Here is a 57,671-nt window from a genome sequence, read left to right as displayed (position 1 = left end):
CCGTGATGAAGTCTGGCCACTGTTTGTTAGCACCAACCGAACTAACCAGTTATTAGTGCAAAACATGTTTATCAAAGCGATGGAGCGCGGCGAAGTGTGTAACGATCATGATCCTGCTGATCTTGCAACGCTATTCCACGGCATTTGTTATTCACTGTTTGTGCAAGCTAACCGCCACACCGATGAACAAGCGATGTTGAAACTAGCGGACAGCTATCTAAACATGTTGTGTATTTATAAAGAAGAAGCGTAATTCCTCTCACAGGTGAAACTCATCACCGAAGAGCAATGAAAAGATTCAACGCAAAAAAAACCGCAGCCTAGGCTGCGGTTTCTATTTATCAGTTAAGAATTACTTTTTCTTTTTCACTGCTTTTTTGTTTGGCAGGTCAGTAATTGAACCTTCAAACACTTCCGCCGCTAGACCCACTGACTCATGTAGAGTTGGGTGAGCGTGGATAGTCAGTGCGATGTCTTCAGCGTCACAACCCATCTCGATTGCAAGGCCAATTTCACCGAGTAGTTCACCACCGTTAGTACCAACGATAGCACCACCAATGACGCGGTGAGTCTCTTTGTCGAAGATTAGCTTAGTCATACCGTCTGCACAGTCAGAGGCGATTGCACGACCTGATGCTGCCCATGGGAATGTCGCCACTTCGTACTTGATACCTTCCGCTTTTGCTTCTTTCTCAGTTTTACCAACCCATGCAACTTCTGGCTCAGTGTAAGCAATTGAAGGAATTACTTTAGGATCGAAGTAGTGCTTCTTACCAGAAATAACTTCTGCCGCTACGTGACCTTCATGCACACCTTTGTGCGCAAGCATTGGTTGGCCAACGATATCACCGATAGCAAAGATGTGCGGTACGTTAGTACGCATTTGCTTATCAACGTTGATAAAGCCGCGCTCATCAATTTCGATACCCGCTTTCGCGCCATCGATAAGAAGACCGTTTGGTACACGACCGATAGCAACAAGAACGGCATCGTAACGCTCAGCTTCTGCTGGCGCTTTTTTACCTTCCATTGAAACGTAGATACCATCTTCTTTCGCTTCAACTGCTGTTACTTTCGTTTCTAGCATCAAGTTGAATTTCTTCTCAATGCGTTTAGTGAATACTTTAACGATGTCTTTGTCTGCTGCTGGGATAACTTGGTCAAACATTTCAACCACGTCAACTTTAGAACCCAGTGAGTGGTAAACCGTACCCATCTCAAGACCGATGATACCACCACCCATGATAAGCAGTTTCTCAGGCACTTCTTTCAGCTCAAGTGCATCGGTTGAATCCCAAATACGTGGGTCTTCATGCGGAATGAACGGCAGTTTGATCGGACGAGAACCGGCAGCCACGATAGCGTTGTCAAAGTTAACTACTGTTGACTCGCCTTCGCCTTCGACAAGGATTGAGTTAGGTCCGGTGAATTTACCGTAGCCGTTTACAACCGTTACGTCACGCATCTTAGCCATACCGCTAAGACCGCCAGTCAGTTGGGTTACTACTTTTTCTTTCCACAAACGGATCTTGTTGATGTCAGTTTGCGGTTCGCCAAATACGATGCCGTGCTCAGAAAGTGCTTTTGCTTCTTCGATAACTTTCGATACGTGCAGTAGTGCTTTTGATGGGATACAACCTACGTTAAGGCAGACACCACCAAGAGTGCTGTAACGCTCAACTAACACAGTTTCAAGACCTAGGTCTGCACAACGGAAGGCAGCAGAGTAACCAGCAGGACCAGAACCAAGTACAACAACTTGGGCTTTAATTTCTTTGCTCATTTTGACCTCTTGTAGTCATTATCCCTAACAGGCTGAATGGGTATTGAGATTATTGTTTCAAACGTTTTTTATTGTTTTAAACAGCTTTTTCAGACCGTCAATAGTTTACAGAGATGTTAACGATGTGAAAAGTAATTCAATTTAGCCTGTGAGCTAGACAACAATTCGACTCTCTCTATGCGTGTAGCCATGACAATAGCAACAGCACAGAAGGATCCAATTATTTAAATATCTTTGATAGAAGAGGCGGCAAAAGTGCCGCCTCTGATTCGTCTTATCTAATTACAGAACGAGACGACGGATGTCTGATAGCGCGCTGTTTAGGTAAGTAATGAAACGCGCACCTTCAGCACCATCAATCACACGGTGATCGTATGATAGTGACAGTGGAAGTTGTAGACGCGGTTCAAACTCTTTACCGTTCCAAACAGGTTTGATTTCAGACTTAGACACACCAAGGATGCCTACTTCTGGTGCATTTACGATTGGCGTAAATGCAGTACCACCGATGCCACCTAGGCTCGAGATAGTGAAACAGCCACCTTGCATATCCGCAGCAGTCAGCTTGCCAGAACGTGCTTTCTTAGAGACAACCATTAGCTCTTCAGAAAGCTCGTAGATGCCTTTTTTGTTCACGTCTTTAAATACAGGAACAACCAGACCGTTTGGTGTATCAACTGCAATACCTACGTTCACGTATTTCTTCAGGATGATGCTTTCGCCATCGTCAGAAAGTGAAGAGTTAAATGCAGGGAACGCTTCTAGTGCTTTCGCAACGGCTTTCATGATGAACACAAGTGGTGTGATCTTCATGCCAGTGTCGTTCTTCGCTTCGATTGCGTTCTGCTCTTTACGGAATGCTTCTAGCTCAGTGATGTCAGCGTTATCCCACTGTGTAACGTGCGGGATCATTACCCAGTTACGGTGCAGGTTAGCGCCTGAAATCTTCTTGATCTTAGAAAGAGGCTTAACTTCTGTCTCACCAAACTTGCTGAAATCAACTTTTGGCCATGGTAGTAGACCAAGTGCAGAACCATCACCGCCTTTGCCTGCTGCCGCAGCACCAGACTCTAGACGTTTCAGTGCATCTTTAACGTAAGACTGTACGTCTTCTTTCAGGATACGGCTCTTACGACCAGACCCTTTAACTTTAGAAAGGTTTACGCCAAATTCACGAGCAAGACGACGAACCACTGGAGATGCGTGCGCGTAGTCACCGTTCTCTTGGAAGTCGCCAGTTGCTGCTGGAGCTTCTGCTTTAGGCGCCGCTGCAACAGGTGCTGCCGCTTGTGCTGGAGCTGCTTGAGCAACTGGAGCCGCTACTGGAGCTGCGCCTGCTACTTCAAAGACCATGATTAAAGAACCTGTGGTTACTTTATCGCCAGCTGCAATTTTGATCTCTTTGATGGTACCCGCGAATGGTGCTGGTACTTCCATCGATGCTTTGTCGCCTTCAACAGTGATTAGAGATTGCTCTTCTTCTACTGTATCGCCAACCGCTACCATGATTTCAGTGACTTCAACGTTCATCACCGCCGATGTCTGGAACGTGTACATCTTTTGCTGCCGACGCTGCTGGAGCCGCTGCAATTGGTGCTGCTGCCGCTGGAGCTACAGGTGCTGAACCCGCTGCTGCGCCAACTTCAAAGATCATCACAAGTGAGCCAGTTGATACTGAATCACCTACCGCGATTTTGATTTCTTTTAGTGTACCGGCAAATGGTGCTGGTACTTCCATAGAAGCTTTGTCGCCTTCAACGGTTAGAAGAGATTGCTCTTCTTCAATTGAGTCGCCAACTGCTACCATGATTTCAGTCACTTCAACTTCATCGCCACCAATGTCTGGTACGTGAACTTCTTTCAATTCGACTGCCGCTGCTGCCGCAGGAGCCGCTACTGGAGCCGCTTCAACCGCTGGAGCAGGTGCAGCTTGCGCTGCACCCTCGGCTTCGACATTCTCTTCAACGAATAGCATGATTAGAGAACCAGTAGAAACCGAGTCGCCAACAGCGATTTTGATTTCTTTAACGATACCCGCTTGAGATGCAGGAACTTCCATAGAAGCTTTATCGCCTTCAACTGTGATTAGAGACTGCTCTTCTTCAACCTTGTCGCCAACGCTTACAAGAATCTCAGTAACTTCAACCTCATCCGCACCGATGTCTGGTACATTAATTTCGATTGCCATTGCTTATCTACCTTTTAATTAAGCGTTGCTTATGCGTATTGTGGGTTAGTTTTTTCAGTATCGATGTTGAATTTCTTGATTGCTTCAACAACCACAGATTTATCCATATCGCCACGTTTCACAAGCTCAGTTAGAGCTGCAACTACCACATAACCTGCGTTCACTTCGAAGTGACGACGTAGGTTTTCACGGCTGTCTGAACGACCGAAGCCATCAGTACCCAACACTTTGTAAGACTCAGCTGGAACAAATGCACGTACTTGCTCAGCGTAGTTCTTCATGTAATCCGTCACTGCGATTGCAGGTTCGTTACCAAGAACCGTCGTGATGTACGGTACTTTCGCTTCTGCTTCAGGGTGTAGCATGTTGTCACGCTCTACCGCTTGGCCATCACGAGTTAGTTCGTTGAATGACGTTACAGAGAATACGTCAGACGCTACGCCGTAATCTTCACTTAGGATCTGTGCTGCTTTACGCGCTTCGTTCATGATAGTACCAGAGCTCATTAACTGAACTTTGCCTTTACTACCTGCGTAAGACTCAAGCTTGTAGATACCCTTACGAATGCCTTCTTCAGCGCCTTCTGGCATTGCTGGCATTGCGTAGTTTTCGTTCATTACTGTTAGGTAGTAGTAAACGTTCTCTTGGTTCTCACCGTACATGCGACGGATACCGTCTTGCATGATTACCGCTAGCTCGTAAGCAAACGTTGGATCGTAAGAGATACAGTTAGGTACAGTGTTCGCCATGATGTGCGAATGACCGTCTTCGTGCTGTAGACCTTCACCGTTTAGCGTTGTACGACCCGCTGTAGCACCTAGTAGGAAGCCACGAGCTTGTTGGTCACCTGCTAGCCATGCCATGTCACCAATACGTTGGAAACCGAACATTGAGTAGTAGATGTAGAATGGGATCATTGGTAGATCGTTGGTGCTGTATGACGTTGCGGCTGCAACCCAAGACGCCATTGAACCTAGCTCGTTGATACCTTCTTGTAGAACCTGACCTGAAGTCGCTTCTTTGTAGTAAGAGACTACACCGCGGTCTTCTGGCGTGTATTCTTGACCGTGTGGGTTGTAGATACCAACCTGACGGAATAGACCTTCCATACCGAATGTACGCGCTTCATCACAGATGATAGGAACGATGTTCTTACCAATGTTCTTATCTTTAAGCAGAATGTTTAGCGTACGTACATAAGCCATTGTGGTCGAGATTTCACGCTTTTGCTCACCAAGAAGCGGCGCGAATTCTTCTAGCTCAGGAACTTTGAATTCTTGAGTAAATTTAGGCAGACGCGCAGGTGTATAGCCGTGTAGAGCTTTACGACGAGCGTGTAAGTATTCGTATTCAGGCGTGCCTTCTTCCAGCTTCAAGTATGGAAGTTCTTTGATCTTCTCATCTGAAAGAATGTCTTCTAGACCTAGGCGATCACGTAGGTGTTGAACATGAGTCATGTCCATTTTCTTCACACCGTGCGCAATGTTCTTACCTTCTGCTGCATCACCCATACCGTAACCTTTTACTGTTTTCGCTAGGATTACAGTTGGTTTACCGTTGGTTTCTTTTGCATTGTTGAACGCAGCAAACAGTTTAGATGAATCATGACCACCACGCTTAAGTGCGAAGATTTCGTCATCGGTCATGTCTGCAACAAGTGCAGCTGTTTCTGGGTACTTACCAAAGAAGTGCTCACGTACGTATGCGCCATCTTTAGATTTGAACGTCTGGTAGTCACCATCGATCGTTTCGTTCATAAGTTGAAGAAGCTTACCAGTGGTGTCTTTTGCAAGTAGTGAATCCCAGTTGCTACCCCAAATAACTTTAACAACGTTCCAACCAGCGCCTTTAAATAGGCCTTCTAGTTCTTGGATGATGCTGCCGTTACCCATAACCGGGCCATCTAGGCGCTGTAGGTTACAGTTGATTAGGAAACATAGGTTGTCTAGTTTTTCACGTGCAGCGAACGAGATCGCACCGCGTGATTCTGGCTCATCCATCTCACCGTCACCTAGGAAGGCATAAACGCGTTGAGCTGAAGTTTGCTTAAGACCACGGCCATCAAGGTACTTCAAGAAGCGAGCTTGATAGATAGCTGAAATTGGACCTAGACCCATCGATACTGTTGGGAACTGCCAGAATTCAGGCATTAATTTAGGGTGTGGGTATGAAGGAATACCTTTACCATCGACTTCTTGACGGAAGTTATCTAGCTGTTCTTCAGTTAGACGGCCTTCAACGAATGCGCGCGAGTAGATACCTGGAGAGATATGACCTTGGTAGTACACCAAGTCACCACCGTCCGTCTCATTCGGAGCACGGAAGAAGTGGTTGAAACATACTTCGTAGAATGCTGCTGCAGACTGGTAAGAAGCCATGTGACCACCTAGGTCTAGGTCTTTCTTAGATGCGCGAAGTACAATCATGATCGCATTCCAGCGAATGATTGAACGAATACGACGCTCTAGCGTTGTATCACCTGGGTAAGCAGGTTCTTGCGCAGCTGGGATCGTATTGATGTAGTTTGTGTTGATACCTGTAGCCATATCAACGCCATCAAGACGAGCTTTATCCAAAACTTGCTCTAGTAAATATTGAGCGCGTTCTACACCTTCTTCACGTACAACTGATTCAAGCGCTTGCAGCCAATCTTGAGTTTCCAGTGCATCTACGTCATGCTTCATATCAGACATGCCGATCTATCCTTCTGTTGGTTGGATCTACTTATTCGTTACCCTGCTGAATTCGACGTAAAGAGCGCTCACGTCGAGACTCTTCACGAGTCAAATCCAACAATATTTCTTCGATATAAGCCAAATGGGAATGAGACATTTCACGCGCCTTTTCCGGCTGACCAGAAACAATCGCATCCACAATATTGGCTCGGTGCTTACTTACTTTCTCCACCACTTCTTGTCGGCGGTGCAGCAATTTCAAATTCTGTAAAATATTTTGCTCAAGTAATGGCGCTAAACTACGCACAATGTGCAGCAAAACCACATTGTGAGCAGCTTCAGTCAACGCAATTAGAAATTGCATTACCGCAGCAGCTTCAGCGGCGACGTCTTGCTTATCTTGTTGTGCACCAATGCCTTCTAATGAGGCTTGAATACGAGCAAAATCTTCATCAGTACCACGCAACGCTGCAAAATAAGCCGAAATACCTTCCATCGCATGGCGCGATTCGAGTAAATCTAATTGAGTTTCTGAATGGCTCGATAATAAATTTAGCAGAGGATCCGAAAAGCCCTTCCAAAGATTCTCACTGACAAATGTACCGCCGCCTTGACGACGAGTGAGAAGACGTTTGGCTTCCAAACGTTGGATAGCTTCACGGATCGAAGGACGAGAAACATCGAACTGTTTAGCCAGTTCGCGCTCTGGTGGCAATTGTTGCCCCGGAGACAGTGTTCCTTCTACTATCAACCTTTCAAGCTCTTGTTCTATTACATCAGAGAGCTTTGGCTGACGAATCCTTTGATAAGCCATAAATTATCGTTCTTTACTCTTTGCAGTTAATTGGTCATACCAATTTAGTGTGGAAAGAAATTAACATATTAAAAACGCAAATTCCAGCCAAAAATTGACCCAAATCATAAAACCAAGCCCCCAGCAACCATCCATTAACATCATTCACATGAAACACTGATGTAATTGGTCATGCCAATTACAAAAGATGAACAACTGGGCGGAAATCGTGCTAGCGATCACACTATAATTGGTCAGTTTTAAAGAAGTATGAATGAATGTGAGAAATCATTCTTAATTGGTATTTTTTCGCCATCTTCGACGTGAATAGAATGTGTTTTTATCCGAAACCAGCATCGAAGATGCGAAACCTATTTGTCACCGCGGCTTCAATATTGATGAGCGAAAAAAGACCTAAATAAGATCATGAACAATGGAAGATGAGAGAAGGGCTAAGGAGCATTGAAAACAAGCGGTTTAGTGGCGCCTTAGATAGAAGCGCCACCAAATGTACAACGACAGAACACTATTTTGCTTCGAGATGATCGATCAGTAATTGCAATGACTGATTTCCACGAAACTCATTGATATCAAGCTTGTATGCCAGACGTACCGTTTTAACTGAAGCATCTGGCCAGCGACGTAAATCGACATTAAACGCGATACCATCAATCATAATATTAGTGGGATGGCCTTTAAACAGCGGCTCTAACATCAATTTAAGATGCTTCTCGCCCACTAATTTCTGATGCAGAACTTTAAACTCGCCGTCAAAAACGGGTTCTGGGAATGATTGTCCCCAAGGGCCACCTGCGCGTAGCATTTGTGCCACGTGCATAGAGAACTCTTCTGGGGCTAATTCTCCGTCAGATAGTACTATACCTTTCAAGGCCGCTTCATCGAGTTCTTCTTTCACTGCTTGGTCGTATAAACGAGCAAAGCGTTCGAAGTTTTTCTCTTCAATCGATAACCCTGCCGCCATCGCATGACCACCGAATTTCAGGATCAAACCAGGGTTTTGCGTATCAATGCGATCCAGTGTGTCACGCATGTGTAAGCCTGGTATCGAGCGACAAGAGCCTTTTATGATGCCGTCCCCACCATCAGCAAAGGCAATCACTGGGCGATGAAACTTCTCTTTGATACGAGAAGCTAAAATACCAATCACACCTTGATGCCAATCGCGTTGGAATAATACTAAACCAAACGGAAGTTCGGCATTCTCTCCAAACTGCAGACGCTCACAAAAAGCCATTGCCTCTTGCTTCATGCCCTCTTCAATCTCTTTACGAGTTTGATTGAGGCCATCTAACTCACTCGCCATGCGGCGTGCGACATGGATATTATTGCTTAGCAGCAACTCAACGCCGAAAGACATGTCATCCAAACGACCGGCAGCGTTAATGCGTGGACCTAAGGCAAAACCAAAATCAGAAGCAACTAAACGGCTGGCGTCTTTTTTAGCCACTTCAATCAAGGCTTGGATACCTGGGCGAGCATGACCAGCCCGAATACGTTGCAAACCTTGATGGACCAGAATGCGGTTATTCTCATCCAAAGAGACCACGTCAGCCACGGTACCTAATGCCACCAAATCAATCAGTTCCATTAACTTAGGCTCTGCCATACCCTGCTGGCTAAACCAACCAAGGTTACGCATGTGTACACACAGTGCCATCATCAAATAAAAAGCAACGCCAACACCCGCTAACGATTTCGACGGAAAAGCACACTCTTGCAGATTAGGATTGACCATCGCATCGGCAATCGGCAACTCAGAGCCCGGTAAGTGGTGATCGGTTACCAAGACTTGTAAACCTTGCTCTTTGGCGTAGCGAACCCCTTCAATGGATGACACGCCGTTATCAACCGTCATAATCACCTGCGCGCCAATCGCGATGGCCTGATCAACCACTTCAGGGCTTAAGCCGTAACCATCTTCAAATCGATTTGGCACAAGGTAATCGACATTGCTGCTACCAAGCATACGTAACGCAAGGACAGAAAGCGCAGAGCTGGTCGCGCCATCGGCGTCAAAATCCCCGACGACGATAATGCGCTGATTGGTTTTAATCGCGGTAAACAGCAATTCCACCGCCAGCTGAATGCCATGCAGTTTTTGATATGAATGTAAGCCGCGTACACCATTGTCTAACTGCTGCATCGAGTGGATGCCGCGGCTGAGGTACAGGCGACGCAATAACGGTGCAATGGAGTCTGGTAACTGGGAAATATCGACTTCAGGACGACGTTGAATTTCTATCATCATAAAATAAAAGTAGGCTCAATTGAGCCTACTTCCTTGTGGTTATTTTTGTTCTAGACGTTGCAGCAATTTCTCTGCTGGAACATAACCGCCAACCATTTCACCGTTCGGAAGGAAAATGGCAGGCGTACCGCTGATGCCTAATTCACGACCTAACATATAGTGTTTTTGAATCGTATCTTGGCATTGAGCGAAATTGTCGCCTTTGGCTGGGAATTTTCGGTTTACTTTACCATCATGCATTGCTGCCTGTGGATCGTCAGCACACCAAATTGAAGCCATTTGATCTGCGACATCACCAACGGGCCCTTGGCGAGGGAAGGCCATGTAGCGCACGGTAATACCAAGATCATTGTAATCTTGTAATTCACGGTGCAACTTCACGCAGTAGCCACAAGTAATATCGGTAAAGACCGTCACTACATATTTTTCATTGTCGGCTTTAAACTCAATCACTGAGTCTTTCATTGCATCAATCTTAGCTGCGTTGATCGGCGCTTGGCGCTGAGCAATAACGTCTTGGTAGCCACCTTTGTCATCCAACTGGTATAGCGAACCGGCAATAAAATACTCGCCATCTGGTGAGGCAAATAAAACACCACCGTTAGTTTGTACTTCAACCAAGCCTTTAATATCAGCAGGTACAACATCTGTCACCTGCAAGCCCAACTTAGCAAAGCGCTCAGCCAACTCTGATTTATTAATTTGTGTCTCGCTACTTACGTTAGCAAAAGCAGTCGCTGCAAAAAAAGGCAACGCAAGTAATGTCATTCGGCGTAATACGCTCATTCTATTCACCTTAAATAAAATCTCTAACGCAAGAGCGAAGCCCTTGGGTGATGTTCACTATGAAGCTGTTTCAATCGCTCTGTTGCGACGTGAGTATAGATTTGTGTGGTCGACAAGTCACTATGCCCAAGCAACATCTGCACCACACGTAGATCTGCGCCATAGTTTAGCAAATGGGTTGCAAATGCATGACGCAACACATGTGGCGAAAGTAACTCAGTATCAATCCCAGCTAACACCGCATAATACTTAATACGATGCCAAAAGGTTTGTCGGGTCATTTGTCGTGCTCGTTTACTTGGGAAAACGACATCAGAGGTTTTCTCCCCAAGTAACTCAGACCGCCCTTGTTGAAGAAAAGTTTCAATCCAATCGATGGCATTTTCACCCATTGGCACTAAACGCTCTTTGCCACCCTTACCGGTTACTCGCACAACACCTTGTCGTAAGCTGATATTTTCCATCGTCAAACTGACTAATTCGGTGACACGCAGACCGGTGGCATACAACAATTCCAACATTGCTTTATCACGCAGTTCAATCGCATCGTTTGGATCGGGCGCATTAAGTAACGCATCCACTTGGGCCTCACTGAGGTCTTTCGGTAGTCGCTTGGGTAACTTAGGGCTCACCAACAAGGCGCTCGGGTCATCGGCGCGAATTTTCTCACGGTGCAAATATTGAAACAAACGACGAATCGCCGACAACATCCGCGCGCGCGACGTTTGCTTGTAATCTTGATCGGCCAACCACGATTGGTATTCCTGCAAGCCAGACAAGCTAATAAAATCAAGACGGTAGTTGTGTTGTTTCATCCACGTCAGTAGCTTGAATAAATCGGTGCGGTAAGACGATAAGGTGTTTTCCGACAACCCTCGTTCCATCCACATCGCATCAAGAAACTGCTCAACAACCCCTTGATCCGGTGACATTATTTCTGACAAAACCACTCTCTAATTTTTAACGACACATTTATCTTTACTGTAAATGCATACAGCAAACAAAGCCATAAAAATTCAATTGATGACCGATATTCGCTGCAAAGCAGACCATTTTGTGGTTAGAATTCGCTAACACTCCATTTAGAAAGATAAACGATGATGAAAATCGGTCTATTTTACGGCTCAACCACTTGCTACACCGAAATGGCAGCAGAGAAGATGCGCGCCATCATGGGCGATGACTTAGTGGATATTCACAACGTCAAAGAGTCTCCTCTTTCGACAATGGCAGATTACGACTTATTAATCTTAGGTATTTCTACTTGGGATTTTGGTGAGATTCAAGAAGATTGGCTCGCGATCTGGGACAGTATTAACAGCCAACCACTGCAAGGTAAAACCGTGGCTCTGTTTGGCCTTGGTGACCAAGAAGGTTACGGCGAATGGTATTTGGATGCCATGGGCCTACTGCACGATCAAGTCAAACAAGCCGGTGCAACCATTGTCGGTTACTGGCCAAACGACGAGCAGTACCAATTTGAAGCCTCGAAGGCGCTAACCGAAGATGGCAGCATGTTTGTCGGCTTAGCCCTGGATGAAGATTCACAATACGAATTGAGCGATGAACGCATTGCCACTTGGGTCGAGCAAGTTCTCACCGAATATCAAGCCACGCTTTAAGAGCCACAGAGAGGCGAGAGTGAGAATTGAGAGGTGAACATGGTCACCTCTCGAATGCAATCTTCTCGCTTCTTAACGTAGCGCCTCTCGGTATCTCACCCAGTCAAACACCAGTCCTGGATCGGTTTTGCGCAGCGGGGCAATATATTGATGGCCAGTAATACGTGGCAGCGTGATGAGTGGATAGTGTTGCATTAACTGCAAGCTCAGCGTGCTGAGTGCTTGATATTGCTCATCGGTGTACGCAACGTAGTCACTGCCTTCCATCTCTATGCCAATCGAATAGTCGTTACAACGCTCACGCCCAGAAAAACTTGATGCCCCGGCATGCCACGCTCTATCGCGAAACGAAACAAACTGCACCACCTCACCGTCCCGACGAATCAAACAGTGCGCCGACACGCCCATTTTGTGTATCACTTTAAAAAAGGGATGCTCATCAGCATCTAGAGTGCCGAGAAAAAACTGTTCAATGTAAGGCCCCCCAAACTTGCCCGGCGGTAGGCTAATGTTATGGATCACCAACAATGAGATATCCTCACTATCGCTGCGATGGTCAAAAAACGGGGATGGCACATGACGTGCGGCTTGATACCAACCTTGCGGATCAATCATTTGGCTATTTCTCATTTTCCATAACTGGGGTCAATTTTAACTGAAATGCGAGATTAATGGCTGAATTTCACTCGCAGTCAGCGTATCATTCCCTCCTCTGTTCAACTGCGTATTAGATTTGCGATGAAAAACACACACAATAGCCAAGAACGTCTTGAATATTTGAAGCAGCAACTTCCATTAGAGATCACTCGTGCGGTCAGCGAAACTTTGAAAGAAGATCTCGGCGGCACACTCAATGCGGCTAACGACATCACCGCAAGTCTGATCCCTGCCGATGCGCAGAATGAAGCAACTATCATCACTCGTGAGCATGGTGTTTTCTGTGGTCAAGCATGGGCTGATGAAGTATTCAAGCAGCTTGGTGGCGAAGTAACGATCCACTGGCATGTACAAGATGGTGATACTGTCGAGCCAAACCAAGTGCTTTGTACTCTATCAGGACCTGCGCGCGCACTATTAACTGGCGAGCGCAACGCAATGAACTTTATCCAAACGCTGTCTGGCTGTGCGACTACCGTTGCGCGCTATGCCGAGAAAATTGCTGGCACAGACTGCCGCTTGCTTGATACGCGTAAAACTATTCCTGGTCTTCGTAGCGCTCTGAAATACGCTGTCGCATGTGGCGGCGGTTACAATCACCGTATTGGTGTGTTTGATGCGTATCTGATCAAAGAAAACCACATCATTGCTTGTGGTGGTATCTCTCAAGCAGTTAGCACCGCTAAAGAACTAAATCCTGGTAAACCGGTTGAAGTTGAAACAGAAAGCCTAGCGGAACTAAAAGAAGCGATTGAAGCTGGCGCCGATATTATCATGTTGGATAACTTCACCACCGATATGATGCGTGAAGCGGTAGCGATTAACGCAGGTCGTGCAGCACTCGAAAACTCGGGTAACGTCACCTTAGAGACCATTCGCGAATACGCTGAAACGGGTGTGGATTACATCTCTGTTGGTGCACTGACTAAGCACTTAAAAGCGATGGATCTTTCTATGCGCTTCAAATAGCGTACCGCGATTCTCATGATTTTTTAAAGGCAGCGTTTATCGCTGCTTTTTTATTGCTTGTTGGCTGTTTATTTAGCTCAGAGGCACGCTTGTGCTTAGCGATAACATGGCTTAAATTTACTCGAAACCATTTAATGCCAGCGTATTCATTTCAAGGATTCTAAAATGAAAAAGTATCTATTGGTCATTTGTACCTTATTCGCCCTTTCTGGCTGTGCCACCTTTGAAAAAGGCGTCACTTCTGTCGCTGACGATATTAATCGCAAAGTACATGGTGATTTCGATTAATCAAGCGCATTGACCGCGTCACGGATATGAAAAAGCCCTCTTGATGAGGGCTTTGTTATTTTGCTCGCAGCTCGGTATGTGCTAGAGCTTACGTCTAAGCAGCATGATCGCAATAATTAAGAAGACGATACTTGGCATAATCGCACCAAAGGCGGGGGGAATGTTGTATACCAAGCTAAGTGGTCCAAAAAACTCACTCGAAATGTAGAACGAAAAGCCTGCAACTACGCCCGATAAGATACGCGCCCCCATCGTCACACTGCGCAGTGGCCCAAAGATGAACGACAGCGCCATCAACATCATTACCGCAATCGAAAACGGTTGTGTCACCTTGCGCCAAAATGCCAATTCATAACGTGAAGCATCTTGCTCTGATGCTTTTAAGTAATCGACATAATCATATAAACCAAGCAAAGAAAGCTCTTCTGGCTTCACCGTCACCACAGCTAAGCGCTCTGGCTCCAGTGAGGTTGTCCAACTTAGTTCTGGCAACGTCTCTTTCGATAAGCGCACTGGATCTGACATGTTGGTCACTTGCACATCTTTCATCAGCCAATTTTTGTCACCGACATAGTCAGCCTCTTTGGCGTAAAAGACATTCTGTAACTGTTTGTTATCATCAAAACGCCACATCTGTAGACCATAGAGTCTTTCATCTTCAATTTTACCAATAAAGATAAAATCATTGGCATCTCGCGCCCAAACCCCGGTTCGAACCGACATAATCGCACCGTTACTGGTCGAGAAAGCGCGTAAGTCTCGCGCCATTTTCTGCGCCTGAGGAGCGCCCCATTGGCCCAACACAGTAACGATAATCATCAACGGCACCGCCGTTTTTAACACCGATAGACCAATGTCCAGCTTAGAAAAGCCCGCCGCTTGCATCACGACCAGTTCAGAGCTTGACGCTAACATACCGAGGCCAATCAGCGCACCGAGTAGTGCCGCCATTGGGAAGAACATTTCGATATCACGCGGAATACTCAAGCCAACAAAGAACAAAGCTTGAATCAAGTCATAACTACCTTGGCCAACTTTACGCAGCTGCTCGACATACTTGATGATGGCAGACAGACCAACAAAGGTCGCCAACACCATAGTCGAGGTAACAATAATAGTTCGACCGATATAAAGGTCTAAAATCTTAAACACGACTTATGCTGCCTTCTTCTTTTGTCTCAATTTGTCTTTAAAGCGACGCACTGGAATACTGTCCATTAAATTAACACCAATTGCCGTCACCAGTAGCGCGAAATTGATTGGCCACATGCCAACAAACGCCGGAATCGAGCCATCTTCTAACGCTGACTTCGTAGCACTAATCGCCAAGAAGTACGCTAAATAAGTCAAAATAGCTGGGCCCATTTTCGCAAATCGGCCTTGACGTGGATTTACCGCTGAAAGCGGCACCACCAGCATAGTTAGCAATGGAATACATACCACCAGCGAAATACGCCATTGCAATTCAGCTTGCGCCTTCGGATTTGGATTACCCACTAAATCTAGCGTTGGGATCGCTTCCCAATCACGACCTTTGCGCTTCACTTCACTTTGACCAATGACGCCTTGGTACTGTTCAAAGTTCGTCACCATGTAATCAATACGCGTCGGCACGCCTTCATAACGAGTACCGTCATACATACGAATGACTTGGCGACCATCACTCAACTCTTTTACTTCGCCCGATTTAGAAAACGACACACTCGGTAAAATAGAATCACGTGGGCGCATTTGAGCAATAAAAACATTGCTGAGCTTATCGTCTCGAATATCATCAATAAACACCACCGATGAACCATCCGGCGTGCCTTGGAAATGACCTTTCTTCAACAAGTCGACACTGTTTTCTGCCTGAACTTGTTCTTGCAGTTGAATGAGTTTCTCTTGGCTATATGGCGATAAGACAAACGAATTAATCGCCGCTGCCAAACCAGTGATCACCGCCAAATACAATGCTGCACGGATCAGGAATTTATTTCCGATCCCCGTCGCATTCATTACGGTAATTTCACTTTCCGCGTACAAACGACCAAAGGTGAGCAAGATGCCCAAGAAGAGACTGAGTGGCAGCATTAACAAGCCCATAGAAGGCATGCTAAGGCCAACGTAGCTCATCACCAAACCAGCCGGTATTTCACCGTCTGAGGCTTCCGCTAGTACACTAATCAATTTTTGGCTCAAAAAGACCAAGAAAAGGATAAAAAAGATCGCAAATTGGCTTTTGAGTGTCTCGCGGATCAAATATCTAACAATAATCACGCTGAAATTACCTATACAAAACTTGTTTTTTTAATTGAATCACTATAATTTCTCGTTGAACCCGTTATTTTTTTGAAATTTTCAGCTAACTGTTAGCTCACTTATTTAAAGGTAGTTCCGATTAAGGAATCAACAAGTAAGCGGGCATTATCTAACATTTAGTTCTATTTGTCTTCAGGATGTAGGAGTACTCATGGAGTTCAGTGTTAAAAGTGGTAGCCCTGAGAAACAGCGCAGCGCTTGTATTGTCGTTGGCGTCTTTGAACCACGTCGCCTCTCTCCAGTGGCCGAACAGCTAGATAAAATTAGCGACGGCTATATTAGTTCACTACTTCGTCGTGGTGACCTTGAAGGAAAACCTGGTCAGATGCTGCTTTTGCATCAAGTACCTGGTGTACTTTCAGAGCGCGTACTACTCGTAGGCTGCGGTAAAGAACGCGAGCTAGGCGAGCGTCAATACAAAGAAATTATCCAAAAGACCATCAACACGCTAAATGAAACTGGCTCAATGGAAGCAGTGTGCTTCTTAACTGAGTTGCATGTTAAAGGTCGCGATACTTATTGGAAAGTTCGTCAAGCAGTCGAAGCGACTAAAGACGGCCTTTACACCTTCGATCAGTTTAAAACAATTAAACCAGAAACGCGCCGCCCGCTACGTAAATTAGTTTTCAACGTACCAACACGTCGTGAACTAAACCTTGGTGAACGTGCGATTTCCCATGGCCTTGCTATTGCTTCTGGTGTAAAAGCGTCGAAAGATCTTGGCAACATGCCACCAAACATCGCTAACCCAGCGTACCTTGCTTCTCAAGCACGTCGCCTTGCTGATGACTATGAGTCAATCACCACCAAAATCATTGGTGAGCAAGAGATGGAAAAACTGGGTATGACGTCATACCTTGCGGTTGGCCGCGGCTCGAAAAACGAATCAATGATGTCGATCATCGAGTACAAAGGCAATCCGAACACAGAAGCTAAACCGATTGTGCTTGTAGGTAAAGGTTTAACCTTCGATTCAGGCGGTATTTCTCTAAAACCAGGCGATGGCATGGATGAGATGAAATACGATATGTGTGGCGCGGCATCGGTATTCGGTACCATGAAAGCGCTAGCAAAACTGAATCTGCCTATCAATGTTGTGGGTATTTTGGCGGGCTGTGAAAACATGCCTGGCAGCAATGCTTACCGTCCTGGCGACATTCTTACCACCATGTCAGGCCAAACGGTTGAAGTATTGAATACCGACGCTGAAGGTCGCTTGGTTCTTTGTGATGCCCTAACATATGTTGAACGTTTTGAACCAGATTGCGTAGTTGACGTCGCGACTCTGACTGGCGCATGTGTGATTGCACTAGGTCACCACATTAGTGGTGTACTATCAAACCACAATCCACTGTCTCATGAATTAGTGAATGCTTCAGAACAAGCCAGTGACCGTGCATGGCGTCTACCAATGGCAGACGAGTACCATGAACAGTTGAAGAGCCCGTTTGCTGATATGGCAAATATCGGCGGCCGCCCTGGCGGTACGATCACTGCAGGTTGCTTCTTGTCTAAATTTACTAAGAAGTACAACTGGGCCCACATTGATATCGCAGGTACTGCGTGGAAATCGGGTGCAGCGAAAGGTTCTACCGGTCGTCCGGTCTCAATGCTTGTCCAATTCCTACTCAATCGTAGTGGCCAAGACGCTGAGGAACAAACCTCAAAATAGTGAAAAGGGCCGCAAGGCCCTTTTTTATTGTTCGATATCGAGTAGAAACATTACTCAAATGTGCTCTCACGAGTTAAAACGGTAACCTAGCTAGCACCGAGCAGATTGCCTACCACCTAAACTTAGTTGGACAGCAATAGACGGAATTCATCACTATGGCCAATGCAACTTTTTACATCATCAAAGCAGATAGCCCGCATGCAAATGAGTCTGGCTTTCTCGGCTATGTGGTGTTTCTTGCTCAGCATTTTGCCAAGCAAGGCGCTAAGGTATACCTCAACAGCCAAGATAAACAACAAGCAGAAAAGCTGGCAGAATTATTCTGGCAAGTCGAACCTGAGCACTATATCGGCCACAATTTAGTCGGCGAAGGGCCAAAGTATGGGACCAATATTGAAATTGGCCATCAGGCACTGAAGCCAAGCTGGAACCGCCAACTGGTAATAAATTTGGCGGAAAATGAGACAACCTTTGCGAACAAGTTTGCTGAGGTGGTAGACTTCGTGCCTTGCGAAGAAAAAGCTAAGCAGCTCGCAAGAGAAAGATATAAAATCTACCGACAAGCAGGTTATCAACTGCAAACGATCGAGATCGAACACAACTAGCGGTCAATCCTTATAGTTAAGCTCTCCTACCAGAGAGTTCACTTATAAGAATTGACCATGATTAACCAGAACCAGTCCTCTAAATAGTTGGGCTTAAAGCAAGACAACTCATGCGTAAGTTGATAAACATACATCAGTATGTGATTGATATTTGCGCGTACAGTTAAGCCGTTATCAGCCCAAATATGACGAGGTGAAAGAGCGCTATGGAAAAGACATACAACCCAACTTCAATCGAACAAGCTTTATACCAAGCTTGGGAAGAGAAAGGCTACTTTAAGCCACACGGTGACACTTCAAAAGAAGCTTACAGCATCATGATCCCGCCACCGAACGTCACTGGTAGCCTACACATGGGCCACGCGTTCCAAGACACCATCATGGATACCTTAATCCGTGCTGAGCGTATGAAGGGTAAAAACACCCTTTGGCAAGTGGGTACTGACCACGCTGGTATCGCAACTCAGATGGTTGTTGAGCGTAAGATCGCAGCAGAAGAAGGCAAAACTAAACACGATTACGGTCGTGATGCTTTCATCGACAAAATCTGGGAATGGAAAAACGAATCTGGTGGAACCATCACTAAGCAGCTTCGTCGCCTTGGCGCATCGGTAGACTGGGATCGTGAACGTTTCACCATGGATGACGGCCTATCAAATGCCGTGCAAGAAGTGTTCGTTCGTCTATATGAAGACGATCTAATTTATCGTGGCAAACGTCTAGTGAACTGGGATCCAAAATTGCACACAGCAATTTCTGATCTTGAAGTAGAAAACAAAGACAAAAAAGGCTTCATGTGGCACTTCCGTTACCCACTCGCAAACGGCGTTAAAACCGCTGATGGTAAAGACTACATCGTTGTTGCAACGACACGTCCTGAAACCATGCTGGGTGATACTGGTGTTGCGGTAAACCCAGAAGATCCTCGTTACCAAGATCTGATCGGTAAAGAGATTCTACTGCCTATCGTTAACCGCCTAATCCCTATCGTTGGCGATGAACACGCGGATATGGAAAAAGGTACAGGTTGTGTGAAGATTACCCCTGCACACGACTTTAACGACTACGAAGTAGGTAAACGTCATAGCCTACCGATGATCAACATCCTAACCTTCAATGCTGATATTCGTGATGCTGCAGAAGTGTTCACCACTAACGGTGAAGCAAGCGATGCGTATTCATCTGAACTACCAGCGAAATACCAAGGTATGGAGCGCTTTGCAGCACGTAAAGCGATCGTTGCAGAATTTGAAGAGCTTGGTCTACTAGAAGAAATCAAAGATCACGACCTAACCGTTCCTTACGGTGACCGTGGTGGCGTGGTTATTGAACCAATGCTGACTGACCAATGGTACGTTCGCGCAGCACCGCTGGCAGAGCCGGCTGTGAAAGCAGTTGAAAATGGCGATATCCAGTTCGTTCCTAAGCAGTACGAAAACATGTACTTCTCTTGGATGCGTGACATTCAAGACTGGTGTATCTCGCGTCAACTTTGGTGGGGTCACCGCATTCCAGCATGGTACGATAACGAGGGTAAAGTTTATGTAGGCCGCACTGAAGAAGAAGTACGTGCGAACAACAACCTTGCGCCTGTTATCGTTCTACGCCAAGACGACGATGTACTGGATACATGGTTCTCTTCTGCTCTATGGACGTTCGGCACACAAGGCTGGCCAGAGCAAACTGAAGATCTGAAAACTTTCCACCCTTCAGATGTGCTGGTTACTGGTTTTGACATCATCTTCTTCTGGGTTGCACGTATGATCATGATGACCATGCACTTCAACAAAGATGAAAATGGTAAAGCACAAGTACCATTCAAAACCGTTTACGTAACCGGTCTAATCCGTGATGAAAACGGCGACAAGATGTCGAAATCGAAAGGTAACGTACTTGACCCTATCGATATGATCGATGGTATCGGCCTTGAAGAGCTAGTAGAAAAGCGTTGTGGCAACATGATGCAGCCTCAACTAGCGAAGAAGATCGAAAAAGCTACGCGTAAGACATTTGAAAACGGCATCGAACCATACGGTACAGATGCATTGCGTTTCACGCTTGCAGCAATGGCATCAACCGGTCGTGATATCAACTGGGACATGAAGCGCCTAGAAGGTTACCGTAACTTCTGTAACAAGCTATGGAACGCAAGCCGTTACGTGCTGATGAATACCGAAGAACACGATTGTGGCATGTCTCTAGCACCTGCTGATCGCACTAACATGGAATTCTCACTGGCAGACAAATGGATTGAATCTCAGTTTGAAATCGCAGCGAAAGAGTTTAACGCTCACCTAGACAACTACCGTCTAGATATGGCGGCAAACACGCTGTACGAATTCATCTGGAACCAATTCTGTGACTGGTATCTAGAGCTAACTAAACCGGTTCTATGGAAAGGCACTGAAGCGCAGCAACAAGCAACGCGTTACACGCTAATCACTGTTCTAGAGAAGACACTTCGTCTTGCTCACCCAGTGATTCCTTACATCACTGAATCAATCTGGCAAAGCGTTAAGCCGCTGATTGACGGTGTTGAAGGTGAGACAATTATGACTCAAGCACTGCCTCAGTTTAATGCAGACAACTTCGACGCAGAAATTGTTGCTGATATCGAGTGGGTGAAAACTTTCATCACCGCTATCCGTAACCTACGCGCAGAATACGACATCGCTCCAAGCCAAGGCCTAGAAGTGATGATCAAAGTGGCAGATGAAAAAGATGCCGCGCGCCTAGAAGCGAACAAGATCGTACTAACCTCTCTAGCAAAACTCGATGAGATTAAAGTACTGGCAACGGGCGAAGAAACTCCTGCTTGTGCAACTAAGTTGGTTGGCAAATCAGAGCTAATGATCCCAATGGCGGGTCTAATCGATAAAGATGCAGAGCTTGCTCGTCTTGATAAAGAAGTCGCTAAGACTCACGGCGAAATCAAGCGTATCGAAGGCAAGCTAGGTAACGAAGGTTTCGTTGCTAAAGCACCTGAAGCGGTTATCGCAAAAGAGCGTGAGAAGCTAGACGGTTACAAAGAAATGCTAGTGAAACTGGAAGAGCAAAAAGCGACTATCGCTGCGCTATAATTCGTTTCTCTACTGCGTTGTAAGTTAAAAAAGACCGGTCACTGACCGGTCTTTTTGTTTCTATCATTCAAGACATTCAATCGGTAAAAATCAAACCACGCGATTTTGCGACTCTCCGTCGACATAAGCACGAATATTATCCAGCAAAATTTCTACCAACCGTTGGATTGCAGAATCACTGCCCCATGCCACATGCGGAGTCAACAGCAAGTTGGCTAACCCTGCATTAACGATCAAAGGGTTCGTTTCATCGGCCGGTTCTTGGCTAAAGACATCAACCCCTGCCGCGCCTATACGCTGAGTTTTCAATGCCTCCACCAGAGCCTGCTCATCCACTAATCCGCCACGGCCAGTATTAATTAAAATGGCGCTAGGCTTCATTTGCTGCAACTCAGCAGCGCCAATCAAATTGCGTGTTTCATCATTCAGTGGGCAATGCAAACTGATCACGTCAGCCATCATTAATAGCTGTTCAAATGGCACATATCCCTCTCGACACTCTGTCGCGCCTTTACGCTCAGCAAACACAACCTGCATGCCTAAGGCTTTAGCCAGTGCGGCGGTAGCCTGACCGAGCTCACCGCTGCCAATGATCCCCAAGGTTGCCCCAGCAATATCGCCAATCGGATGAGTGAAGAAACAGAACTGCTTTTCCCGCTGCCATTCACCCGCAACAATGTCATTGTGATAACCACGTAAATTGCGCCTAAGAGCAAACATCAGCGCGATCACATGTTCAGGGACCGATTGAGTGGCATAACCACGTACATTGGCGACAGCAATGCCCTGCTGCTGACAATAGCGTGTATCAACATTGTTGTAGCCAGTGGCACACACCGCTATCAGTTCCAACTTGGGAAGCTGAGACAAAATCGCCTCGTCCAACACAACTTTGTTACTAATCACAATCTGTGCTTGGCTGAGACGTTCAACGACTTGCTGCGGCTCAGTGGTATCGTATTCGATCCATTGATGCTCAAAAGGCAGAAGGGGAAATTCAATGTGAGCGGGAATGGTCGAACGATCAAGAAAGACAACGGTAGGTAGCGACATAGATTCTCCTTACACTACCTAACCGTAAAGGGAGGTTTAACGTTGAATTGCAACGCTATGGCTTAGGCAGTTTTTTATAATCTGGCAATTTTCGCACAGGATCGAAATAGGTAAAGATCATCTCTTCCGCTTCAGGATAAAAGTCACAAGGAACAAAAATACTACGCAGCCAATCACTCTTAGGATGATAAAAACTTAGTTCAGCCGCATGCAGTGCCAAGCGATCAGAGCAAGTGAAAGCCTCGCCTTCGGAATAAAATTCATCACCAACAATCGGATGACCTAACGCTTGCATGTGCACACGCAGTTGATGCGAGCGTCCCGTTATCGGTAATAAACGAACAATGGTCGTTTTCTCTTCACGCTTAGCCACTTGGAACAGAGTTTTTGACGGTTTACCCGTTTCATGACATACCATTTGTCTTGGGCGATTTGGCCAATCACAAATCAAGGGTAGATCGATTTCACCCTCTTCTTGCTCTACATGTCCCCAAACGCGCGCATAGTAAACCTTATGGGTTAAGCGATATTGAAATTGTTTTTTCAGTGCGCTCTCAGCACGTTTGTTCTTCGCTAACACCATTAGCCCTGACGTATCCATATCTAAACGATGGACGATTTGTGCTTCTGGATGAGTTTCTTGTACTCGGCTCCATGTGCTGTCGTGGTGCTCAGGCAAACGGCCAGGCACGGATAACAATCCCGACGGCTTGTTCACTGCTAAGATATGTTCATCTTCAAACACAATTTCAACCCACGGGTCTCGTGGTGGGTTGTACTCCAGCATGGCCATAATTTTTCTCTAAGCTAAAATTTCGCGCTGATTATAACCACAACTCAGCGTGAAATGCAGAACAACCTAATCATTAGTTTTACGCTAATAAAATGGCTCTCCTTCAGTGAAAAAATAACACTTTGTTTTGTTGCGTTTTCGCATCAAACCGTCGATGTATTTAATAGCGAATTAATGACTAATCAGATTCAGTTTGGCACAAAAAAGGCCTTCGCAATGAAGGCCTTTGTATTTATTTAAATCTCGATTACTGGTGAGACACCACAATCATACGCAGCGAATCTAGTTGATACTGAGCCTTGCTAATGTAACCAGTCAGTTCTTTGATTTGCGCATCAATCGCATCGATCTCTTCATCACGAATGTTCGGGTTAACCGCTTTCAATGCTTGCAGACGTTCAAGTTCAGCATTCAAGCTCGCTTGCATCTCTTTTTCTGCTTGCTGACGAATAACGTCAACTTTGCTCACCACTAAGGCGTCTCCGGCGCTGATCAGTTGATGTACTTGACCTTGCACTGATGTCACCAATTTCGCCGCGATATGACGACCAATTGGGCTCAATTGACGGTTAAAACTTTCAAACTCTACCTGCTCAGACAGATCGTTACCTTTACCATCCAACATCACACGAATCGGTGTTTTAGGTAAGAAGCGACTGATACCGCTACGTTTCGGTGCCTGTGCATCAACGCTGTAAACCAACTCAAGCAACATAGTACCAACGGGTAGTGCTTTGTTCTTCAGTAATGATACCGCCGCAGTGCCCACGCCTTCGCTCATCAATAGGTCAATACCACCTTGGATCATTGGGTGCTCCCAACTGATAAAGTGCATATCTTCACGAGAAAGCGCCGTATCACGATCAAAAGTAATCGTCGCACCTTCGTAAGGCAAGCCTGGGTAGCTTGGTACCATCATGTGTTCAGATGGTGTCACAACCAGTGCGTTTTCACCTTTGTCATCTTGGTTCAGGCCAATGGTATCAAACAGGCTTAAAGCGAACGTGACGAGGTTGGTATCACCATCAGTTGCTGAGATTTTCTCAACGATTTCTTGCGCGCGCTCACCGCCATTAGAATGCATTTCAAGTAGACGGTCACGACCTTGTTCAAGTTGTGCTTTCAGCTCTTTGTTCATCTTAGCTGAAGCGTCAATCACTTCTTCAAGTCCTTCGCTAGTGCCTGAAGCGAGGATGTTAATCAAATCATCTGAGAAACGGTCATACACAGCACGTCCTGTTGGGCAGGTTTCAGCAAAAGCATTTAGGCCTTCATCGAACCAGCGAGCAAGGATCGCTTGCGATGTTCCTTCAAGGTATGGCACATGAATATCAATATCACGATTTTGACCAATACGATCCAAACGACCAATACGCTGTTCCAACAAATCAGGGTTGAACGGTAGATCGAACATCACCAGCTGGTTGGCAAATTGGAAGTTACGACCTTCAGAGCCAATTTCACTACAGATCAAGACCTGTGCACCGCCCTCTTCTTGTGCAAAGTAAGCCGCGGCTTTATCACGCTCAAGGATCGACATGCCTTCGTGGAATACGGTAGCACGGATGCCTTCACGCTCGCGCAAGGCTTGCTCTAGTTGCAGAGCCGTGCTGGCACGAGAAGCAATTACCAGAATCTTCTCTGCACGCTTATCTTTAATTTTTTCCAACAACCAGTTCACACGAGAATCGAATTGCCACCAGCTTGAATCTTCCCCTTCAAACTCTTGGAAAATCTCTTCTGGGTACAAGTTTTTCAACGCACGAGCTTCTGGGCTCATCTTGCCGCCAATCAAACCTGCTACACGCATTGAGGTGGTGTATTGCTGCGGGATCGCCATTGGCAGAAGGTTAACATTACGCTTAGGGAAACCTTTGATCGCCGCACGAGTGTTACGGAATAAAACGCGCCCCGTACCATGGCGATCCATCAAGTTGTCAATCAACTCTTGGCGTGCGCTCGCTTTCTCTGCTTCATCGCTGTTGCTCTCAATAATGCGGAACAACGGCTCTACATCTTGCTCAGATAACAGTTCGGTAATTTGATTTTTAGCGTCATCAGGCAATGCTTGGCCTGAGAATAGCGCGCTAACAGAATCCGCCACTGGTGCGTATTGCTCCTCTTCTTCCACAAACGCTTGGTAATCGTAGAAGCGGTCAGAATCCAATAAACGTAGACGAGCAAAGTGACTCTCGCGGCCTAACTGCTCAGGCGTGGCGGTTAGCAATAGGACGCCCGGCGTGCGCTCTGCCAGCCCTTCAACCACTTGGTATTCACGGCTTGGTTTGTCTTGGCTCCACTCTAGGTGATGCGCTTCATCGACCACTAACAGATCCCATTCACCTTCAACCGCTTGTTCAAAGCGCTTACGGCTCTTACGTAGGAAATCGAGTGAACATAAAACATATTGCTGGGTATCAAATGGGTTTTCTGCATCAGCAAAAGCTTCAATACAGCGCTCTTCATCAAAAATAGAAAAATGCAGATTAAAACGGCGCATCATTTCCACTAACCACTGATGTTGTAGCGTTTCTGGTACCACAATCAGAATACGCTCAGCACGACCTGCCAGCACTTGCTGGTGAATGATCATGCCCGCTTCGATGGTTTTACCTAGGCCAACTTCATCAGCCAGCAAAACGCGTGGCGCATGACGACGACCAACTTCATGAGCAATATATAGCTGATGAGGAATTAGACCTGCACGCATACCACATAAGCCACGCATTGGGCTTTTATGTTGCTCGTATTGATTTTTTAGCGCGCGGTAACGCAAAACAAAGTTGTCCATACGATCGATCTGACCGGCAAACAATTTATCTTGCGGTTTGTTAAAACGAATTTGATTGCTAAGCATGATTTCACGTAGTGTGATTTCTTGCTCGCCGCTATCTTCACGAGTGCCGATATAGGTATAAATACCTTGATTCTCGATAACTTGCTCAACTTGTAGTGACCAACCTTCTTGGCTTTCAATCACATCACCAACGTTAAATGTCACGCGAGTGACAGGCGCTTCGCTACGGGCGTAGACACGGTTTTCTTCTGAAGCAGCAAACATTACTGTCACTGTACGAGCATCCAATGCCACTACGGTTCCTAAACCAAGATCACTTTCCGTATCGCTGATCCAACGTTGGCCCAAAGCAAATGTCATGTATCGACTACCTCATTTCATAAATTTATTATTTATATTCAAGTGACTTCAAGATGTAGAGTTGAGAGTCTTATCACCGATTTCAGCGTACGAAAAATATCGCACTGAAGCTGAGCCTATAACCGCTCCTCAAAGGATGAGTTCGAAGTGACTTGAGTATATTTTAGCTCTTCTTACGCCAATTCAAAGGCGGCTGATGATAGAAAATACCATTCAGCAATAGCGTAGAAAAAGGTCGCTAATATTACTCGAAGCTGTGACATTGGTCACGTGCCTACCCCACATTTCGTCGTGATTTTTTGCTGTACTTTCGCTTGACATCAAAGTGTAAGAAACCCGTGGCACAAAAGAAAAGGATGATTGCCTATACTTTTAATAGCACAAGGCGTGGCAGCCTTGTGTGCTTAGGACGATCAACATGGGTTTGCTTTAGATACACAGCTCAATCAACCGCCTAAAGCAAACAGTTAATACCAATCGTGGCAAGTCAGTGACCGGGAAAAACGGTTCAACGTACTTATTATGATTGGCATCAGTCAGCCTCACAGCAGTGAGCATTGTGCCGCATGCGGCAGGAGACGCTTATGGGTGATACGGACAGAAAATTTTTTGTACTCGATACCAATATCCTTCTTCATGAACCTTTCGCCATCTATTCCTTTCAAGAGCACGACGTCGTCATTCCGATGACCGTATTAGAAGAACTCGACCGAATTAAAGACAGTAAACGCGATGTCGCACGCGATGCTAGAGTAGCCATTCGCGCTTTAGAGGCGCTATTTAAAGAGGCGACGCCCGATGAGATTTCTGCCGGCATTCCAATTAATCGCGACAAGGAGAATGCTGGACATATTGCGATTTTAGCTGACTTTGAATTGCAAGAAACCATCAAGGCTTTTGCGGACAAAGCCGGAGATAACCGCATTCTTAACGCAGTGTTGTACTTGCAAAATAAACGAGCTCCACGCGAAGTCATTCTAGTGACCAAAGATATCAATATGCGCCTGCGCGCTAAAGGAGCGGGAGTTCGATTTGTTGAAGATTACCGCACCGATCAATTGATTGATGATGTGCAATACCTTACCAAGGGGTTTCAAACCATCGAAGGCGATTTTTGGGCACAAGTTGATCAAGTGGATAGTCAGAATCTCGCCGGAAAAACCTATCACACCTTAGCGAAAGAACCTTTTGACCCGACTTATCTCAACCAATATATCATCGATGAAGAAAGTGACTTTGTTGGTCGGGTGGCACAAATTGAACCCGATAACCTAACCCTTAAAGATCTCAGTCGTGAACGATTAATGCATCGCCGAGCTTGGGACATTACGCCGAAAAATATCTATCAAGCAATGGCACTCGATGCACTGCTCGATCCGGAAATTGATTTAGTCATTCTGACTGGCGCAGCCGGCAGTGGTAAAACGCTCATCGCGCTTGCTTCGGCACTAGAGCAAACCATCGAACACAAAAAATTCGATAAGATCATCGTCACTCGAAATACCCCTGATATTGGAGAATCGATTGGCTATTTGCCCGGTAGTGAAGAGGAGAAAATGTTGCCCTGGTTAGCGGCGGTAACAGACACACTCGAAGCTCTGCACAAAAACGATCACTGCACTGAGGGATCGCTCAAATACATCTGCGATAAAGCTAACATTCAATTTAAATCAATCAACTTCATGCGAGGTCGGTCGATTCAAAATGCTTTTGTGCTGCTCGATGAGTGCCAAAACCTCACCGCTTCACAAATTAAAACCATCATCACTCGTTGCGGTGAAGGCACAAAAATTGTGTGTTCTGGCAACCTTGCGCAAATCGACTCTCACTATCTGACCCCGGTCACGTCTGGGCTCACTTATATGGTCGAACGATTTAAAAACTTCGAAGGGAGCGCTAATATCCATCTTAATGGCGTCGTACGCAGCCGTTTAGCGGAATACGCTGAAGAGAATTTGTAGTCAAATCATAACGCCATAACAGGCGAGTTAATTTGACTAACTCGCCTTTAATTTAAAATAATTATTCACTTTTTGTGAGTTTTTATGTTTTACTGTCATTCAGTAATCTTCACCCTCAAGGACTAGAGCATGGCGTTCAATCTTCGTAATCGTAATTTTGTTAAATTACTCGACTTCTCTCCTAAAGAGATTCAGTTCCTACTCGACCTCTCGGCAGATCTAAAAAAAGCCAAATACTGTGGCACTGAACAAAAAAGGCTACAGGGGAAAAACATCGCCCTGATCTTTGAGAAAGCCTCCACACGAACCCGCTGTGCTTTTGAAGTAGCCGCCTTCGATCAAGGAGCGCAAGTTTCTTATATTGGCCCTTCAGGTTCGCAAATTGGCCATAAAGAATCGATGAAAGATACCGCTCGTGTACTTGGCCGTATGTACGATGGCATTGAATATCGTGGTTTTGGTCAGACGATTGTTGAAGAATTGGCTGAGTTCGCAGGAGTGCCTGTATGGAATGGCCTTACAGATGAATTCCATCCAACCCAAATTCTCGCCGATTTCCTAACCATGCTCGAGCATGGTCAAGGGAAGCAACTCAATCAAATGACTTTTGCTTATTTGGGCGATGCGCGCAACAACATGGGCAATTCCTTAATGGTTGGCGCCGCTAAAATGGGTATGGATATCCGCCTAGTGGCACCAAAGCAATTTTGGCCAGAGGCGCACCTTGTCGCCACTTGCCAAGAGATCGCTCAACAAACCGGCGCAAAAATCACTTTAACTGAAAATGTCGATGAAGGCGTAAAAGGCTGTGATTTCCTTTACACCGATGTTTGGGTATCAATGGGGGAACCTGCAGAAGCATGGGATGAGCGCGTAGCACTAATGACCCCTTACCAAATTAATATGGAAGTAATGAAAAAAACCGGTAACCCACAAGCCAAATTTATGCACTGCTTGCCGGCCTTCCATAACGATGAAACTACAATCGGTAAGCAAGTGGCTGAAAAATACGGCATGAAAGGCTTAGAAGTAACAGAAGAGGTGTTTGAATCATCTCATTCTATTGTTTTTGATGAAGCGGAAAACCGACTCCATACAATCAAAGCTGTGATGGTGGCAACCCTAGGTCATTAAGTTACTTACTGTTTTGCACAAAAAAACCGCTAGGTAATCGCTTGCGCTTCCATTTCTACCGCGTATAATGCTCGGCAATTTGTCTGGAGGTTGTAATCATGCCACGTAACATTTGCACTGTGATGCGCAGCCAATCGCGCGCAACATCGCGTAAGCAACATTGCTTACTGGCTGTTTATTTTACAGCTTCCTCCTCTTTTTAAAGCCTCCCCTATTGGGAGGCTTTTTTATTGCCTAAAATTTTATTCTTTCATCAGATAGGGATGACGATTATGACCAACACGCTTTACAACAAGCATATCATTTCGATTCCAGAGCTATCCCGTGCAGAGCTCGAATTAATAGTCCAAACCGCAGGGCAACTGAAAGCAGAACCTAACCCAGATCTGATCAAAAATAAGGTCGTCGCGAGTTGTTTTTTTGAGCCTTCAACCCGAACTCGCCTCTCTTTTGAAACCGCCATTCAACGTGTTGGTGGTGATGTGATTGGTTTTGATAATGCCGGTAATACTTCTTTAGCCAATAAAGGGGAAACGCTTGCAGACTCGATTCAAGTCATCTCTACCTATGTCGATGCTTTTGTTATGCGTCACCCTCGTGAAGGTGCTGCTCGCCTAGCGGCTGAGTTCTCCAATGGCGTGCCAATTATCAATGCTGGAGATGGGGCCAACCAACACCCAACTCAAACCTTGCTTGATCTCTACACCATTGCAGAAACACAAGGCCGCTTAGACAACCTCAATGTCGCCTTTGTCGGCGACCTTAAATATGGTCGTACGGTTCACTCACTGACTCAAGCACTCGCGAAGTTCAACAACATCCGCTTTTTCTTTGTCGCGCCTGATGCACTGGCAATGCCTGATTATATTTGTGAAGAACTCGATGAAGCAGGCATTCAATATAGCCTGCACACCGATATGGAAAGCGTGATCCCTGAGCTGGATATTCTTTACATGACACGGGTACAAAAAGAGCGCTTTGACGCCTCTGAATATGTGCACATCAAATCAGCATACATCCTAACAGCCGCTTTGTTAGAAGGCGCTCGTGAAAATCTAAAAGTGCTACATCCATTACCACGTGTGGATGAAATCACCACCGATGTAGATAAAACCCCACATGCCTACTATTTTCAGCAAGCAGAAAATGGCGTCTATGCACGTCAAGCATTGCTAGCACTAGTCCTTAACCAAACCCTGTAATCGAGGAGCAAGCATCATGACTAAAGAAACTCAATTGCAGGTTGAAGCAATTAAAAACGGCACGGTGATTGACCATATTCCGGCTCAAATCGGCATTAAAGTACTCAAACTGTTTAGCATGCACAAAAGTAATCAACGCGTTACTGTTGGCCTAAACTTACCCTCTTCAGCACTTGGTCATAAAGATCTGATCAAGATTGAAAATGTCTTTGTCAGCGAAGAACAAGCGAGCAAGCTAGCGCTTTACGCTCCGCATGCAACCGTCAATCAAATCGAAAACTACCAAGTAGTGAAAAAGCTCGCATTAGAGCTTCCTGAGCAAGTGACTGGCGTTTTTGAGTGTCCAAACAGTAACTGTATTACCCATGGTGAGCCCGTTGATAGCAGCTTTAAAGTGTTTGCTAAAAACAATGATGTTCGCTTGAAATGCAAATATTGTGAGAAAGTGTTCTCAAGAGAAATCGTCACAGAACGTTAGGCTAAAACCAAGGCTCTAAACAGCATGGTCTAATGCTGAACGACACCAATACCCCGCCTTGGCGGGGTATTTTGATCTTTACCTAGTTTCTGAATACAGGCACACTGACGTTCTTTGTTTCAGTGAATTGATTGGAAAACCTCATGACTAAAGTACTTCACACAGAATCTGCTCCAGCAGCAATTGGCCCATACGTACAAGGTGTAGACCTAGGCAATATGGTTCTAACTTCAGGCCAGATCCCAGTAAACCCTGTGACTGGTGAAGTATCTGCTGATATCGCAGTACAAGCACGCCAATCTCTAGAGAACGTAAAAGCGGTTGTTGAAGCTTCAGGCCTTAGCGTCACTGACATCGTAAAAATGACGGTATTTGTAAAAGATCTCAACGATTTCGGCACTGTTAACGAAGTGTACGGTAAGTTCTTTGATGAGCATAACGTTGCGAATTACCCTGCTCGTTCATGCGTTGAAGTTGCTCGCCTACCAAAAGATGTGGGTATTGAAATCGAAGCGATTGCGGTACGCAAATAGTCCTAGCAAATCAGAACAATTAAAAAGGCGAGCTCATGCTCGCCTTTGTTTTTGGTGTTTGAATTATCTTGCGCTAATTTAAAGGCTATTTAAATCCTTTGGCCTTTTTGATCAAATCATAGGCATTTTGAATCTCTTGCGATTTTTCTTTCGCAACATTCATCATTTCCGGTGGCAAACCTTTGGCCATCAACTTATCTGGGTGATGCTCATTCATCAATTTACGGTAAGCACGTTTCACCGACTTCGCATCCGCATCTGCACCCACACCCAGCACATCATAGGCATCACTCACCTGACTTGCTGAAGAAGCTTGCTGCCACGAACCCGATTGCTGTCCACCTGCAGAATGTCCATTAAAGCCGCCGCCACGTTGAAAACGGAAGGCCGCTTCTTGCATGCGTAAACGCTGCTCAAGTTGCTGAGCAGAGAAGCCCAGCTTTTCGGCGATGCGGTGTAAAACATCACGCTCACTCGGATGCAAATCACCATCAGCAAAAGCGGCTGAGATTTGCAGCTCTAAAAAGAACTGCAGCAGATCAAACCGTCCACCTGATGAGATCTTAACTCGGTTCAGAACTTCGTTTAGAGGAAAATCTGAAGCTTTACCATCGCGAAACGCTTCCTGTGCGGCGGTGCGTTGTGCACCATGCAAGTTCATTCGCTCCATCATGGTACTGGCAAGTTGGATCTCTTCACGAGTCACTTGCCCTTTCGCTTTCGCTACATGTCCCATCACGGCAAAAGCCGCTTTAAAAAACTCTTCTTGTTTTTGTGCTTGGCTTGGGCCTCCGCCAAAAGGTGAAGAGTTAAAACCCGCCTGACTTAAGCGGCGAGCTTTATCAAACTGATGCCCCAAAAATAGGCCAAATAGCGCACCTAGTGGCCCGCCGAACATAAAGCCAAAAAAAGTGCCAAGAATTTTGCCAAAAATATGCATTATGTGCTCTCAATCTCTGAATTTTTTCATCGTTACGCGGTCTGATAGTGCCGGATGAGTTAAATTCCTTTATGATAAAGACCGTTTTATTTCTTAATTCGGTCGTTAGTCCCCAAGTAACCCTGAGATACTCGGCTCAGCGTGAAGATATCGGGATATATTAGCCGAATTTGTCTAGTTAAACAGGATAGTAAAACTCGATGCCACGTTTTCCCCGATCGTTACTTGCCGCTTCAATTAGCGCTGCAGTGTTTACACCACAGATTCAAGCTAGTGAAGCACTAGTTGACGATAGTGTGCAGGAACTACCTGCTATAGATCAATGTTTGATCAATCAACCTGATGCCGAAAATCCAACTCAACAACCAATCAACGTCGAAGCGGATAGCTTAGAAGGCATTAATGGCGATAAAGCTACTTATAGCGGTAACGTGATTGTCGTTCAAGGCAAAAAGCGCATGCAGGCTGATAATGTCACTCTGCATCAGAAAGAGAACGTCGTCGTTGCGGAAGGTAACGTGATGTTCAGTGATGGTGAAGTAAAAACCATTTCTGACAAAGCCGTTAATCATCTCAATACAGAGCATGTTGAACTCAATAATACCAAATACCAATTTCTGTGCGAACCAGGCCGTGGTGAAGCGGTATACGTAGCAAAAACAGGCAAAGCACTATACGAAATTGAAGATGGTTCAATCACCTCATGTCCAGAAGGCGATAACTCTTGGCGCATGGTGGCATCCAGCATTGACATCGACCAAAACGATGAAGAAGCAACGTTTTACAACCCACGTTTTGAAATTCAAAGCGTACCGGTTTTCTACCTGCCATTCTTAACCGTGCCGATTGGTGATACGCGTAAAACCGGCTTTTTATACCCAACCGTGTCTTACGGTTCGAGTGATGGCTTCGAGATGGAAGTGCCAATTTATTGGAACTTAGCGCCTAACTACGATCTCGAAACCACCATCAAGTACATGCAAAAACGCGGCACTCAACTGAATAGTAATTTCCGCTACTTGACTGATTTTGGTCAGGGGCAAATCGAGTCAGAGTATCTACCTAACGATAAAAAATACCCTGAGGAGAAATTCCCAGATAAAGGTGACCGCTGGGGCTTCCAATATACCCACAGTGGTATTTATGACCAAGCGTGGAAATTCGATATTGATTATTCAAAAGTCAGTGATATCAGTTACTTCTCTGATGTTGATTCTGGTATCGGTAATCGCGAAGATGGGCAACTGATCCAAGAAGGTCAAGTCACCTACCGCAGTCAAAACTGGGATGCTTCACTGCTAGCACGTGATTTTCAAGTACTCACCACGTCAGGTAATTTACCTTATCGTTTATTGCCACAGATGAAGTTTAATTACTACGCCCCTGAGTTAACCCCATATCTAGACTTTGATATGGTGAGTAGTATTTCGCACTTCGATACCGATGCGACTAATAAACCCTCAGCAACTCGCGTACATATTGAACCAGGCCTGACGATTCCGATTGGCACGACTTGGGGCACATGGACCACTGAAGCTCGCCTGTTAGGCACCTACTATCAACAAGATCTAAATGGCCTTAATTTAACAGCGCCTCAGTTTGATGGATTCGATTTAAAAGAAAATGTTACACGTGTTATACCTGAATTTCGCTCCCATGCAGGTATTGTACTGGAACGTGATACCTACGTTTTAGGTGGCTACACTCAAACACTTGAACCACAAGTACAATACCTATATGTCCCAAATGAAAATCAAAATGACATTTACCTCTATGACACGACGCTTTTACAGACCGATTACTATGGTCTATTCCGTAGTCGTAAATACAGTGGCGTCGACAGAATCGCGCCGGCTAACCAATTCAGTTATGGCGCCTCAACCCGTTTCTTTGATGACCAATATAAGGAACGCTTGAACATTTCATTCGGGCAAATTTTCTATTTGGATAAATCGGTAAAAAATACGGAATCGTCAGATCCTGGCGAAACATCATTAGACGATAAATCAACCAACTACTCTGCTTGGGCTATCGAGATGGACTTCAATTTTAATGACTACTTGTTCTATCACGGCGGTATTCAGTACGATATTGATTCCAGCGAAATGCAGCTAGGGAACAGCACCTTAGAATACCGCTTCAACGGCGGTTACATTCAAGGTAACTATCGCTATGTGACTAAAGAATATATTGAACAAACCGTTGATTTTGTGTCAGATAGCATCACTCAAGAAGGCATTTCTCAAGCAGGTGTATTGGCGGGCTATACTCTTTCACGTAATTGGAACGCCAGTGCGCAATATTTCTATGATCTAACGACCGAGCAATCACTTGAGTGGTTAGCACGTTTAAACTATATCGATGACTGTTGGTATATTGGTTTTACTTATAGTAATCAGCTACGTAGCTGGAATGCCGACGATGGTTCAAACGGTGGATTTGCGAATTATCCTAATTCAACACCTGTCTATGAAAATAATTTTAGCCTTAACTTCGGCATCATTGGTTTTGGTACCAATATCGGCGCCGGCTCTGGCGATGCAGGTTTAGACGGAACAAGCAACTCGCTTGGCTACGGTCGCCCATTCTACTTAAACAACTAATTTTTTTAGCCAGCCTAAGTGGCTGGCCAAACATCTATTTAAAGGGTTATTGATGAAAATTTGGAAATACACGCTGCTTACCCTGGTAGCGGCATGCCATATCGGAACGGCTTCTGCCGAGATGGTTGAAATGGATAAAGTCGCGATTATCGTTAACGAGGGGGTGATTCTTGATAGCGATATTAATACTGCGGTTAAAACACTCAAGTTTAACGCATTAGAAAATGGCCAAGCGCTGCCAAGTGAAGATGTATTGGTTGAGCAAGTAAAAGAAAAATTGATCCTAGAAAACCTTCAGCAGCAAGAAGCTGAGCGTATTGGTGTACGTATTGATGACAATCGTTTAAACGATGCCATTGCTGATATCGCAGAAAGAAACAATCAGACAGTTGAGCAACTCAGCGCTGCAATTACCGCTCAAGGCATTAGCTACCCTGAGTTTCGAGAACAAGTTCGCAATGAGATCGCAGCCAGCGAAGCACGTAATGCATTAGTTCGTCGCCGCATCAATATTTTACCAGCAGAAGTTGAAAACCTCGCGGAAGTGTTAGCGCAAGAGACCAGTGCGACCGTGCAGTACAAAATTGGCCACATTCAATTGCGTGTCAACGATGGTGATGACAAATCACAAGTCGAAGCACAAGCAAAAGAGCTGGTTGAAAAACTCAATAATGGTGAAGATTTTGCAAAGCTTGCTTACGCCTATTCAAAAGGGCCGAAAGCGCTACAAGGTGGCGATTGGGGTTGGATGCGTAAAGAAGAGATGCCAACCATCTTTGCTGATCAAATCAAACTGCAAAATAAAGGCACCGTTATCGGCCCATTCCGCAGTGGTGCTGGCTTCCATATTCTAAAATTAGAAGATGTTAAAGGTCTTGAAACTGTCGCGGTAACAGAAATCAATGCGCGTCATATTTTGATTAAGCCGACAGTAATCTTAAGTGATGACGGTGTTCAAAAGCAGTTAAATGAATTTATTCGCCAAATTAATGCAGGCGAAGCAACGTTTGCAGAACTTGCTCAACAATACAGTCAAGATCCTGGCTCAGCAGCTCAAAATGGTGAACTTGGCTACCAAACCTCTGATCTCTACGTGCCAGAATTTAAGCACCAAGTGGACACTCTAGCGGTTGGCCAAATTAGCGCACCATTTAAAACGGTACACGGCTGGCATATTGTTGAAGTACTGGATCGTCGCGAAGTAGACCGCACCGATTCGGCAATGAAGAACAAGGCTTACCGTATTTTGTTCAATCGTAAATTCAACGAAGAAGCCAGTGCATGGGTACAAGAATTGCGTGCCGGTGCTTACGTTGAAATGGTCAAGGATCAACGTAATGTCAATTAAGCGCATTGTTGTCACCGCAGGTGAACCTGCAGGCATTGGCCCAGATTTAGTCTTAGCACTTTCAAAAGAGAGCTGGGATCATCAAATTGTGGTCTGTGCAGACAAAACAATGCTCGCCGAGCGCGCTCAACTGCTCGGCATTGATGTGACACTACAAGATTACGATGCCACCCTTCCTGCATCACCACAGCAAGCAGGTTGTTTGATTGTTGATCATATTGCCACCGAGCAAGCTGTTGTTGCCGGTAAACTTGATGAAGCGAATGGCCACTATGTGCTCAACACATTAGAGCGTGCAGCCGTAGGCTGTATGAACCATGAGTTTGATGCGGTAGTGACTGGCCCAGTACATAAAGGCGTGATCAATAGAGCAGGCGTTGCGTTTAGTGGTCATACTGAATTTTTTGCCGAAAAGTCGAACACCCCTTTAGTGGTAATGATGCTGGCAACAGAAGGGCTGCGCGTTGCTTTAGTAACGACACATATCCCACTCGCCTACGTTTCGAAAGCCGTTACTGAGGAGCGATTGGAAAAAATCATTGATATTTTACATCGTGATTTAGTAGAAAAATTTGCTATTCGTCAGCCAAACATCTATGTTTGCGGGCTTAATCCTCACGCAGGAGAAGATGGCTGCTTAGGTCGAGAAGAAATTGAAACTATCACTCCTACCCTAGAGCGGATTAAAGCTCAGAAAGGAATAAACCTGATAGGTCCACTTCCCGCCGATACCATCTTCAATGAGAAATACTTACAAGATGCCGATGCGGTATTGGGTATGTACCATGACCAAGTATTGCCAGTCCTGAAATACAAAGGATTTGGACGTTCAGTTAATATTACACTTGGTCTACCCTTTATAAGAACATCGGTTGATCACGGAACAGCTCTTGACCTAGCAGGAACCGGTCTTGCGGACACAGGGAGCTTCCGAACAGCGCTGACGCATGCAATAGATTTAGTAGAGAAGAAACAATGAGAAATGATGTCCATTTAGGGCACAAAGCGCGTAAACGTTTTGGTCAAAACTTCCTAAACGATCCTTATATCATTGATGGTATCGTTTCTGCCATCAATCCACTACCAGGTCAAAACCTAGTAGAGATCGGTCCTGGCCTTGGTGCTATCACAGAACCTGTCGGTCGCGAAGTCGATAAATTTACTGTTATCGAACTTGACCGCGATCTTGCTGAGCGTCTGCGTAACCACCCAGAACTGGCAGACAAGCTAACGATTCACGAAGGCGATGCAATGCGCTTCGACTTCGCACAGCTGGTAAAACCAAACAATAAGCTACGTATTTTTGGTAACCTGCCGTACAACATCTCAACACCATTGATGTTCCACCTGTTTGAATTCCACGCGGACATTCAAGACATGCACTTCATGTTGCAAAAAGAGGTGGTTAACCGTTTAGCAGCAGGCCCAGGCAGCAAAGCATACGGCCGTCTAACCGTAATGGCACAATACTTCTGTAAAGTCGTGCCTGTGCTTGAAGTACCACCAACCGCATTTGTTCCGCCACCAAAAGTGGACTCTGCCGTGGTACGCTTAATGCCATATGAAGTACTGCCTCACCCAACAACAAGCCTAAAATGGCTTGAGCGCGTATGTCGCGAAGGCTTTAACCAACGCCGTAAGACCATTCGCAACTGCTATAAAGGCCTGATAGAGGTTGAAACTCTAGAAGAGCTGGGCATCAATCCAGCATTGCGTCCAGAAAACCTAACGCTAGAGCAGTTTGTTGCGATGGCCAACTGGCTTGACGCAAACCATGTATAATTTTTAAGGGCGCTCAGGCGCCCTTTTCTTTTAACACCACACAATGCTACGAGGAGTTATCACATGGATGTCACTCAACCTTGTATCAAAATCCAAGTTCACAGCAAATATATTGCCGAACAATCTAACCCTGCCGAAAATCACTATATTTTTGCCTACTTGGTGACAATTAAAAACCTCAGCCGACAAACCGTACAGCTGATCAGCCGACGCTGGTTAATTACTGATGCCAATGGTAAACAAGTCAACGTGGCGGGCGATGGCGTCGTTGGCCAACAGCCTTTTATTGATGGTCTTGATGAGTATAGTTATAGCAGCGGCACGGCGATTGAAACTCCGGTTGGCGTGATGCAAGGTCAGTACATAATGCTAGATGAAAAAGGCCAGCAGTTCATTGCTGAGATTGACCCTTTTCGCCTCGCAATCCCCAACGTATTAAATTAGGAACACTTAGTGGCAACTTATATCGTCGGCGATATTCAAGGCTGTTTCGATGAGCTACAGCAACTGCTCGCAAAGGTAGAATTCAACCCAAACAATGATCAACTTTGGATCGCTGGCGATCTTGTTGCTCGCGGACCAAAATCACTCGAAACATTGCGCTTTATTAAACAGCTTGGTAGCAGTGCTGTGGTTGTTCTTGGTAACCATGACCTACATTTACTTGCGGTGTCATTGGGAATTCATCACGTAAAAGAGAAAGATAAAACGGCAGCAATCTTTGCGGCAGAAGATAAAGAAGAGTTGCTCACTTGGCTCCGTTATCAACCGCTTTTGGCTGAACATGATGAGTTTGTCATGAGTCACGCAGGTATTTCACCACAGTGGGATTTAACCACTGCCCGCAATGCTAGCCGTGAAGTTGAACAAATTCTTCAGAGCGAGCAATGGCCTTGGCTAATCGAAAACATGTATGCCAACCTTCCCGACTTTTGGCATGACAACTTACAAGGTATCGAGCGTTATCGTTATATTATCAACGCCTTTACTCGTATGCGTTTCTGCTTTACCGATGGCCGTTTAGATATGCAATGCAAACTACCGCCTAACGAAGTGGATTCAAACGAGCTAATGCCATGGTTTGATCTACCGAGTCGTAAAGACATTGGTAAAACCGTACTATTTGGCCACTGGGCAGCGCTTGAAGGTCACTTTGGTCAGAGGGAAGTCGGCTTGGACACAGGCTGTGTATGGGGCGGAGAATTAACCATGTTACGTTGGGAAGACAAGCAATACTTTGTCCAGCCTGCGCTAACATAAGTTAAGGCAGCACATTCTACTTTGCTGTGAGAGATCAGAATCGAGAGCACTAAGCTTTAAGAAACGAGAACGTGAAGCGGATCTACAACAGAGAAACCGCAATAATATTTCAGCTCTCGCTTCTCACAACGAAGTGTTCTTACTTATCCAAGATAACAAAGCGCATATCGTAAAGGTTCTTCTCATCCGCTTTGTAGCTCTCAGAGTGGCTCTCTACAAAGCTATCATCCCAAATTGGGAATTGAGTATCCCCATCGACGTTCGCATCGATATAAGTCACGTAGAGGCGATTAGCAATGGGCAAACAAGCCGCATAAATTGCGCCGCCACCAATAATCATGACCTCTTCAACCTCTTCAACCTCACCAGCCGCAGCAAGTGCTTGTTCGATGCTTGTCACCGTAGTGACTCCGTCAATCTGAAGTTGATTATCTCGACTGATCACAATGTTTTGACGTCCTGGTAATGGACGACCAATAGATTGATAGGTTTTGCGCCCCATCACCACAGGCTTTCCCATGGTGCAGCGCTTAAACCACGCAAAATCAGCAGGGAGATGCCACGGCATTTGATTATCTTTGCCAATCACACGATCGTTTGCCATTGCAGCAATCATACTAATGATCATTCTTCATCCTTAGGTCCATAACAAGGTCAATGATAAGGCCGATCATACAATCGGACGACGGCGATAGAATAACAAGCCTGGCATGGCTAAGCCAACCGCTAAACCAGCGATAATGAACATCGCTTTGAGAAAGTTGGTCGTGAGCATTTCCAGCAACTGTGGTTCAAAACCACGATGGTTCAATTCCACGAGGGCAATCATCGCTTTAAAAGCAAAAACACCAGGAACCATCGGAATTAATGACGCAACCGTAAAGACTTTCGGATGAGCAAATAACTTACGCGACCAATACACACCAATCATGCCAACCAAAGTGGCAGCAAAAAAGGAAGCCCACTCAATGGGAACCCCAAAATGCATCATCAAGTAACGAGAGCCATGGCCAATTGCGCCCCCTAAAGCGCAATAAATCAGCGCTTTTTGCGGTACGTTAAAGACTAGTGCGAAACCTACGGCAGGAATGGCGGCAAAAAACATGTCATTCAATAGACCGATCAACAGTTCTAAGTTAATCATACTAACCACCCCCACACTTCAAATAAGCTCATCGCCGCAACAATGCCAAGACAGGTTGCCAATGTCAGTAAACTTGCCATCACAAAGCGGGCGATGCCCATATTGACATAACCTTTGAGCATATCGGCCACTGAGTTGATTAACGGCACACCGGGAACCAGCATTAGGACCGAAGAAGCCATCACAATCGTCGGGGCATTACCCAATTCGTGCACCACCGCTTGAACTGAAATAGCGGTCGTTACAAACGCGGTCACCGTGAAATTAACCAGAGGATTGAAATGTCGATGGCCTATTTCTTGTCTTACGATCATGCCAACGGAAGAGGCAAGAAATGTCATAGCAAAAACCATCCAGTCTCCTCCTGCTAAACGGCTAAATGCCGCACAGGATAAACCGATCATCACGACGACTAACCAACGGTTATAACGCTTGGGACTGATTTGATTGAGCTTATGCTGGGCAAGATAGTCATCAATAATGCCACGTTCAAGCATGATACAAATACGCTGAACTTGAGTAATAGCACGCATATTGATGCCACGATCTGGGCAGCGTCGCGCAGTGGTAATACAGTGGCCATGGTATACCGTAGTGACCACCAATGAACTTGCCGATAACGACACTTCCACTTCATCCATGTCACAGGCCAAACCAATCCTTTCCATGATACTGCCAACCAATGCGCTTTCGGCGCCATGAGCTAGCAACATTTGTCCTGCTTGAGCAATTAAGCGCGAGACCGCTCTTTGCTTAGTTTCCATACAATTTGGTTTCCATACAACTCAGCTTCCATACTAATTGAATAACGCCTTGCGTCCTGTCCCTCTGTCCAATCCCTATATAGAAAAGGGCAACAATATTGTGAACAAATTTAATGCAAATAACTTTGATTTAAGACGTAAAAATATTTGAGGCGAAAAAAACCGCAAATAATAGCGGTTTTTTTATTCGATCGGATTAATCGCGAACGTAGACAACGTGGCCGTCATCTTCTTCGTCATCCCAGTCATCGTCATCATCATCGCCATCTTCAGTGATAACGTTTTTGCCTGACATTGCGTCTTTATGGTAATCATCCCACATGAAGTCGACTTTGTCTTCTTCACTAAGTTGCTCCAATTCGCGTGGTAGCGTTTCCATAAAGTCAGCAAGCTTGTAACAAAGCTCTTTAGTACCTTGACGATTTACCGCTGAAATTTTGAAGTATTCTTCTTCCCAGCCAAGTGCATCCAAAATACCTTCGATGATCTCATCGGCCTCTTCTTCAGGCATCAGATCCACTTTGTTAAACACTAACCAACGAGGTTTGTCTGCCAGTTTCTCACTGTACTGTTCTAGCTCATCAATGATCGTCAATGCATTTTGGATCGGATCCGATTGATCAACCGGCATGATATCGATCATGTGCAGCAGAACACGACAACGCTCAAGGTGTTTAAGGAAACGAATACCTAGACCAGCACCATCAGCCGCACCCTCGATAAGACCAGGGATGTCAGCGACAACGAAGCTCTTCTCAGCAACAACACTTACCACGCCTAGGCTAGGGATCAGAGTCGTAAATGGGTAATCCGCTACTTTTGGTTTGGCAGCAGACACTGCACGAATGAAGGTAGATTTACCCGCATTTGGTAAACCAAGCATACCAACGTCAGCTAGCAATAGTAGCTCTAGGCGCAATTCACGAATTTCACCTTTGGTACCTAACGTCTTTTGACGAGGTGCACGGTTTACTGAAGACTTAAAGCGCGTGTTACCAAGACCGTGCCAGCCGCCTTTAGCAACCATCACTTTCTTACCATGTTCCGCAACTTCAGCCACAATTTCATTGGTATGAATGTCAACAGCACGTGTACCAACAGGAACTCGCAGTATTTTATCTTTACCGCGTTTACCAGTACAGTTACCACCACGACCATTCTCACCACGTTCCGCTTCATAGAAGCGCTGGAAACGGTAATCAATTAGAGTGTTAAGGTTCTCATCAGCAACGATATAAATATCACCGCCATCGCCACCGTCACCACCATCAGGACCACCTTTGGTGATGAATTTTTCACGCCAAAAACTAACAACACCGCTACCGCCGTCGCCAGCTTGAACTTTAACTACCGCTTCATCAACGAATTTCATCTGTTACTCCGCATTTTGTGCGTTGCAATATCATGTTTAGAACCAAAACGGTTCCATAACCACGATATAAATTCTAGCAGATCCCATATACAGATCGATCACCTGAGATCTTGGACCGCCCTACTTTGGACCAAATAACGAGAGGTTTTCCTTTAAACGTTAGTCACTTAGAATAACGTTGCCCAAAAGCTTCTGGTTATTTGGTTCTCGTATAAATAAAAAACCCCGCCGATTTGGCAGGGCTTTTAAATTCAGCTAGAAACCTAATTCTAAGCTAGAAGCGTGAATTACTCAGCTGCTTCGATGCTTACGAATTTACGGTTCTTAGGACCTTTAACTTCAAATTTCACTTTACCTTCAGTAAGAGCGAAAAGAGTGTGGTCTTTACCAAGGCCTACGTTGTTACCAGCGTGGAATTTAGTACCACGTTGACGAACGATGATGTTACCTGCAAGAACAGACTCGCCACCGAAACGTTTAACACCTAGGCGTTTGCTTTCTGAATCGCGGCCGTTACGAGTAGAACCACCAGCTTTTTTGTGTGCCATTGTTAAGCTCTCCTAATACGATTAAGCGTTGATTGCAGTGATTTTCACTTCAGTGAACCACTGACGGTGACCTTGCTGCTTACGTGAGTGCTTACGACGACGGAACTTAACGATTTTGATTTTATCGCCACGACCGTGTTGTACAACTTCAGCTACAACTTTGCCACCCTCAAGAAGAGGTGCACCAACTTGAATGTTTTCACCGTTAGCAACAAGTAGAACTTTATCAAATTCAATTGTCGCACCAGTTTCAACGTCTAATTTCTCTAAACGAAGAGTTTGACCTTCGCTTACACGGTGTTGTTTACCACCAGATTGGAAAACAGCGTACATATTTTACTCCGCTTTTTCCGCACAGCCTTTACATGCATTTTAGCAATTTGGGTGTGCGCTAAACTAATCATCAATAGGGCGCAGATTCTACAGAAGAGCCTTGCCTATGACAAGCCATATTTTTAAAAAAATGGCGAAAAGGTAATCGCCAAATAAAAGTGCCGAGATCATGCCCTTAAAGCATGTATTTTTCAACGTTTTTTAGTGTATTATTCATCTATTAAAGAATGTGTAAACACCAGACAGGTCCTAACCTCAGCCGGAATAACAATGGATTTTAAAGCTATCCAAACGCTTACTGCCAGTGACATGGCAAAAGTGAATGAAACAATTCAAGCACAACTAAACTCTGATGTATCCCTGATTAACCAACTAGGTTTCTACATTGTCAGTGGTGGCGGTAAACGTATCCGCCCACTTCTTGCGGTTTTAACTGCTCGAGCTCTAGGCTATCAAGGAGAGGCGCATACCACTTCCGCCGCCTTTATCGAGTTCATCCATACTGCAACCTTGTTGCACGATGATGTCGTTGACGAATCAGATATGCGTCGTGGTAAAGCCACTGCAAATGCCGCTTTTGGTAACGCAGCAAGTGTCCTAGTTGGCGACTTTATCTACACTCGCTCTTTCCAAATGATGACGGAGTTAGGCTCGTTAAAAATCCTCAAATTGATGAGTGATGCGGTCAACGTTATTGCAGAAGGCGAAGTTTTACAGTTAATGAACTGCAACAACCCCGATACGACCGAAGAAAACTACATGCAGGTCATCTACTCCAAGACAGCTCGTTTATTTGAAGCGGCAACTCAAATTGGTGCGATCTTAACCGACTCACCTGCGGAAGTAGAATTAGCGCTGCAAAACTACGGTAAGTATCTTGGTACCGCATTCCAATTAATTGACGACGTGATGGACTACACCTCTGATGGTGAAGATATGGGTAAAAATGTCGGAGATGACCTTGCAGAAGGCAAGCCAACTCTACCATTACTCCATGCCATGCATCACGGTGATAAAGAACAAGCGGCAATGATCCGTGAAGCGATCGAAAAATCGAACGGCATGGATCGTTTGAATGATATTCTTGCCATCATGGATCAAGCAGGATCTTTGGATTACACCCGCCAAAAAGCGAATGAAGAAGCAGACAAAGCGATTGCTGAATTGGCTGTGCTGCCAGAATCAGAATACAAACAAGCTTTGATTACACTTGCTCACTTGTCTGTAAATCGCACCAAATAAGCTCAGCGCTAGCAATGCGCCCTAGCAAAACGAAAAAGGTAAGCCTCGGCTTACCTTTTTTATCAATCCGTCATTAATAGTATTTGTCACAGCCCGGATGTAATTGCGGTTCATCAAACACTTCATCCAAGCCGAGCGCCTCTTGATGGTGCGTTTTTGTGTTCTTAACGAGAACTGAACGTGTCACGCTGTCAACGATCAAAACTTCACTGATACCATGATGGCAATCTATCAACATGCCTTTATATAGATGATTAATTTCCATTTCCGACTCCTTGTTCTGTTTGCTTACGAACAAGCAGCGGCAAGGATCAAAAAAGCCGATCATAAGATCGGCTTTTACGTTGAGCTTTGATTACATTATTTTACGAAATCAACACCAACTTCAATATCACCATTCAATGTTTCTAGCATGCCGTCCAGCGCTGCTTTCTCGTAATCACTTAGCGCACCGTAACTTAGAACTTCTTCTACGCCATCTTTACCAAGCTTAATTGGTTGAGCAAAGAAGGTTGCATGCTCACTGCCACCTTCTACATAAGCACACTCAACCACGCCTTGCTCACCTTGTAGTGCTTTCACGAGCGATAGACCAAAACGACACGCCGCTTGACCCATTGAAAGTGTTGCAGAACCGCCACCCGCTTTTGCTTCAACAACTTCGGTGCCGGCATTTTGAATACGTTTCGTCAACGCTTCAACTTCTTCAGCGGTAAACTCAACACCTTCTACTTGAGAAAGTAACGGTAGAATTGTCACGCCAGAGTGACCACCGATAACAGGAACACGAACGTCGCCTGGATCTTTATCTTTTAGTTCAGCAACAAAGGTTTCTGAACGAATAACATCCAGTGTCGTCACACCAAACAGCTTACGCTTATCGTATACGCCTGCATTTTTCAGCACTTCAGCCGCGATAGGTACCGTCGTGTTAACAGGGTTAGTGATGATACCGATACACGCTTTCGGACACGTTACCGCAATTTTTTCTGCCAACGCTTTAACAATACCTGCGTTCACATTAAATAGATCCGCACGATCCATACCAGGCTTACGCGCAACACCCGCCGAGATCAATACCACATCTGCACCTTCAAGTGCAGGCGTAGGATCTTCACCAGAATAACCTTTGATCGATACTGGTGTTGGGATGTGACTCAGATCAGCGGCCACACCTGGGGTAACAGGTGCAATATCATAAAGGGCCAGATCAGAACCTGCTGGTAGGCGATTCTTCAGTAGTAGGGCTAAAGCTTGTCCGATGCCGCCAGCGGCACCAATAACGGCTACTTTCATCGTAGTTCTCCTTGAGAAATCATCTCTTTATATATTGGTAGGGTAATTTTTAGTCTGTTCTATAGCCAAAGCTATAGTAATTAACCTCTGATTACAATTCTTTAACGTCAGCTTTGCGAGGTTGCGCACCTCGCACTTTACGTGCTACATATCGCCCGCATAATAACATAACAAACCCCTTACATGACAATGGTTTAACAATCATTTCTATCAGCAATTAATGATTGCTTTTGTGTGACTTAATTGACTTTTTTTCAATGGTTAACTGGCAGGAAATGCATATATATGCGAGAATATTCACTTGATTACGTGACGAAAAGAAAGAGAACCATGCGTCATTCAGAAAAACAAGACAACCTAGTTCGTGCATTTAAGGCACTATTAAAAGAAGAACGCTTTGGCTCGCAAGGGGACATCGTTGAAGCATTGAAAACGGAAGGGTTCGAAAACATCAACCAATCCAAAGTGTCTCGTATGTTGACTAAATTTGGGGCAGTTCGAACACGCAATGCAAAAATGGAAATGGTCTACTGTTTACCAGCTGAATTTGGAGTTCCAACGGTTTCAAGCTCTTTAAGAGAACTCGTACTTGATATCGACCACAATGCAGCCCTGGTAGTGATACATACTGGACCAGGTGCAGCACAACTTATCGCACGTTTGCTTGATTCCTTAGGTAAAGCCGAAGGTATTCTTGGCGTTGTCGCAGGTGATGACACTATTTTCATTACACCAACGGCAAACATTACTACTGAGCAGTTGTTTAACTCTGTATGTCAGTTATTTGAGTACGCAGGTTAACCCCTATCAACGAATCAATTATCATAAATCGCGCTGTCTTTTGCAGTGTGATTTATGTCACATCTTAAATAAAACTCCTCCCTTCACCCAAAATACACATAACACACTGATATAAAACAATTTTAATTACAAATTACAATAGATAAAACCACTGGTACAGCAGCAAATGTTGCTAAAATGTTTAACAATCATATAATTATCTGTTGTTTTTTTGGTACTATTCAGACACTTTTCTATTAAATCGCATGGAAAAGATGCCGTTTCTAATATAGGAAATTCCCACAGCAACTACACTTGCAGTGGGGTTAATAATGAATAAAGGAAGGAAAATTCATGGCATTGAACAAACTTATTCAAGCTGGCGCAATTGCGGCAGCTGTTATGGGTGCTGGTGCTGTTAACGCACAAGAATTTATCACTATTGGTACCGGTTCTGTAACTGGTGTTTACTACCCAACCGGTGGTGCCATTTGTAAACTGGTCAATAAAGGTCGTAAAGATCACAACATTCGTTGTTCAGTTGAATCAACGGGTGGTTCTATTTACAACGTTAATACCATTCGTGCCGGAGAACTTGATTTTGGTATCGTTCAGTCAGACTGGCAATACCACGGTTACAACGGCACAAGTAAATTTTCTGAGCAAGGCCCGTACAAAAACTTACGTGCTATGTTCTCGCTTCATACCGAACCTTTCAACATCATCGCTCGCTCTGATGCGGGCATCGAAAATGTTTCTGACCTAGCAGGCAAGCGCGTCAACATTGGTAACCCTGGTTCTGGTGACCGTGCGACCATGGGCGTTGTAATGGACGCCATGGGTTGGACGAATGACAGCTTTAAATTAGCTTCTGAACTGAAAGGTTCTGAGCGTTCTCAAGCATTGTGTGACAATAAAATCGATGCGTTTGTCTACGTTGTTGGTCACCCAAACGGTTCAATCAAAGAAGCGACAACATCATGTGATGCTAAGCTAATCCCTGCAACGGGTGAACAAATTGAAGCGATCGTAAATGCTAACCCTTACTACGCATTTAGCTCAGTGCCTGCAGGCATGTACCGTGGTACAGACCAAGATGTCAATAGCTTCGGTGTTGCGGCAACAATGGTAACGACGGCTGATGTTTCAGATGAAGTAGCTTACAACGTAGCGAAAGCCGTATTTGAAAACTTTGATACCTTTAAACGCCTACACCCAGCCTTTGCAAACCTGAAAAAAGAAGACATGGTGAAAGCAGGCCTTTCTATCCCTCTTCACCCGGGTGCAGTGAAATACTACAAAGAAGTCGGCCTTCTTAAATAAGCCGCTCTTTTAGTAACTAACAACAAGGAGGCTTCGCCTCCTTGTTGACCTCCAACGTCTCGCAACAGACGTCTTTAGGCTTAATCTAAGCCTTACCTCTTTTTTACCTAGTAAATCAATCGATACGCATTTTCTAGTCAGCTAACTACACTGATAGGTGCGGATTCAGGTTCAACATTAGTTATGAATTGGACCAGTTATAATAAGGATAAGGTACATGACGCAGACTACAACACCGTCGCAAGATGTGCAGGAAATGGTCGCACAATCCGATACCGGAGCACGCTCACCATCAGGCATTCCTGGACGTATCTTATGGTTTGTACCGCTATGTTGGTCTCTATTTCAACTTTGGTACGCATCCCCACTACCGTTTATTTTTAATTTTGCAGTATTAAACGATACTGAAGCACGAGCAATACATCTCACTTTTGCTATCTTTTTGGCCTTTACTGCCTACCCTGCGCTAAAAGGATCGCCCCGCGATCGTATTCCTGTCTTCGACTGGATTCTCGCGCTAGCTGGCAGCTTCTCTGCAGCCTATATCTATATATTTTATGCTCAACTGGCCGATCGTTCAGGCGCTCCTACCTCACCCGATATCATAATTTCAGTGGTCGGGATGTTATTACTGCTTGAAGCAACGCGTCGTGCATTGGGACCACCGCTGATGGTTGTGGCTGCCGTCTTCTTACTCTATACCTTTGCTGGCCCTCACATGCCAGATGTTATCGCCCATAAAGGCGCGAGTTTAAATAAAACAATGTCACATTTGTGGCTCACCACCGAAGGGGTCTTTGGTGTTGCGCTTGGCGTTTCAACCTCATTCGTATTCCTATTTGTACTATTCGGCGCCATGCTTGAACGCGCGGGGGCCGGGGCATACTTTATCAAGGTAGCCTTTTCGCTACTTGGCCACATGAAAGGTGGCCCAGCAAAAGCAGCAGTCGTCGCATCAGGCTTGTCAGGCCTAGTCTCTGGCTCTTCCATTGCCAACGTGGTGACAACCGGTACCTTTACCATCCCGCTGATGAAGCGAGTCGGCTTTCCCGGAACCAAAGCCGGTGCTGTCGAAGTTGCCGCTTCAACTAATGGTCAGCTCACACCACCAATCATGGGGGCTGCTGCATTTTTAATGGTTGAATATGTGGGTATTTCTTACGTAGAAGTGATCAAAGCAGCCCTACTACCGGCACTCATTTCTTATATTGCATTGATTTATATTGTCCACCTCGAAGCGTGTAAGGCGGGCATGGAGGGCTTACCGCGTCGACATAATCCAACCTTGATCCAAAGTCTATTGTCGTTCACCGGCACTATTTTGGGTTTATGTGTCGTCAGTGCTGCGGTTTACTATGGGGTCGGTTGGACGAAAGATGTCTTTGGCGATGCTGCAACGCCAATCATGGCCGGAGCCTTACTGATCGCTTATATCGCCCTATTGCGCGTGTCTGCTAAGTACGCCAAAGAAGGGGATATCGAGATCGATGCGGAGTTGACAGAAGTACCCGATCCCGGCCCAACGATAAAGTCAGGTCTACATTACCTACTGCCTATTGTGGTTTTGGTTTGGTGCTTAACGGTGGAACGTTTTTCTCCCGGTCTATCAGCCTTTTGGGCTACAGTGTTTATGATCTTTATCTTGATCACGCAACGCCCACTCAAGGCTATAATGGCAAAAACCGGCGATATCCAAGAACAAACCAAGCAAGGCTTTATCGACCTAGCCGAAAGCTTAGTAACGGGTGCACGTAACATGATTGGCATCGGTGTTGCGACCGCCGCCGCTGGTATTGTGGTTGGCGTGGTAACTTTGACTGGTATTGGCCTAGTGATGACTGAGTTCGTTGAGTTTATCTCTGGCGGTAATATTCTACTGATGTTGCTCTTTACCGCCGTGATCAGTTTGATCCTCGGTATGGGCTTGCCCACCACCGCCAACTACATTGTAGTTTCAACCTTAATGGCGCCGGTTATCGTTACCTTAGGTGCGCAGCATGGTTTGATCATTCCATTGATCGCCGTTCACTTGTTTGTGTTCTATTTTGGCATACTCGCAGATGATACTCCCCCCGTTGGTTTAGCTGCTTTTGCCGCCGCCGCCATCGCTAAATCCGATCCGATCCGCACTGGTATTCAAGGTTTTACTTACGATATTCGTACTGCCATTCTGCCCTTTATGTTTATTTTCAATACCCAGCTATTGTTGATGGGCATTGACTCTTGGTGGCATCTGGCACTCACCGTGATCTCATCGATCATAGCGATGTTGCTGTTTTCTGCCGCGACACAAGGTTGGTGGCTAACCCGCAATAAATGGTGGGAGAATTTATTGCTATTGGTTCTAACCTTCTCGTTTTTCCGTCCTGGTTTTTGGTGGGATATGGTTTACCCAGCCAAAGATATCTCACCCGGTGTCGAAATAGCTGAAATAACCCAATCCCTTAATGTTGGCCAACCGATAGAATTGCGAGTTTCAGGAGAGAACCTGATCGGGGACTATATTGAAAAAACCGTGCGCCTTCCCTTTGATGATGACGCTGTTACGGCCGAAGAGCGACTAAGTTCAATGGGCTTAATGCTCAATGAAAGTGACGGAAAGATGATGGTTGATATGGTTGAATTTGGTAGCCCGGCAGAAGCCTCAGGTATTGATTTCGACTGGCAAATTGACTGGGTTATTCAAGATGCAGAACGACCGATGAAAGAGTGGGTCTTCATTCCTTGCTTGATGATTGTTTTCTTAATGGGCGCTAATCAACGACGCCGTATTCGCCAACAATCATTAACAGCCTAATCCACTAAAGGCCCTAGTATTAGGGCCTCACTGAGAAAAATGTATGTATAAACAGATCCTTGTTCCAGTTGACTTAAATGAAAAAGGCTTCTCAGATCGTGCGATTGAAATTGCGGTTTGGCATGCCAAGCAATCTAATGCGCAACTGCATTTATTAAATGTGCTGCCGGGCATTCATATGTCGATGGTCGCCAGCTATTTTCCTAAAGATGCTGCGCAAAAAATGAAGCAAGATGTCAGTGCTCAGCTCAATGCTTTTGCTAAACAACATATTAATGAGCAAGTACCTTATCAAGTGCATATCGCTGAAGGCAAAGCGTACAAAACGATTTTGCAATACGCAGACACGTTAGGGGCAGACCTGATTGTTATGCCAAGCCATAAGCGTTCTAAACTCGATAAAGCCGTACTCGGCTCTGTCGCCAGCAAAGTTGTACAAGCCTCACCGATACAAGTTTTGGTGGTTAAACCACACCGCTAATTCGTAGCATTACGGATTTAAACTCAACAAAAAGGCGCTCAATATGAGCGCCTTAATAGTTTTTAGCTATCAATATTATATATACAAGCCATTTTTCTTTATCAAGCAACTAACTAATAATGAACCTATCATTTCGTACATAAGCTGATCATCATGAAAAAGACTCTGACCTTTGCTTCAATTCACTTTACTATCGCCTTTAGTGTCGCCTACTTACTAACCGGTGATATTCTTATCGGTAGCATGATTGCGATGATTGAGCCAAGCGTGAATACGGTTGCGTTCTATTTTCATGAACTAGTGTGGACGAAATCTCGATCTCTACAACGTTTAGCCCAATCAGCTAAAGTAAAAACCACCAGCTTTGCGGTGATCCACTTTAGTGTCGCGTTTAGTGTGGTTTACTTATTAACAGGTGATGCTTTTGTTGGCGGTATCATGGCGGCAATCGAACCTACGATTAACACTTGTGCTTACTACTTCCATGAAAAAGTCTGGTTACGTAAACAAGCACAGCATCAATCCGCCCAACCTTGGGCTTGTGCTCATTAACTGACTGCTACAATGGGTAATGCTGCACACAAAGGTCTTCACATAGCCCAACATTAAAACGTTGGGTTTGACCATCAAGGCTGACTTCTAACAGATATAAGTAATCACCACCCGCCTGAGTCGGATTATGGAAGATCGGCGCCTCGATTTGAAATAGAGCGGATGTATGATTATTTCGTACATCAATCGGCAACTGGTAGGTCATGCCATTAAATTTCACTGCAGCTGAAACCAAGCCTGATGCGTAAGTCTTATAGTAAAGATTAACCAAAAACTCACAGCCACCGCCGTGGTGCCAAATCTGTTCAGTACTGACATGCTCTAAACGGACATGGCGTATAAACTGCAAATAAGGCGCTTGCCAAATACCCATGCGGGTATCGTGTGGTTGATACTGCTCTTGATTCAAAGTACACACAGCTTGCAGCTCTTCGTCTAGCAACCAATCTTCATCTTGCTCAAGAAAAAGAATTTCAAAGCGGTTACGACCAAGCTGTAAATAAGGACGAATATTTTTTTTATAGCGCGCTTGCGTGCCATCACAATCAAAGACCGCAACCCCATTGAGTCGCACCTCGGCATAATAATCCACTCCACCCATGATCAGGTCGATTGCAGGAAAAGCGAGCATTGCTTCATCGACGTCAATGTCATGCATCAAATGCCACTCTTGCTCGGCGATCGTCAGCTCGGTGAGTGTATTGGGGAGAACATGACTAAGGGGATTTGGAAAAGTGATGTCGTCTTGAGGTATCGATAAGTCCGTTAATGGCGAGAGTTGCCATAGACCCGCGAGAGATAATTCCATGTAATATAAACTTGCGCTAGATCAATTTAGCACGAGTATAGTGAATAGCATCAGAGATAGAAACAAAAATACCAGCACAGTGGCTGGTATTTTTTAATGCTTAGAAGCACTCGCAGTAGATAATGCGATTACTCTTCATCATCTTCGTCTTCATCAGGGTATAGAGCGTCTTCGCCTTTATGCACCCTTACACTTTACCTGTGAAAAATAATGAGAAACCCTTGTAACTAAAAGGCGTCTCTCACCATTCTCACCATCACGCACACTTTTCCCAAAAAATAGTTAAAAAGGTGAGAATGGCAACCAATTCAAATTCTCACCTTACTACGAATTAAACTCAGCTTAATTTTTAAAGTTTGTAAACCAGCCCCTCAAACCGATGTTAGATGCCTGCATTTTTGTTCTCACCTTTGGCAGAGTTCACTTGATTAGATTTGAGAGCCAGTTTGTAATATTTTGAAGCCACCGTAGTCGGCTCAAGAGACATTCGATACCTTGAGCTATAAGATCATGATCTTGAAGCCAAAATCATGTGCTTTCTTCATTTTACCTATAATATCATAACGACCAGTGTTACCCATAAACAAGAAAGGTATCTGTTTACTTACTGAGCCGACAACTATTGCACCTTTACTTTCGAGCAAGGCTTTAGCATCAGAGCGAGAAGTGGCAACGTTCCTGTTATAGCCAGCGTAAGGTTATCGAGTTTTACCGCATCCAGCACTTCATTTATAGAAGCGAATTAACGTTCAATATCCTGAGGCAATAGTTCTTTGAGCTTGCTTCTGCTTGTTTTTCCCTGAATAAAACTCACCTAATCACTGCGCAATATAAAGAATGCCTTGTAACTCTCACTTTGAAGCATAGCTATTTGCGTGATGACTATACTACATTGGGTATGCTAGCAGCGCAGACAGTACCTGTTTATCGTTTTGATGTCATAGTTTATCGATTCGATATACCACTTTGCATTTTGGGTATAAAAGTTTGTGTGTTGGCAAACTAATAATCAAATTAATATTTGTATCTGAGTGTACATTTTTTCCAGAGGAAGAGTTGACAGAGTTGCGTTTGAAGATGGGAAAGTCGATAGCCTTTAATCCGCTGTCAGACCCGAAATAAGTTGTCGGCATACTATCGTTTCGTTTTTTATGAGTGATAGGTATCTTCAATCGAGAACGCCATTTTTCTCTTTTTTGGCGATATAATGCCACAGGTTTGTTACGCAAGTTGATATTAAAGCAAGTATTTTCAGGGAAATGCAATATGCTGTGATGGGGTAATCTATCTTGTCAAGTTAGACTTGGTAACTAATTTAGTGTTTTTTAGACAAGCTTTCCTTTATTTTTTTATAGGCGAAGATGGAGCCAAAGACGCCACCAAGAAAAAATAGGAAGATGGCAGCACTTATACTCAGTTCAAACATATTATAATCCTCGCGTATTAAGGGGCTATATCCTAATCGATATGGTAACTAGAGATAATATACTACGACTTATTTATATTAACTAGATTGAATTTTTGACAAACCATCGCGTAATAAGCGATAACAATTTAATAATTCAAACTAAATTTTTTCACGGCTGATATCATAGTTTATCGATCATATATACCCGTTTATCGAAATGATATAATAGTTTATCGAAACACATATGCCTGTTTATCGATTTGGTGCACACTACATCGAGTTGCAGTAATGGGCAGAGGGAATGTACGCAGTTAGACCTCGCAATCCTCTTAGTTGAGCGATTGAGGAAATGAACAAGCTCATTGATGCTGATGCCATACTCGGTCGACTTTATGCTATTGAGCTAAGAGGCGAATTAAATCACTCTACTTTAATCATTGGTTTGTAAAGAGGTGGCACCGTTGAATTCCAATATAACCTCACAGCTATTTTCACCAGACATTGATCAATGGCCTATCGGTTCTCCTGAACGCTTCATACATGGTTGTTGGCAGTTAAACATGACGTGGTTCCATACTTTTTATCATGAGTGTGGATGCGATAATAGAGAGATGTACGATTGTATCAATCACAAAATGGGGGTTCAGACAACGTACTTTGACCTTCTCTGTCTAGAGGTCAATTACAGAAATAAATCGCAGCTTATGGAAATAATCCGAAACAACAAGCAACCAACGTGGCTTTGGATTACTAATTGCGACGCTTTATTAGATACCTCAATAGCGGGTTGGCTGCGCTCTATACTCTCGACCTATTACACAGAGCACATACGAGTGACTTTTTTGTTAGATACCCAACAGCAATATCGAGATATATTTCGATGTTACTCAGCACCACTCTATAACTCAACAATGGCTCTTGAGCTTTGCAAGGTATAAGCACTTTTTAAAGATCGGGGATGATGTACAGTGCCACAGCAGCCTGCTTATTGAAATTGTTGTCACTGTATGTTGCTTCGGAATAGAACTGTACACGTTTATCACTGTTGGTGCCGAAGTCTATCGATTCGATGTGCCTGTTTATCGAATCTTATGTACCCGCTTATCGAAATTAGTGTCATAGCTTATTGATTCGTTGCACACCACTAACTACTAGTGGCACCACACATCGCTTTGGCGACAATACCCGTTAATCACTGTTGGTGCCATAGTCTATCGATTCGATGTGCCAATTTATCGAAGCCTATGTACCCGCTTATCGAAATTGGTGTCATAGCTTATTGATTCATTGCACACCACGACTAGTGGCACTACACATCGCTTTGGGACAAAAGCAATTTAGCCTTTGAAGCAAGAATGCTTTTGTCCGCGATAAGCTGTTACCGCCCTATACCAGATTCCTTTGAATAGCTTGCATCCACTCTAGAATATTTCCATTTGGATCCATTTCAACAAGATCTGCGTGAGAGTATTTATCCATGACTAAGGTGTTAAGTTTTTTCTTACACTTACCTTCTCTATAGGGTGTCAGGCCAGCAAGAGTTGTCGGAACATCGGTGTCATCTTCGATTTCAATATCTACATTAAAAACTGCCTTGATCGCTCTTGGCGAGATATAGTTCTCAAGCTCTCTTTTAGTGGTTAAGAATGCCTGAGAGCCATCACCTCTTCCATTCACAGCATCTACTGTGGCCTTGTACTTTGGTGGCTGTGCCATATCTCGATCATAGATATGAATTTCGGGTTTCCCTAAGTTTTTAAGGTAGTGAGAATTCACCCAATCGCGAAGAGTATCTCCTCCCAGCGGGATCATAACGATCCTAGGGTCATCATTCAAATCTGGAACACCTATACCTTCGGCAATGAGGTTTCGTGACAAGCGCTTAAAGAAGTGAATATCATTTGGCCCTTCGAGACAGACAATAAGTTGAGCACGGCTGTCAGGCAAAACACCGAGATCTTTCGCTATAACTTCATAAGTTGCGTCTTGTCCACTTGCGACAATTAAGTCTCCAGTGTCGTTTCGGTGAATATGACGTAAGCTTCCAAGGTCAATTTTCTCAGCGAGTGCTGGTACGTGAGTAGTTAAAATTACCTGACAATCATCAAGTTCTGACAGTTCTTTAAAAGCATCAACAAGCATTTGTTGGTAACTAGGGTGCTGCGAAGTTTCTGGTTCTTCAATAGCATAGATAACGCCTTTTTTGCTATTGTCACGTTTGATTCGTTCCGCTTCAGCTTTGAAAAAACTGATAAGAATCAGTCGACGTACACCGCTGCCGCGCTTGTTGATATGAACGCCGTCATTCCCTATCAATGATAGTTTGAAAATGCTACCCCAGTTGGGTTCAACTTTGAATTCTGGAATAAGTTCACTAGCTAATTTTGAATCAATGTCGTTCAAGTGAGAAATTGTATCCGCTGCTACAGCTAACGTTTTTTCTCTTACTACCTGTTTGATGTTTTCTAGCTCGGTGTCCAATTCAGAGAGAGCGTTGCTCACAGCAGCCTTCATAGGGTCTTGAACTTCGGCTTCTTCATCTGTGCTGGGTCTATCAGCTCTGAATAGAGCAAAGTGAGGAAGGTAAGAAGAAATTCTCTCCCAAACTGATTTCCCATCCTCTGCTTTTAGTGGGATCATTTGTGGCGTTAGTTTGAGGTCTTCTATAGAGCCGTAGATTCCTTGCCTCAATAAGGCATTGACACGTTGGTCTTCTACATTGACGCTCCGTCGCTCCGCGATGGCCTTCAATTGATCGTTTTTCTTGTAAAGAATCCCTTTAGCATCCTTGGCTGATGGATGTACACACCACGCCGCGTATTCTCCGTTACCTTTACCTTTTTTGAATATTCGGAATAATTCTAAATTTCCTCTCTCATTTAACAAAAACT

The 57,671-nt window shown here is 44.9% G+C and carries 48 protein-coding genes and 1 pseudogene (2 of these 49 cut by a window edge); 24 read left to right on the top strand and 25 right to left on the bottom strand.

All coding sequences use genetic code 11. The annotated features are described in order from the left end of the window. Positions 1-253: the 3' end of a LuxR/HapR/OpaR family quorum-sensing transcriptional regulator gene (locus tag RH88_RS02330; protein ID WP_005593191.1), read on the top strand. 362 nt of this gene lie to the left of the window's left edge; 253 of the gene's 615 nt are visible here — the last part of the coding sequence; its start codon lies beyond the left edge, outside the window; the stop codon is at positions 251-253. A 99-nt stretch (positions 254-352) separates the two neighbouring features. Here RH88_RS02330 and lpdA read toward each other — a convergent pair whose 3' ends face one another. From lpdA to xerD, 7 genes and pseudogenes are all read right to left on the bottom strand, one after another. Further along, entirely contained in the window at positions 353-1,783 is a 1,431-nt protein-coding gene (gene lpdA / locus RH88_RS02325; protein WP_005593190.1) for a dihydrolipoyl dehydrogenase, read from the bottom strand. 282 nt (positions 1,784-2,065) lie between these two features. Continuing rightward, positions 2,066-3,971 (bottom strand): annotated as a pseudogene (gene aceF, locus RH88_RS02320) (pyruvate dehydrogenase complex dihydrolipoyllysine-residue acetyltransferase). Between the two features lie 29 nt (positions 3,972-4,000). Further along, positions 4,001-6,664: a pyruvate dehydrogenase (acetyl-transferring), homodimeric type gene (aceE, locus tag RH88_RS02315; RefSeq protein WP_005593189.1), complete on the bottom strand. Its 2,664-nt coding sequence runs from the start codon at positions 6,662-6,664 to the stop codon at positions 4,001-4,003. Positions 6,665-6,695: 31 nt separating this feature from the next. Further along, positions 6,696-7,460, bottom strand: a complete 765-nt coding sequence (gene pdhR / locus RH88_RS02310) for a pyruvate dehydrogenase complex transcriptional repressor PdhR (protein WP_005593188.1) — start codon at positions 7,458-7,460, stop codon at positions 6,696-6,698. 505 nt (positions 7,461-7,965) lie between these two features. Then, a complete protein-coding gene (gene recJ, locus RH88_RS02305) occupies positions 7,966-9,705 on the bottom strand; it encodes a single-stranded-DNA-specific exonuclease RecJ (RefSeq protein WP_040757811.1) in 1,740 nt (579 codons plus the stop codon). 42 nt (positions 9,706-9,747) lie between these two features. Then, complete coding sequence (gene dsbC / locus RH88_RS02300) at positions 9,748-10,494, bottom strand: bifunctional protein-disulfide isomerase/oxidoreductase DsbC (RefSeq protein WP_005593186.1); 747 nt, start codon at positions 10,492-10,494, stop codon at positions 9,748-9,750. Between the two features lie 23 nt (positions 10,495-10,517). Beyond that, on the bottom strand, positions 10,518-11,426 hold the full coding sequence (gene xerD / locus RH88_RS02295) for a site-specific tyrosine recombinase XerD (protein ID WP_005593184.1): 909 nt from the start codon (positions 11,424-11,426) through the stop codon (positions 10,518-10,520). A 168-nt stretch (positions 11,427-11,594) separates the two neighbouring features. Here xerD and fldB point away from each other — a divergent pair, with 168 nt between their 5' ends. Next, complete coding sequence (fldB, locus tag RH88_RS02290; RefSeq protein WP_005593182.1) at positions 11,595-12,116, top strand: flavodoxin FldB; 522 nt, start codon at positions 11,595-11,597, stop codon at positions 12,114-12,116. Between the two features lie 72 nt (positions 12,117-12,188). On the opposite strand, the gene ampD is transcribed toward fldB, so the two are convergent. Beyond that, a complete protein-coding gene (gene ampD / locus RH88_RS02285; protein ID WP_005593180.1) occupies positions 12,189-12,731 on the bottom strand; it encodes a 1,6-anhydro-N-acetylmuramyl-L-alanine amidase AmpD in 543 nt (180 codons plus the stop codon). A 123-nt stretch (positions 12,732-12,854) separates the two neighbouring features. Here ampD and nadC point away from each other — a divergent pair, with 123 nt between their 5' ends. Both nadC and RH88_RS23510 read left to right on the top strand, forming a co-directional pair. After that, positions 12,855-13,742 carry a carboxylating nicotinate-nucleotide diphosphorylase gene (gene nadC, locus RH88_RS02280; protein ID WP_005593179.1) on the top strand — a complete coding sequence of 296 codons (888 nt, stop codon included), beginning with the start codon at positions 12,855-12,857 and terminating at the stop codon, positions 13,740-13,742. Positions 13,743-13,907: 165 nt separating this feature from the next. Continuing rightward, positions 13,908-14,030 carry a lipoprotein gene (locus tag RH88_RS23510; protein ID WP_005593178.1) on the top strand — a complete coding sequence of 41 codons (123 nt, stop codon included), beginning with the start codon at positions 13,908-13,910 and terminating at the stop codon, positions 14,028-14,030. Between the two features lie 81 nt (positions 14,031-14,111). On the opposite strand, the gene lptG is transcribed toward RH88_RS23510, so the two are convergent. Beyond that, positions 14,112-15,182 carry an LPS export ABC transporter permease LptG gene (gene lptG, locus RH88_RS02275; protein ID WP_005593177.1) on the bottom strand — a complete coding sequence of 357 codons (1,071 nt, stop codon included), beginning with the start codon at positions 15,180-15,182 and terminating at the stop codon, positions 14,112-14,114. 3 nt (positions 15,183-15,185) lie between these two features. Next, positions 15,186-16,289, bottom strand: a complete 1,104-nt coding sequence (gene lptF / locus RH88_RS02270; RefSeq protein ID WP_005593176.1) for an LPS export ABC transporter permease LptF — start codon at positions 16,287-16,289, stop codon at positions 15,186-15,188. Between the two features lie 193 nt (positions 16,290-16,482). Between lptF and pepA the strand changes: the two genes are divergently transcribed. From pepA to RH88_RS02255, 3 genes are all read left to right on the top strand, one after another. Further along, positions 16,483-18,003, top strand: a complete 1,521-nt coding sequence (pepA, locus tag RH88_RS02265) for a leucyl aminopeptidase (RefSeq protein WP_005593175.1) — start codon at positions 16,483-16,485, stop codon at positions 18,001-18,003. A 155-nt stretch (positions 18,004-18,158) separates the two neighbouring features. Then, complete coding sequence (locus tag RH88_RS02260) at positions 18,159-18,608, top strand: DNA polymerase III subunit chi (protein WP_005593172.1); 450 nt, start codon at positions 18,159-18,161, stop codon at positions 18,606-18,608. Positions 18,609-18,814: 206 nt separating this feature from the next. Next, on the top strand, positions 18,815-21,688 hold the full coding sequence (locus tag RH88_RS02255) for a valine--tRNA ligase (protein WP_005593171.1): 2,874 nt from the start codon (positions 18,815-18,817) through the stop codon (positions 21,686-21,688). A 90-nt stretch (positions 21,689-21,778) separates the two neighbouring features. Here RH88_RS02255 and RH88_RS02250 read toward each other — a convergent pair whose 3' ends face one another. From RH88_RS02250 to rapA, 3 genes are all read right to left on the bottom strand, one after another. Beyond that, entirely contained in the window at positions 21,779-22,741 is a 963-nt protein-coding gene (locus RH88_RS02250; RefSeq protein WP_005593170.1) for a D-2-hydroxyacid dehydrogenase, read from the bottom strand. Positions 22,742-22,796: 55 nt separating this feature from the next. Continuing rightward, the gene (rluA, locus tag RH88_RS02245; protein WP_005593169.1) at positions 22,797-23,534 is read right to left on the bottom strand and encodes a bifunctional tRNA pseudouridine(32) synthase/23S rRNA pseudouridine(746) synthase RluA; all 738 of its coding nucleotides are present in this window, start codon (positions 23,532-23,534) and stop codon (positions 22,797-22,799) included. 247 nt (positions 23,535-23,781) lie between these two features. Next, on the bottom strand, positions 23,782-26,691 hold the full coding sequence (gene rapA / locus RH88_RS02235; RefSeq protein ID WP_005593168.1) for an RNA polymerase-associated protein RapA: 2,910 nt from the start codon (positions 26,689-26,691) through the stop codon (positions 23,782-23,784). A 584-nt stretch (positions 26,692-27,275) separates the two neighbouring features. On the opposite strand from rapA, the gene RH88_RS02230 reads away from it, so the two are divergent. The 5 genes from RH88_RS02230 to RH88_RS02210 all read left to right on the top strand — a co-directional run bounded on the left by RH88_RS02230 (position 27,276) and on the right by RH88_RS02210 (position 31,999). Continuing rightward, positions 27,276-28,652, top strand: a complete 1,377-nt coding sequence (locus RH88_RS02230) for a PhoH family protein (protein ID WP_005593167.1) — start codon at positions 27,276-27,278, stop codon at positions 28,650-28,652. A gap of 129 nt (positions 28,653-28,781) precedes the next feature. After that, positions 28,782-29,786 carry an ornithine carbamoyltransferase gene (locus tag RH88_RS02225; protein WP_005593166.1) on the top strand — a complete coding sequence of 335 codons (1,005 nt, stop codon included), beginning with the start codon at positions 28,782-28,784 and terminating at the stop codon, positions 29,784-29,786. 272 nt (positions 29,787-30,058) lie between these two features. Next, positions 30,059-30,988, top strand: a complete 930-nt coding sequence (gene pyrB / locus RH88_RS02220; RefSeq protein ID WP_005593165.1) for an aspartate carbamoyltransferase — start codon at positions 30,059-30,061, stop codon at positions 30,986-30,988. Between the two features lie 16 nt (positions 30,989-31,004). Then, positions 31,005-31,466 carry an aspartate carbamoyltransferase regulatory subunit gene (pyrI, locus tag RH88_RS02215; protein WP_005593164.1) on the top strand — a complete coding sequence of 154 codons (462 nt, stop codon included), beginning with the start codon at positions 31,005-31,007 and terminating at the stop codon, positions 31,464-31,466. 143 nt (positions 31,467-31,609) lie between these two features. After that, entirely contained in the window at positions 31,610-31,999 is a 390-nt protein-coding gene (locus RH88_RS02210) for a RidA family protein (RefSeq protein WP_005593163.1), read from the top strand. A gap of 85 nt (positions 32,000-32,084) precedes the next feature. On the opposite strand, the gene djlA is transcribed toward RH88_RS02210, so the two are convergent. Then, a complete protein-coding gene (djlA, locus tag RH88_RS02205; protein ID WP_005593162.1) occupies positions 32,085-32,939 on the bottom strand; it encodes a co-chaperone DjlA in 855 nt (284 codons plus the stop codon). A gap of 200 nt (positions 32,940-33,139) precedes the next feature. Here djlA and lptD point away from each other — a divergent pair, with 200 nt between their 5' ends. The 6 genes from lptD to apaH all read left to right on the top strand — a co-directional run bounded on the left by lptD (position 33,140) and on the right by apaH (position 39,932). Further along, positions 33,140-35,542, top strand: coding sequence for an LPS assembly protein LptD (gene lptD, locus RH88_RS02200; protein ID WP_005593160.1), 2,403 nt, complete (start codon positions 33,140-33,142; stop codon positions 35,540-35,542). 49 nt (positions 35,543-35,591) lie between these two features. After that, complete coding sequence (surA, locus tag RH88_RS02195) at positions 35,592-36,890, top strand: peptidylprolyl isomerase SurA (RefSeq protein WP_277422375.1); 1,299 nt, start codon at positions 35,592-35,594, stop codon at positions 36,888-36,890. Further along, complete coding sequence (gene pdxA, locus RH88_RS02190; RefSeq protein WP_005593158.1) at positions 36,880-37,869, top strand: 4-hydroxythreonine-4-phosphate dehydrogenase PdxA; 990 nt, start codon at positions 36,880-36,882, stop codon at positions 37,867-37,869. Before surA ends, pdxA begins: the two co-directional genes overlap by 11 nt. Beyond that, positions 37,866-38,672 (top strand): 16S rRNA (adenine(1518)-N(6)/adenine(1519)-N(6))-dimethyltransferase RsmA, encoded by an 807-nt coding sequence (rsmA, locus tag RH88_RS02185; protein ID WP_005593157.1) that lies wholly within the window; start codon positions 37,866-37,868, stop codon positions 38,670-38,672. The genes pdxA and rsmA overlap by 4 nt, the downstream gene beginning before the upstream one ends. A 63-nt stretch (positions 38,673-38,735) precedes the next feature. Further along, a complete protein-coding gene (gene apaG / locus RH88_RS02180) occupies positions 38,736-39,116 on the top strand; it encodes a Co2+/Mg2+ efflux protein ApaG (RefSeq protein ID WP_005593156.1) in 381 nt (126 codons plus the stop codon). Positions 39,117-39,125: 9 nt separating this feature from the next. After that, positions 39,126-39,932, top strand: a complete 807-nt coding sequence (apaH, locus tag RH88_RS02175; RefSeq protein WP_005593155.1) for a bis(5'-nucleosyl)-tetraphosphatase (symmetrical) ApaH — start codon at positions 39,126-39,128, stop codon at positions 39,930-39,932. A 139-nt stretch (positions 39,933-40,071) separates the two neighbouring features. Here apaH and folA read toward each other — a convergent pair whose 3' ends face one another. From folA to rplU, 6 genes are all read right to left on the bottom strand, one after another. Then, the gene (gene folA, locus RH88_RS02170; RefSeq protein ID WP_005593154.1) at positions 40,072-40,560 is read right to left on the bottom strand and encodes a type 3 dihydrofolate reductase; all 489 of its coding nucleotides are present in this window, start codon (positions 40,558-40,560) and stop codon (positions 40,072-40,074) included. Positions 40,561-40,602: 42 nt separating this feature from the next. Continuing rightward, positions 40,603-41,076: a threonine/serine exporter family protein gene (locus RH88_RS02165; protein WP_005593153.1), complete on the bottom strand. Its 474-nt coding sequence runs from the start codon at positions 41,074-41,076 to the stop codon at positions 40,603-40,605. Next, positions 41,073-41,840: a threonine/serine exporter family protein gene (locus RH88_RS02160; RefSeq protein ID WP_005593152.1), complete on the bottom strand. Its 768-nt coding sequence runs from the start codon at positions 41,838-41,840 to the stop codon at positions 41,073-41,075. Before RH88_RS02160 ends, RH88_RS02165 begins: the two co-directional genes overlap by 4 nt. 196 nt (positions 41,841-42,036) lie before the next feature. Next, a complete protein-coding gene (gene cgtA / locus RH88_RS02155) occupies positions 42,037-43,212 on the bottom strand; it encodes an Obg family GTPase CgtA (RefSeq protein WP_005593150.1) in 1,176 nt (391 codons plus the stop codon). A gap of 287 nt (positions 43,213-43,499) precedes the next feature. Further along, entirely contained in the window at positions 43,500-43,760 is a 261-nt protein-coding gene (rpmA, locus tag RH88_RS02150) for a 50S ribosomal protein L27 (RefSeq protein WP_005593148.1), read from the bottom strand. A gap of 21 nt (positions 43,761-43,781) precedes the next feature. Beyond that, entirely contained in the window at positions 43,782-44,093 is a 312-nt protein-coding gene (rplU, locus tag RH88_RS02145; protein ID WP_005593146.1) for a 50S ribosomal protein L21, read from the bottom strand. Between the two features lie 270 nt (positions 44,094-44,363). Here rplU and ispB point away from each other — a divergent pair, with 270 nt between their 5' ends. Continuing rightward, complete coding sequence (gene ispB / locus RH88_RS02140; RefSeq protein ID WP_005593145.1) at positions 44,364-45,335, top strand: octaprenyl diphosphate synthase; 972 nt, start codon at positions 44,364-44,366, stop codon at positions 45,333-45,335. A 73-nt stretch (positions 45,336-45,408) separates the two neighbouring features. On the opposite strand, the gene RH88_RS02135 is transcribed toward ispB, so the two are convergent. Further along, a complete protein-coding gene (locus RH88_RS02135) occupies positions 45,409-45,600 on the bottom strand; it encodes a hypothetical protein (RefSeq protein ID WP_005593144.1) in 192 nt (63 codons plus the stop codon). A 95-nt stretch (positions 45,601-45,695) separates the two neighbouring features. Continuing rightward, positions 45,696-46,631: a malate dehydrogenase gene (gene mdh / locus RH88_RS02130; protein ID WP_005593143.1), complete on the bottom strand. Its 936-nt coding sequence runs from the start codon at positions 46,629-46,631 to the stop codon at positions 45,696-45,698. Between the two features lie 330 nt (positions 46,632-46,961). Here mdh and argR point away from each other — a divergent pair, with 330 nt between their 5' ends. The 5 genes from argR to RH88_RS02105 all read left to right on the top strand — a co-directional run bounded on the left by argR (position 46,962) and on the right by RH88_RS02105 (position 52,564). Further along, on the top strand, positions 46,962-47,432 hold the full coding sequence (argR, locus tag RH88_RS02125; RefSeq protein WP_005593142.1) for a transcriptional regulator ArgR: 471 nt from the start codon (positions 46,962-46,964) through the stop codon (positions 47,430-47,432). 333 nt (positions 47,433-47,765) lie between these two features. Next, positions 47,766-48,734 carry a TAXI family TRAP transporter solute-binding subunit gene (locus RH88_RS02120; protein WP_005593141.1) on the top strand — a complete coding sequence of 323 codons (969 nt, stop codon included), beginning with the start codon at positions 47,766-47,768 and terminating at the stop codon, positions 48,732-48,734. Between the two features lie 217 nt (positions 48,735-48,951). Then, positions 48,952-51,531, top strand: coding sequence for a TRAP transporter permease (locus tag RH88_RS02115; RefSeq protein WP_005593140.1), 2,580 nt, complete (start codon positions 48,952-48,954; stop codon positions 51,529-51,531). Positions 51,532-51,574: 43 nt separating this feature from the next. Continuing rightward, positions 51,575-52,012 (top strand): universal stress protein, encoded by a 438-nt coding sequence (locus RH88_RS02110; protein WP_005593138.1) that lies wholly within the window; start codon positions 51,575-51,577, stop codon positions 52,010-52,012. A gap of 153 nt (positions 52,013-52,165) precedes the next feature. Next, positions 52,166-52,564 (top strand): DUF2061 domain-containing protein, encoded by a 399-nt coding sequence (locus RH88_RS02105; RefSeq protein WP_005593136.1) that lies wholly within the window; start codon positions 52,166-52,168, stop codon positions 52,562-52,564. Positions 52,565-52,571: 7 nt separating this feature from the next. On the opposite strand, the gene RH88_RS02100 is transcribed toward RH88_RS02105, so the two are convergent. From RH88_RS02100 to RH88_RS02095, 3 genes are all read right to left on the bottom strand, one after another. Next, entirely contained in the window at positions 52,572-53,372 is an 801-nt protein-coding gene (locus RH88_RS02100) for a glycosyl hydrolase 2 galactose-binding domain-containing protein (RefSeq protein ID WP_005593134.1), read from the bottom strand. A gap of 500 nt (positions 53,373-53,872) precedes the next feature. Beyond that, positions 53,873-54,016, bottom strand: coding sequence for a BRCT domain-containing protein (locus RH88_RS24045; RefSeq protein WP_324293782.1), 144 nt, complete (start codon positions 54,014-54,016; stop codon positions 53,873-53,875). A gap of 2,150 nt (positions 54,017-56,166) precedes the next feature. Continuing rightward, positions 56,167-57,671: the 3' portion of an ATP-binding protein gene (locus RH88_RS02095; RefSeq protein ID WP_005593131.1), read on the bottom strand. It continues 283 nt past the right edge of the window; only the last 1,505 of its 1,788 coding nucleotides appear in the window; its start codon lies beyond the right edge, outside the window; its stop codon occupies positions 56,167-56,169.

The organism is Vibrio scophthalmi LMG 19158 (genome assembly GCF_000222585.1).
GTDB lineage: Bacteria > Pseudomonadota > Gammaproteobacteria > Enterobacterales > Vibrionaceae > Vibrio > Vibrio scophthalmi.
Note: the sequence above shows the minus strand (reverse complement) of the source record. Positions and strands in the feature narration are given on the sequence as shown.

What these genes read in the sequence shown, in the direction of transcription:
- nadC (WP_005593179.1), top strand. Translation starts at nt 12,855, where the DNA reads ATGAAAAACACACACAATAGCCAAGAACGTCTTGAATATTTGAAGCAG.
- cgtA (WP_005593150.1), bottom strand. Translation starts at nt 43,212, where the DNA reads ATGAAATTCGTTGATGAAGCGGTAGTTAAAGTTCAAGCTGGCGACGGC.
- rluA (WP_005593169.1), bottom strand. Translation starts at nt 23,534, where the DNA reads ATGGCCATGCTGGAGTACAACCCACCACGAGACCCGTGGGTTGAAATT.
- rpmA (WP_005593148.1), bottom strand. Translation starts at nt 43,760, where the DNA reads ATGGCACACAAAAAAGCTGGTGGTTCTACTCGTAACGGCCGCGATTCA.
- RH88_RS02110 (WP_005593138.1), top strand. Translation starts at nt 51,575, where the DNA reads ATGTATAAACAGATCCTTGTTCCAGTTGACTTAAATGAAAAAGGCTTC.
- rsmA (WP_005593157.1), top strand. Translation starts at nt 37,866, where the DNA reads ATGAGAAATGATGTCCATTTAGGGCACAAAGCGCGTAAACGTTTTGGT.
- recJ (WP_040757811.1), bottom strand. Translation starts at nt 9,705, where the DNA reads ATGATAGAAATTCAACGTCGTCCTGAAGTCGATATTTCCCAGTTACCA.
- RH88_RS02135 (WP_005593144.1), bottom strand. Translation starts at nt 45,600, where the DNA reads ATGGAAATTAATCATCTATATAAAGGCATGTTGATAGATTGCCATCAT.
- RH88_RS02255 (WP_005593171.1), top strand. Translation starts at nt 18,815, where the DNA reads ATGGAAAAGACATACAACCCAACTTCAATCGAACAAGCTTTATACCAA.
- djlA (WP_005593162.1), bottom strand. Translation starts at nt 32,939, where the DNA reads ATGCATATTTTTGGCAAAATTCTTGGCACTTTTTTTGGCTTTATGTTC.
- RH88_RS02165 (WP_005593153.1), bottom strand. Translation starts at nt 41,076, where the DNA reads ATGATTAACTTAGAACTGTTGATCGGTCTATTGAATGACATGTTTTTT.
- pdhR (WP_005593188.1), bottom strand. Translation starts at nt 7,460, where the DNA reads ATGGCTTATCAAAGGATTCGTCAGCCAAAGCTCTCTGATGTAATAGAA.
- lptD (WP_005593160.1), top strand. Translation starts at nt 33,140, where the DNA reads ATGCCACGTTTTCCCCGATCGTTACTTGCCGCTTCAATTAGCGCTGCA.
- mdh (WP_005593143.1), bottom strand. Translation starts at nt 46,631, where the DNA reads ATGAAAGTAGCCGTTATTGGTGCCGCTGGCGGCATCGGACAAGCTTTA.
- RH88_RS02225 (WP_005593166.1), top strand. Translation starts at nt 28,782, where the DNA reads ATGGCGTTCAATCTTCGTAATCGTAATTTTGTTAAATTACTCGACTTC.
- argR (WP_005593142.1), top strand. Translation starts at nt 46,962, where the DNA reads ATGCGTCATTCAGAAAAACAAGACAACCTAGTTCGTGCATTTAAGGCA.
- RH88_RS02160 (WP_005593152.1), bottom strand. Translation starts at nt 41,840, where the DNA reads ATGGAAACTAAGCAAAGAGCGGTCTCGCGCTTAATTGCTCAAGCAGGA.
- RH88_RS02230 (WP_005593167.1), top strand. Translation starts at nt 27,276, where the DNA reads ATGGGTGATACGGACAGAAAATTTTTTGTACTCGATACCAATATCCTT.
- dsbC (WP_005593186.1), bottom strand. Translation starts at nt 10,494, where the DNA reads ATGAGCGTATTACGCCGAATGACATTACTTGCGTTGCCTTTTTTTGCA.
- ampD (WP_005593180.1), bottom strand. Translation starts at nt 12,731, where the DNA reads ATGATTGATCCGCAAGGTTGGTATCAAGCCGCACGTCATGTGCCATCC.
- RH88_RS02100 (WP_005593134.1), bottom strand. Translation starts at nt 53,372, where the DNA reads ATGGAATTATCTCTCGCGGGTCTATGGCAACTCTCGCCATTAACGGAC.
- pdxA (WP_005593158.1), top strand. Translation starts at nt 36,880, where the DNA reads ATGTCAATTAAGCGCATTGTTGTCACCGCAGGTGAACCTGCAGGCATT.
- pepA (WP_005593175.1), top strand. Translation starts at nt 16,483, where the DNA reads ATGGAGTTCAGTGTTAAAAGTGGTAGCCCTGAGAAACAGCGCAGCGCT.
- folA (WP_005593154.1), bottom strand. Translation starts at nt 40,560, where the DNA reads ATGATCATTAGTATGATTGCTGCAATGGCAAACGATCGTGTGATTGGC.
- pyrB (WP_005593165.1), top strand. Translation starts at nt 30,059, where the DNA reads ATGACCAACACGCTTTACAACAAGCATATCATTTCGATTCCAGAGCTA.
- lpdA (WP_005593190.1), bottom strand. Translation starts at nt 1,783, where the DNA reads ATGAGCAAAGAAATTAAAGCCCAAGTTGTTGTACTTGGTTCTGGTCCT.
- RH88_RS02250 (WP_005593170.1), bottom strand. Translation starts at nt 22,741, where the DNA reads ATGTCGCTACCTACCGTTGTCTTTCTTGATCGTTCGACCATTCCCGCT.
- aceE (WP_005593189.1), bottom strand. Translation starts at nt 6,664, where the DNA reads ATGTCTGATATGAAGCATGACGTAGATGCACTGGAAACTCAAGATTGG.
- xerD (WP_005593184.1), bottom strand. Translation starts at nt 11,426, where the DNA reads ATGTCACCGGATCAAGGGGTTGTTGAGCAGTTTCTTGATGCGATGTGG.
- RH88_RS02105 (WP_005593136.1), top strand. Translation starts at nt 52,166, where the DNA reads ATGAAAAAGACTCTGACCTTTGCTTCAATTCACTTTACTATCGCCTTT.
- ispB (WP_005593145.1), top strand. Translation starts at nt 44,364, where the DNA reads ATGGATTTTAAAGCTATCCAAACGCTTACTGCCAGTGACATGGCAAAA.
- rplU (WP_005593146.1), bottom strand. Translation starts at nt 44,093, where the DNA reads ATGTACGCTGTTTTCCAATCTGGTGGTAAACAACACCGTGTAAGCGAA.
- fldB (WP_005593182.1), top strand. Translation starts at nt 11,595, where the DNA reads ATGAAAATCGGTCTATTTTACGGCTCAACCACTTGCTACACCGAAATG.
- rapA (WP_005593168.1), bottom strand. Translation starts at nt 26,691, where the DNA reads ATGACATTTGCTTTGGGCCAACGTTGGATCAGCGATACGGAAAGTGAT.
- RH88_RS02115 (WP_005593140.1), top strand. Translation starts at nt 48,952, where the DNA reads ATGACGCAGACTACAACACCGTCGCAAGATGTGCAGGAAATGGTCGCA.
- RH88_RS02210 (WP_005593163.1), top strand. Translation starts at nt 31,610, where the DNA reads ATGACTAAAGTACTTCACACAGAATCTGCTCCAGCAGCAATTGGCCCA.
- RH88_RS02260 (WP_005593172.1), top strand. Translation starts at nt 18,159, where the DNA reads ATGGCCAATGCAACTTTTTACATCATCAAAGCAGATAGCCCGCATGCA.
- pyrI (WP_005593164.1), top strand. Translation starts at nt 31,005, where the DNA reads ATGACTAAAGAAACTCAATTGCAGGTTGAAGCAATTAAAAACGGCACG.
- RH88_RS23510 (WP_005593178.1), top strand. Translation starts at nt 13,908, where the DNA reads ATGAAAAAGTATCTATTGGTCATTTGTACCTTATTCGCCCTTTCTGGC.
- RH88_RS02120 (WP_005593141.1), top strand. Translation starts at nt 47,766, where the DNA reads ATGGCATTGAACAAACTTATTCAAGCTGGCGCAATTGCGGCAGCTGTT.
- apaG (WP_005593156.1), top strand. Translation starts at nt 38,736, where the DNA reads ATGGATGTCACTCAACCTTGTATCAAAATCCAAGTTCACAGCAAATAT.